This is a genomic window from Putridiphycobacter roseus (assembly GCF_003234935.1).
Lineage (GTDB): Bacteria > Bacteroidota > Bacteroidia > Flavobacteriales_D > Crocinitomicaceae > Putridiphycobacter > Putridiphycobacter roseus.
In genome coordinates this window covers 1-57,671 of the sequence record NZ_QKSB01000015.1, presented here as the reverse complement: position 1 = coordinate 57,671, position 57,671 = coordinate 1, and the positions used below count along the sequence as shown (strand labels likewise).

Below are 57,671 nucleotides of genomic sequence, written 5' to 3'. Positions count from 1 at the left end.
TGATGTTTCTCCAGAAATAATTGAATTATTATTATTGCAGTCGAGCCATTGATAGCTAGCACCAGATTCATTTGCAAATAGAGTGATGCCTGTTTGTAGCACTGAGTTGTCTATTGGATCGACTGTTAAATTGAGTGTTACCACTGAATCACATCCCAACGTGTTGGTTAATGTGTGAGTTGCAGTGTTGTTATTCGTTGTGTATGTAATTCCGTCAATCCACGTCAAAGAATCACAAACTGTTTGAACATCCATGCCTATCTTGCTATTAATTATGGTCAAATTAAGTGTTACTACCGAATCACATCCCAATGCATTGCTTAATGTATGAATTGCGGTATTATTATTCGTTGTGTATGTGATTCCGTCAATCCACGTCAAAGAATCACAAGCTGTTTGAACATCCACCCCTAACGAGCTATTTAATATTGTCAAATTCAAGGTTACTATTGAATCACATCCCAATGCATTGGTTAATGTATCCATTGCAGTATTATTACTCGTTGTGTATGTAATTCCGTCAATCCACGTCATAGAATTACAAGCTGTTTGAACATCCACCCCTAGCGAGTTATTTATTATTGTCAAATTCAAGGTTACTATTGAATCACACCCCAACGCATTGATTAATGTATCAGTTGCTGTATAATTGCTAGTCATATAAGTAATACCATCAATCCATAAAAAAGGGGCGCACTCTTGTAGTTGATCTACTCCCGTAGTTGTTTTGCATTGCTCTAATTTACTTACAAAGATGTCTGTCTGACCATAATGTGTTAAAGACATTGATCCATTATTGGTAGAATACGAGATTGTATTACCATATGCACCGGTACAATAAAGATTGCAAGCGCTATCTATTGCAATTGATTTGCTGTAATCTCCACCTGTACCACCAAAAGTTTTAACCCATTCAAAATCACCACTACTATTTAGTTTTTCTGTAAATATTTCGAGACCAGAACCACCTTGTAAACTTACTCCTATGCCTGGGTTAAAATCAACAGTATGTCTAAAGGTTCCGGTTATATATAAATTCTCATTATTATCGGTCACAATATAAGAGGCCAATTCGTTTTGGATACCTCCAATTGTTTTCCCCCAAATAAAATTTCCGTTAATAGCATTCAATTTTTGGAAGAAAATATCACTATACCCATTACTGTAATGTAAATCTATAGGTACTTGAGGGTTAAGGTCTATAGTATCGGTGAATGTTCCTGATATATACACGTTTCCACTGTTGGTAGCAAAAATATCAGTCCCCATATCCATACCTGTACCGCTAATTGTTTGAGCCCATGAGTACAACCCAGCAGAACTAAGTTTTAAAACAAAAACATCATATGAGGAGTTATTGGATGTAATAGAATTGTTATTGTCAAATTGAATAGTAAATCTATATCTACCTGTTATATATACGTTAAGCAATGAGTCAACAGACAAGGACTGTGGTTGAATATCACCAGTATAGGTAGTGACCCAAACTAATTGGCCTAATGGGTTTAATTTCTGGATAAAAATATCATAACCAGAACCAACAGTGGAAGAAACATTATTTGTTGCGTTAGGATCTGGATCAAAATCAGCATTACCGCTAAATCTTCCTGTTAAATATGTGTTTCCGACTTTATCACATTCAATATCCTGAATGATAATAGTAGCTACTCCACCATTTTTTTTCACCCAAACAAATTGACCCAATGGATTTAGTTTTAGGATAAAATTATCCATACTGCCGTTACTTTGTAAATAATTAGGTATCCCTCCAGGGTTGAAATCAACATACCCTGTAAATCTTCCTGTAACATATACGTTATTATTGTTATCCAAAGCAATGCTATTGCCTTCATCAGTAGAAAGATTTCCATATGTAGACGGATTACCAATCCCTTTTGCCCAAAGCAAATTTCCTAAGGAATCATATTTCTGCACAAATATATTATAGCCACCATTAGCTGATAGGTAAAGTGAATCTAGACCAGGATCAAAATCAACTGTATTTGAAAAATATCCAGTTGTATATACATTACCTTGATTATCTACTGCAATTGAATTTCCTCTTTGGTCTCCTGTTGTGCCAATTCCTTTTATCCAGTCATAAGTGGGTCCCTGTGAGAAAACATTCCAGCCATTTAAAAAAAGTATTATAATTATAATTTTTTTCATCAGATATTTATTTTTTGTTAGTTGACTTGAGTCAGTAATATTATCCATGTTTACCAACAACTGAGTAAAGTACAAATCACCAAGATTGTTGTTATTTATATTGTTTAACCCTGTTTTAACCGTTATTTACTATTTATTACGCGTTAATTTAAAAATAAACCCTAGACCAAAAGGTGTAAATGCTTAAAAACAAGTCAGTAGTCAAATGTAATAAATAAAAGCTTAAAAGCTAATACTTTGGGGTGAGTTTATGCTTTATTTGTTTGAATGGATGCATGTTAGGTTAAACTTGAACAAGAGAGGGGGTGCTCGTGTTTTGCGGCATGGGTTTTCTTGAAGTTATAAAGGATTTTTAATCCATGTATAGAATGCTGGGCAAATTATTGGTTTCCATACTTAATTTCAACTGTATTCTGATTAAAAATAGGATGATTGAAATAATTTCGGTAGCATTTAATGTGATGCACACAGCATTGTTTTATCCATTAATCTTTATCTTCAAAATCGATCATATCTTCTTTCCATTCGGGAAATACTTTAGTGGTTTCTATTTCGTCTAACGTCTCCACATCTTTTAATTTTCTTTGTATGGCCCTTGTTCTTTTACCCATTACATCATCTAATTGGTTTAAGCCTGTTCTGATGTTGTTTTGCGCTTTGGCCATCATTCCGCCAAAATTTTCAAATTCTTTTTTAACCGCTCCTAAAACATGCCATACTTCACTACTTCTTTTTTGTATGGCAAGTGTTTTGAATCCCATTTGTAAGCTGTTTAAAATTGCAGCTAAGGTGGTTGGTCCCGTTACGATTATTTTATAATCTCTTTGCAAGGTTTCGAGTAAGGCTGCCTTTCTTACTACTTCTGCATAAATTCCTTCAAAAGGCAAAAACATAATGCCAAAATCTGTTGTATTTGGTGGGTCAATATATTTTTCGCTAATATCTTTGGCCATCTTTTTTATTGTAGTGTCTAATTCTTTTTGAGCAAACTGAATTTTGTCCAAATCGCCATCATCATAAGCTGCTTGCAGTTTTTCATATACATCTTTGGGGAACTTAGCATCCACGGGGAGCCAAACGACAGAATCATCTTCATTTTTTCCTGGCAATTTTATAGCAAATTCAACTGTTGCTGCACTACCTTTTTTTGTTTTTACGTTTGCTTCGTATTGGTCTGGCGCAAGTATTTGTTCTAAAAGCATTTCAAGTTGCACTTCTCCAATTCCTCCACGCATTTTCACATTGCTGAGCACTTTTTTTAATCCGCCGACATCAGTGGCCAGATTTTTCATTTCTCCAAGCCCTTCTTGAACAGATTTAAGTTGTTTCCCAACCGTTTCAAAGGATTGTGTTAAGCGCTCGTTTAATGTTTTTTGTAGTTTTTCATCCACTGTTTTACGGACTTCATTCAGTTGTTTTGCATTATCCTCTCTAATCTCCTTAAGTTGATTTTCGACGGTATCATTTATGGCCTTAATTCTTTTTTCTGACTCTTGATTAATTTCGGTTTGTTGTTTGCTAAAATCATCAAATCTATCTTTTAATAAGTCATTAAGTCTTTTGGTATTTATTTCAAATCCTTCTTTAAAACTATCCAAAGATTTTGCTAATTCTTCTCTTTGATTTTTTGATAACGAACTTGTCTCTGCTCTATTTCTTTGAAATTCGTCTTTAATTGATTTATCCGTTCTTTCTAATGATGTGTCAAACTTAACGAGTGAATTTTTTGTTTCCTTTAAATTTCCCTCCACATCAAAATCGAGCTTTATTTTTTTTGATAAAGTGATCATTAAATTTACAGCTAGCAAAATAATCAATATTATAAGTAGTATTATTTCTGTTGTCATATTTGTTTCTTTTCATTAAGGCCAACTAAAGGCGAGTGGTTGGTAGCAGAAAGCAATTAAATTTCTTGTTTGCGCTGAGCGAAAACCATGGGTTTCAATTTACTTATTTTTATTAGATAAATCAACGCTTTGCTGGTGTTTGCTGCTGCCTTACAGGTTATGTAAAGTGTTGTGAAAGCTGCTATTATTTAATCAAAATCAATACTATAGCAATAATTGCAGGTAGTGATTGAATGAAAAATATTTTCTTTTCCGCGGTTATTGCTCCATAGATACCGGCAATTGCAACACATGTCAAAAAGAAAAGAGAGATATTTAAATTCCATTCGACATTAGTAATGAAAAATGTCCAAATTAATCCGCCTGCTAAAAAACCATTATACAAGCCAAGATTTCCTGCTAAAGCTTTTGTTTGTCCAAATAATGCATCAGGAAAACTAGTAAATACTTTTTTTCCTCTGCTCTCCCACGCAAACATTTCGAAAAATAAGATGTAGCAGTGAACAAAGGCTATAATACCTGTTAGAATTTTAATTGCAATTTCCATTTTTTTTAATTTTTTAGGTTTGAGTAAAAGTAACCATTTATGGTACGTTGTTTAGCAATACGATTTACTTTTTTTGTGTTGCTTCAAGCTTCTTGTTTTCGAATATTTTCATCATTAAAATATCGTTTTAAAAATGCTTCTAAATTCAATTTATTAGTGGAATTACAAGAGATAATAAATAATAACAAAATTAGTAATAAGGTGTTTTTCATTTTTTAGTTAATTACAACAACCGAGTAAAGCACAAAATTTAAAACATTAAAATTAGTGTTTTTCTGTTTTTAGCCTTTTAGCGTTGACTTTTAGCACAAAATAATAAATAAACACTTAAAGCTAGTGTTTTGGTATGAATTTAGACTTTGTTTAGTGGAATAGTGGGGGATAAGTGTGAGGTTGGCGAATGCAGTGTTGTGCATTGTTTTTATTTGCCATTCCATTTTATTCAGGAAGTCCAGCGCTTGGGTAAAAAACGTTGGAAGATGTTTTGCTTTTTGTTTGTAAATCGTTGGAGTGTACCCTCTGTTGTTTCTCCCATTTCATTCGCTTTTAAAAATTCGCCAGTCTCTACATTCAAGCAAGTTAACCACATGCCACCGTGTGCAAAAGTATCTATGCAAATCGTGTGACCAAAATCTGCTATTTTTCCATTTATCCGAGCAGTATGTCCGCAAATCACCGTTTTTGCAGGATCATACTCCAGGGGCTGTTCATATTTCTTATGAAATAAATGATGCTGATTTTGTTCCTCCAAGGGCGTGTTACTTTCTAGTCCTGCGTGAACAAAAATGAATTTTCCAATTTCTAAATAGGGCAGACAAGTATCGATAAAATTCCAATGGGATGGATCTATGTCATGCATCCAGTTTAGGTTGTCCTCCATTTTGTAAGAGTATAAAGTATGGTTGCCACCATAGTTTTCTGTCCAAGCTACAAATTTCACCGGAGAGGTTTTGGCAGCCGTCATCATTATTTCATGATTGCCAAGTATAAATTCAAAGTCAAATACTTTGCTTTTTGCAATTAACCAATCCAATACTTGCTTGCTGTCGTTGCCCTTGTCGATATAGTCGCCCAGAAAAACTACTTTGTCATGCGCCTTTATCAAGCCCTGTTGAAAAATGGTTTTCAAAGCGTTTAGACAACCATGTATGTCTCCAATTGCGTAAATAGCCATAGTTATTTTATTATAGTTTTAGTCCACGTACTTGTTGGTAAAATCTCTGTTGTTTTATACCTTGTTGGCAACTTAGAAATTTATTTCACACCAGCATGTGCGACCTTCAAAAACCTAGTAAGTTACTTTTGATTTATTTTTCAACTTATCTTCTACTATAGGATACAGGTCGTAAGTCGGGTAAATTTCTGTTTTAAAAGCTTTCCAAGCAGTCCGTTCAATGGCCAAATTTACAGCGGCTAACTTTGAAGCAGGAAGTTCTAATACCACCATTTGACCAATACCCATCACCACGAACCAATTGACTACAGCAACCCCTTCTGGTGGAAAATTTTCATAAAACCCTTGGTCGGTCCTTATCTCTTCAATTTCGTATAAATTCATACTTTGATCGTGTTTAAGAAAAATAGTCAATAACAATTTATCATCAACTTTTTTGGGGCTAGTAATGCTATCATTCGATTGCGCAAGCGCAATAATTTGTAGTAAGAATAATGAGAGTAATAATGCGTATTTCATGTTCTTTATTTTTAGATGTTTGTTTATTTAATAGCCAGCCTGTAGAAAGGGTTACTAAGCGTAAATTTTAGTTTTGATCCTACTTAAAGTTTCTTGAGAAATATTGATGTAAGAGGCTACAATTTTGTTGGGCAGTCGCTTTACAATGTTTGGATTTATTTTAAATAATTGTTTGTAGCGCTCTGCTGCATCTAGTGTGGTAAAAGAAATCAACCTTTTAGCATTATTCACATAGGCTTTTTCTAAATAGATACTATAAAAATCTTTCCATTTAGGCATTCGTTGCATCAGCATTCTAAAGTCTTCGTGCGTAATGTAAAACAGTTCACTATCTTCAATAACTTGAATAGATTCTTGGGCAGGTTGGTTGGTAATAAAACTCACGAGTTCAGTCGCGAATTGATTTTCAAATGCGATATACCGCGTAATGTCTTTTCCATGATCATCAATGTAAAACAATCTTAGACAACCTTTTTTCACAAAATAACTGACCTGACTATTTTTTCCATTCGCTAGTAAAATTTCATGCTTACTTTTTTTGATGGTATTAAAATAAGACAATACTGTTTTTAGTTCTTCATCTTCAAGTTCAATATTCTTTTTCAGGAAATGGATGAGTTCGATTTTATCGTTCATTTATTGATAGTCTTTAACAAATTTACGATAATGAATAATATCCTGTATGGAAAGGACCATCAAATTATGTGCTTTTGCAAATTGTGTAATTGTGTCTGCATTCGCCATTGTTCCGTCATCATTCATCAATTCACAGAGCACAGCTTCGGGTTTTAGGCCAGCCAATTTCATTAAATCTATACTGCCTTCTGTGTGTCCTTTTCTGCCCAGTACACCCTGGTCATTTCCTCTCAAAGGAAAAATATGTCCAGGCTTAGCCAAGTCACTGTCTTTCGCATTTTCATTGCAAGCAGCACGTATGGTGGTCATCCTATCTTTGGCAGAAACGCCAGTGGTTACCCCTTCTTTTGCTTCAATGGTTATGGTAAACGGCGTTTGAAAACTACTCGTATTTTCCTTTACCATATAAGGTAAGTTAAGTGTGTCTGCTTTTGCATTCGTCAAACAAAGACATACAATACCACTGCATTTTCTAATCAGCAATGCCATGTGTTCCTCTGTCATGTTATGGGCCGAAAATATCAGGTCCCCTTCATTTTCCCGGTCCTTGTCGTCAGTTAAAATAACGCCATTACCATTTTGAATATGTATTAATGCTTTTTCTAATCGTTCTTGACTTTCGGCGCTCCCCGTCACTTTTGTATCTAATGTTGCTAATTCCATTTTAATTTGTAGTTAATTTTTCGAGGGCAAAACTACTGTTGTTTTCTACCAAACTTATTGATGTAAGTCAATAAATTGAAGTTTTAAAAAAAACTTAGCATTTTTTGATCCTTGAAATTAAAAAGTGTTGTAATTAACGGATGCGTAATATTGGCATTTATGGTAAACATTACCCGTGAAAGACCATTTTCACTTTTGTAAGCACAGGTATTTATCCCTACTTATTTTTCAATGATTAGATTTTAAACCATTTAAAATTCTGTACATAGGGAATACCCTATGACAATTTGGTAACCATGCCCATATCTTTGGACTTAAATACGGAAAGAAAAAATTTTAAACTAATCGCTGAAGTTTAGCAACAATTAAAAAAATCATGAAAAAATTAAACTTATTATTTGTAACACTTTGTAGTACTCTTCTTGGTCATGCTACCATTTTAACGGTTGACAATAATATTGATTCACCGGCACAATATGCAGTCCTTCAAACTGCGGTTGATGCTGCAAGTGATGGGGATACTATTTATGTAGTTGGTTCACCAACCATTTATGCGAATACTACCATTACAAAAAAAATCCATTTAATTGGAGATGGTTATAACACAAACAAACAAGATCCGGCAATTTCAAAAGTGAATAATATACTGCTCAGAACTTCAGCAAGCACTACATCAACGGGGTCGACTATTGAAGGTCTTGAAATCTCGAGTTTAAGTATTCAAGGAAATTCTTACTCGAGTTCCAATACAAAGTTTATTGATAGTGTTACTGTTAGGTTTTGCAACATCACCTATTCTTTAGTCCTTAATAAATACGTTTCTTATATCACGATTAATAATAATATTGTATACCAAATTTTGAATATTGCTACCACAAGTGCTGCACAAGGTCAGAGTCATATAGTTGCTAAAAACAATATTATTCGAAGCAATTCCTATGTAGGAAATGCCTATCATTTTGCAACATTCAGCAACAATAATTTCATTTCTACAGTTACCACTTCACAGGTCTCCAAAAAAGTAAATTTTAACAATAATATTTTTCACGGCATGTCACCCAATCACTATGCCACTAGTCAAGATGGGAATATTTACACCAATAATATATCTTACTCTACTTCTAATAATGTATTTGACATTACGTTTCCCAATTCAGGGTCTGGTAATTTAGAAGGTGTAGATCCGCTATTTGTTTCTAAAGCTACATTAACTGCTTTTGATGCTATGGATGATTATAATTTACAAGCTGGTTCACCGGCTCTAAATGCTGGTTCAGATGGCACTGATATTGGAATTACAGGGGGAACGAGTCCTTGGCAAGAAGATGGTGCAAGTACCTCTGGTTTTATGTATGGTCGCGAAGCAAGTATTCCTCAAGTAAATGAAGTGAATATCCAAAACTCAAACCTACCAATAGGTGGAAACTTAATCATTCAAGTAAAAGGACAAACTAACCCATAATAACCACTAAAGAATATATATTATTATGAGGTATTTAATAATTTCAATCGCATTTTTACTGTCATTTAGCTTACACTGTCAAACGATAAATAGTGGGGAGTACTTTTTTGATAGTGATCCGGGTTATGGAAACGGTACGCCGATTCCATCATTTACGGCCAGCAATAATGTCAACTTTAACTTTACGGCAAATACTACTGGTCTTGCAGCAGGGTATCATTTTTTATACATTAGGTTTAAGGACAGTAATAATGAATGGGGAATATACGCCAAAAGAGCAATTCATATTCTTGCACCAATCCCAACGGTAAGTGCGCCACCAAATATCACTTTTGCGGAATACTTTTTTGATACAGATCCTGGCTATGGAAACGGCATAGCATTCCCTTCCTTTACTGCAAACGACAGTGTTGACTTAAACTTTTTAGCCAATACGAGCGGACTATCAGCAGGCTATCATAAAATTTTTATTCGACTAAAAGATGAAAATGAAGAATGGAGTATTTATGCAGGAAGAACCATTTATATTATGGAGCAAGCCGCAAACACTATGGCAAGTGTAAATATTACCAATGCGGAATACTTTTTTGATACGGATCCCGGCTATGGTAATGGCGTGATGCTACCATCCTTTGCGCCGTCAGATACTGTTGACCATTTGTTTAGTGCACCGACTACAAACCTTGCTGCAGGTGTTCATCAATTGTATGTACGCTATAAGGACTCTTTAGGAGAATGGGGAATTTATGCAGGGCGAGCGTTTGAAGTTTTAAATTGTTCCAACCCGATACCTAATTTTACGGTGCAATCCAATTGTGCGGGCGACTCAATCACCCTGGTGAATACATCAACCAATGCAGATTCCTTGTATTTATGGGATTTTAATGATGATCAGGTCTGGGACAATTTCACAGCTGGTAATGTCACGTTTTTTCCTGCTTTCACGGATAGTGGAAAGGTAAAATTAAAATTGGTGAATAAGGTTGGTTGTACCGATAGCATTTCGTTGACGATTATCCTTCCCCAGCCACAAGATACCCTGTTAGATTTAATCGCTTGTGATTCTGCTTTAATTAATGGGAATTGGTATTTCACCAATCAGTTGGTAATCGATACCTTGGTGACAAACGCTGGTTGCGACTCCATTGTAAAAACCAATTTAAGTCTCTACTCTGGCAGTAATTCAAGCATAAGTGTTACAGCATGTAATAGCTACACATTAGCTAATGGTACGGTAATAACCAATTCGGGGACTTATGCGGATACTACTTCAAGTGTAAATGGTTGCGATAGCATCATCACCACAGTTTTAACCATTAACCCTGTTGGGGCTACAAGCACTACGCTTACGGTTTGTGATTTTTATATTTCTCCAACCGGCAATATGTTGACCAATACGGGAATATATAAGGATACCATTACCACTTCAAACGGCTGTGATAGTATTATCACTACTAATTTAACGGTAAATAGTATCACTGCAGGAACCATTTCATTTAATGCGGGTAGCTTATTCGTAAATGCAACGGCAGCGAGCTATCAGTGGTTAGATTGTGATAACTTATTCTCTGAAATTTCAGGCGCAACCAATCCATCATTCTCACCAACAATCAATGGTAATTATGCTTGTAAGGTAATTGGTGTGAATGGTTGTGTGGACACCACAAGCTGTACCATGGTCAATAATGTTGGATTAAATGAAGGGAGCACCAACGAGCATGCCATTTTAATATACCCAAATCCAACTACCGATATTTTAATTGTAGAAATGGATGAGCAAAAAGCATTGGACATTAAAATATATGACGCTGTAGGTAAGGTGGTGTATTCCCAATCCACATCCAATACTGCCAAAGTGGAAATTAATATTTCTGAATTGGCAGCAGGGCAATATTACATTCACCTTTCTAATAATTTATGCTATACTTCAGAAAAAATAGTTATTCATTAATGGGAGAAAAAGTGATGTTTATGTTTTTATGGATTTTAATAAGTGAAGTGTAGTAGTTAGGTGAGAGAGGGGAGGTGATTGCAGCGTTTTTAACGAACACTGGCAACAGCTCCCCTTACTTTTATTGGATTGGCCAATTACGAATGAAATTTTGACGCTTTTAAGTCTCTAGTATAAATCCAGGTAATATGGACATTTGAATTGCCTTTAATGGTGAATCAGCAAGTCATAAAAGTAGCGTTTGAACCGTTTTTGATAGTAGTTATTTATACTTGTTTTCAAAAAAATCTTTTCCGTCTCTTAAAATGGAGCCATTAATGATTTGACCAAGATTTAAATCAATTTTGATGCCATTAAATAGCGTGTATTCTAATTTTACAAATCCATATTTTTCAGAAAAGTAAGCGGTCAATTTCGATTGTCCTATCCTTGAATTGGCTACCGCATTAACGACTATGCAATCTATTTTTCCGAACTCCGTATCTATTTTTTCTTTACCAATAATTTCATAATCATATTTTAGTAATAATCGACCTTCCCATTCTCCCCATATTTTATCCGACCAATGATTGCCAATACGCATACTATCCGACCATTTATATCCAATTGGTTTGTCTAGTTTTATATAAGGAAATGGACAAGTTTCTAATGATTTAAAGAACCCATTTCTTGGTGGGTGCATCCATATGTTTATATTATTTTCAACAATACCTGTTGAGGATACTGAAGTTGGATTTGGCGCATAACTGTATAAGACTTCGGTTTGTCTTAAGTTCGTCCTTTTAAATAATTTGGGTTTTAATACGGTTAAGTGAATTTCTGAAATTTTAAGCGAGTCCATATTTTCAGTAAGCACAAAAGTATCTGTTTCATTCTTTTGAATAAAATAGTCTGAATTATTAGCTAGAATATTGAAATTAAAAACAAATGTTTTACCAAACGTGTAAATGCTGTTGTCTTTATCCACGTTGTTTTTTTCAATATGCAAACCATCATATTGCTGTCCCAATGCTAAATTTGAAATGAATAGGATAAGTGTAAATAAGGTGTTTTTCATTTTGTTTGTTAACGGTGTTGTGCAAGAAGAGTAGGGCATTTGATAAGCACTAAGCGAATGCATAGCAATGCGCCAAATACAGGAGAAAGGGGAGTATACCTATTCGTTTTCTTTAAATTGAACATTCCTCCTTTAAAGTATTCTCCATTAGAATTCTAAATTCATTATTGTTCCTACATATTACGATTTTTTTAACTGAATAAAGCAATAATTTCTTATGCCATCTGTTATAATAAATATAATATAAAAAAATATAATTATGAAACTTTTCCCAGTATTGTGCTTGTTAATGATTTTATCTTCATGTAATAAAGATAAATCAAATTGTGTTGCTAAAAATTCTCAAGGAGATCGAATGTATGAAGTTGTTGGATTGGACGTATGTGAAAGTCAAATATCGACAGAGAATGGAGAATATTGCGATTGTGAGGAAAGATGATCGTGTCATCACGCCATAAGTAGTTACTGTAACTATTTATAGCGTGATTATTGCTAACAGTTTGTATTTGAAATGTTGCCACTTAAAATACAATAGATTTCTATTTATCAACTAGTTAAATCTATGATTTTGTTTTACTATTTCTGTTCTCCATGCCAACCACAGATTTGATAAACTTTATAAATAGGTAAAAACTTTTGGTTTAGCACTAACTTGCTATGGCTGATAACTGTTGTTATGCCCCGCTTTTATTTCTATTATCTGCTACCAAATATTAGTTTTGTGGTCAAATAATTTCCCTGTAAGTTTGTACTGACATTGTCATTTAGGTTGTAATTTGCTATACAATACTGTGTTTTAACTTGTAAGAATAATTTTTGACCAATTAAGTACCGAAAACTTAGTCCGGGATTTAAAATAATACTAGATTTTCCGATTTCAGTGTCTTTGTCTGGATTGTAGTAGGTAAGTCTGCCATATCCAATACCGCAAATCCCTTCAAAAATAAGCCTTTCTTTACGCCACAACTCTCGAGCGTAGTCAATTGTTAAATGTGCACCAAAAAATTCATTTCTTGTCAAAATACTATCCCCAAATTTTATTTTAATAGGTTCTGTGGTGTGATGGTTAGGCCAACCTATTAAATCAAATGTTAAACCGTAAGCATTTTTTTCGTCTTTAAAGTCAACAAGAAAACCCAGTAATAGTGGTTTTCCCAAAACTTTATTTGCATTGTCAGGAACCCAAGTACCAAGACTTAATCCCAGATAAATACCTTTTTTTTCCACACCTGAGCTATGCTGTCCAAAACATTTTGGAATGATAAATAGCAATATAAATAATGTTAGAAATAGTCTTTGCATTTTCGTATTTTAATAAGTTGCACAATACTAACTGCAATTTATTTTAATTGCATGGACAGTTTTCAAATATTTAGGAGCCATTTTTAATCGTTTATTGGAAATCGCTAAATATCCAAATCAGCGCCTTTTCCTTAGTCGCCCTATAGATGGTATGGTGTTTTTCATTCGGTTCATCTTCATACTTCCAAATTAATTCACCTTTTGAATCTTTCAATTTCTGTTCTAATTTATTGGTATAGGTAGAAATATCCGTTACACTTGACCCGGCATACCAAAGCTTTTTATTTGCATAATTATTTTCTTCGGTTAAACTTTCAAAATTTTTAACCAAATAATTTTCATTAAACCACAAGGAAGGGTCCATGGCAATATAATAGTCAAACATAGTTGGTTCTAAAATTAAAGTTTCAATAATGAATAAACCGGCCAAAGATTCTCCTATGATGGCTTTTTGATTGTTGGTGCTGTACCGTTGATCGATCTCAGGGAATAATTCCTCTTTAATGAATTTTCTAAAATTTTCAGCCCCCCCCGGATTTGGTATGTACTTTAGGTCATATTCAATATTTGATGGACCTGCTAAATCTCTTCTTCTTACTGTGTTTTCAATGCCTACTAGTATTACATTCGGCATTTTATTTTGCTTAATGAGCGTGTCTAATGTATTTGCAATATGCGGAAAGTCCTCCTTTATTCCACCATCAGGCATATATATTACCATCAAACTGTCTGTAGTACTGTCATAGTTAGGTGGTGTCCAAATATTAATGACGCGCTCTTCGTTGATGAATTTTGAAAATATCCTTAAGCTGTCGTGTGCGGGTATGGGGTCCTTATAAATAATGGATTTATTGCCGCAGCTGGCAGCGAGCACAAGGACTATAAAGAAAAGGATATTTTTTTTCATCATTTTTTATTTATTATAATGGGCAAATTAGTCGGGAAGTTTTGTAACGATTCTTCTTACTGTACAGCCGGATTATGATTTTTATTATTTCGTTTCGCGTAAAATTTTCTCCATTTTTTTGCCCTTGGCCAATTCATCCACCAATTTGTCCAAATACCTTGTTTGCCGTGTCAATGTATTGTCGATATCTTGAATTTTATAACCACAAATACTCCCTGTTATCAAGTGTGCATTGGGATGTATATTTGCTTGTTCAAAAAAGACTTTAAAGCTTACTTCTTCGGTGATGAGTGCTTGAATTTTGTGATCATCAAAACCAGTCAACCAGGTGATCACTTGATGCAACTCCTCTTTTGTCCTGCCTTTTTTCTCTACCTTGGTGACGTAATGTGGGTAAACGGAAAAAAACTTCAATTTTGCTATGCGTTCATTGTGTTGAGGTGTTACTTCCATTGCGTAGTGTTAATATTGGTTTGGGCTGTATAAAAATAAACATTTTTTATAAATACCGAAAAGAAGTCTAGTATCTAACATCTAGCACCTAACCTCTCCAGTCATTTTCAACTAATTTCCACGGTGAAAACGCTTCCATCACTGTCGGTGAGGAACAAGCAACCTTTCTCGTCGCTATAATGACTGCCACAATTGTAGAAAGTAAGGTCTTTTAAATCAATGTTGGCATAAGGCGTAATGGATTCCTTACTGTATTGGTATAAAGTGCCATCCGCCGTTAAAATGAATGTCTTTTCCAGCGCTTTCACATGAAATATTTTTCTACTGCTTAAAGCAATTTCTCCAATGCCCTTTGATTCATGGTGTTCCCATTTTTTTCCATTAAGGGTATACGAATAATTAACGCCTAGCATTACCATTTGTTTTAATTGATGATCGTAACAAAATTCAAAATCTATATCAGAGATGTGTTCGTAGGGCCTGCTCTTTCGTAAGGCAATATTTTCTTTACCTTCCTGGGCGTGAATTTTATTTGCAAACTTAGCCCATTTCCCATTTTCATAAACATAAGTCATGCTATTATACGCTGAATAGCCACCAGGTTTACCGCTATTACCACCTGCAACTACAATTCTATCGTTTTCGGGATCATGAAAGGCTTTAAATAACCATTTTTTTGCCAAAGTATCGTCTGGCGCATGTTCGGTAATCCAAGTATTGTTTTCTAAATAAAACACAGCACCATTAATGGCCACTACGTATAGTTTACCATCCTTATAAAGGGAAGCACTTCGGTCAATGTCTCCCGAAATTTGAAGACCTTCTTGAAAATTAATCCTGTTTTTCCAGCCATCCTTTTCACTCAAAACACAGAGTGCTAAAACCCGACTGCCGACATTGTGCAATTGTCCGTCCACATAAATCGAATCTGTACTGCCAAAGTAATTGATTCCTTTTTCTAATTTCGTATGCTCAATTTTAACTTTTTTGAATGTTTTCATGTGTGTTTTGTTTTTTTGTCAAATATTGTTCCTCTTGATTTAGCGGATTTATTTTAAGGGTAAGTTTAATTTTTTTAAGCCATTGCTTTTATACTATGCTTCAAACTCAAAACATTTTTTGAGCATGTACACCTGGTCTATTATTTTACCTTGTTGCAGGATTGCAATTTTTAAAAATTCCTTTTCAGTCGCGACATATTTTAACTTTAAATCTTTCATTTCATTGGTTTCGTAATAGGCACCATAAACACACTCAAAAGGATTGTTTTCGACTTCGTTGGTGAATATGGACAGTAGAATCATTTTGGTCGATTGGAGGTCTTTACTTTTATAACCAATAATTCTATGGTCCTTTTTCATGTTAGTGGTCAACCAAATGCTACTGTCTTTTTGAATCAGGGCCTTTTGCATGTATGCTGCATCAATTTCCGGAATGATTTTTACAGAACCATTACAGGTTTCTCCTTCCGCTACGCCACGGACCCAAATTTTTAAGGTTTTAATGCGTTGATCAGTCAATTCCTTTAAATAATATGCCTCGCATGTGGGCTGAATAGAACCGTAATGGATGACGGAATAATCGGGATATTTCATGGCCATTTCCGCATTTCGAAATCGGATCCAAATGCGTTGTGATTTTTTTAAATTGTCAATGAATACGGAATCGGTTTGATAAGCTGATAAAATAGTTTGATAGATTTCATTGAGCTGCTTGTCTGATTCTTTATAAGCGACCCGTGCTGTCTTGTTCATTTCACTTTGGGTTTGGGAAAATCCACTCCAGTTAAAAGTCAGCAATAATATAAATAGGATTCGGTTCATTTCTTATAGGTCGGTTAAGTTTGACGGTAATTAACTATCATTCAGTTTGCCTAAGGTACAAAACAGTTGTGAAACTCAATGTGTATTATACTTCTTTTTCCCTATCCTGTTTTTGTAAAAATAAGGATACCAACCATAATCCATTCACCTTTGCAGCAGCATTCATTTTTCTATAGCCAATAGGCTTAATAAATTTTTATTAATAATAAATGCAAAATAAAATTGTTAGACTAATCTAACTTTATATATTTGCACCAGCTAATAATTAGTTTTTGATTACCTAAATAAATTAAAATGATTCGAGAAGTATTCATAATGATGTGTTTTGTATGGACAGGGAGTTTGGCATTTAGTCAAAATGGGTCGATAAATGGAAAAGTTAAATCGGGAAATGAAATAGTTCCCTACGCTAAGGTTTCCCTAATGGGGACCAATCATGGCGTAATTTCTGACATGAATGGAAATTATGTCATAACAAATATTGCAGCAGGGCAATATACACTAGTTGCTACTTTTATAGGGTTCGAAAGACATGAAGAAATGATCTCTGTTTTATCTAATGCTAAAACGACCATAGATATTGACCTAAAGGCCAACCAGAAATCATTAGATGAAGTGGTTGTTTCCGGTACCATGAAGCCCATGTCGAAGCTAGAAAGCGCTGTCCCTGTTGAAGTGTATACACCAGCATTTTTTAGATCCAATCCAACAGCTTCTGTCTATGAAGCATTGTCGAATGTCAATGGGGTGCGACCGCAAGTAAATTGTGCCGTGTGTAATACGGGGGATATTCATATTAATGGATTAGAAGGGGCATATACCATGGTACTGATAGATGGCATGCCAATTGTGAGTGGTCTTTCCACTGTTTATGGCTTAAGTGGTATTCCTCAATCCTTGATTGAGCGGGTAGAGATTGTAAAAGGACCAGCTTCTACCTTATATGGTTCTGAAGCAGTTGGAGGAATTGTTAATGTCATTACAAAAAATCCAACGAATGCACCACTTTTTTCAGCTGATGCTTTTGTTACTGGCTGGGGAGAGGTAAATGCGGATATAGCCGGTAAATTCAAAAAGGGAGATAAAGTTCAATCCTTACTGGGGGTGAATTATTTTAATTACTGCAATAAGGTAGATAATAACAACGATAATTTTACCGACTTGACTTTGCAAAATCGATTATCTATTTTTAATAAATGGAACTTTAAACGCAAAAGCAATCGGATTTTTTCATTGGCGGCGCGGTATGTTTATGAGGACCGTTGGGGAGGAGAAATGGATTGGACGCCACAATATAGAGGTGGAGATGATATTTACGGAGAAAGTATTTACACCAGTCGTTGGGAGCTATTTGGAACTTATCAACTTCCCCTAAAAGAAAAAGTTTTATTCACATTCAGTGCCAATTCACATCAACAAAATTCGGTGTATGGCGACACTTGGTATATTGCGGACCAACGCATTGCTTTCGGACAATTAACTTGGGATAAAAAAATTGGATTAAGACATGATATATTGTCAGGAGTGACCATGAGGTATACTTATTATGATGATAATACGCCCGCTACCAGTGATTTTGCAACCGCATTAAACATGCCTTCTAATACTTACTTACCAGGTGCTTTTATGCAGGATGAAATTAGTTTAAATGAATACAACAAACTTCTTTTAGGGATTAGATATGATAATAATTCGATTCACGGAAATATAATTACACCGCGATTGAATTATAAATGGCATTCAAAAAGTAAGAAAAGTATCGTTCGATTAAGTGCGGGAAGTGGGTATCGGGTTGCCAATGTATTTACCGAGGACCATGCTGCTTTAACTGGTTCCAGAACCGTTGTTTTTCTTTCTGATTTAAATCCAGAAACATCTTGGAATGGTAACTTAAATGTGATTCAAAAAGCATTTACAAAAAAGGGACTATTTATGACCTTCGATTTTTCTGCTTTTTATACTTATTTCGACAATAAGATTTTTGCAGATTATGAAACCAATCCCAACCAAATTATATACGATAACCTTGATGGTTATGCCGTGTCAAATGGTGTTTCATTAAATGTTGATTTAACCTATAAAAACTTTAGTCTGCTGGTAGGTGGAACCGCCATGGAAGTATACAGCGTGAGTGATGGTGTAAAAGAAAGACAGCTTTTGACAGAGCAATTTACAGGGACATGGACCTTAGGTTATAAGTTTGTAAAAGCAGGATTGAAACTAGATTATACTGGTAATGTTTATGGTCCTATGCTTTTGCCTGTATTGGGAGAAAATGATCCAAGACCAGCTGAATCGCCTTGGTGGAGTATCCAAAATATTCAATTGACTAAAAGTTTTACAAATATCAAAGGTCTAGAGTTTTACGGTGGTGTAAAAAATCTATTAAATTGGACGCCATGGAAAAACATGGATGCTAATATTATTGCTAGAACTAACGATCCATTTGATAAAAACGTAACTTTTGATACGGATGGCAACGCAATAGCTACGCCAAATAACCCATATGCTTTAACTTTTGATCCTGCTTATGTGTATGGTCCAAATCAAGGAATTAGAGGCTTCTTTGGCTTCCGTTACACCTTCGATTAATAAGAATGAGCAACATTGGAGTCGTTATTATATTTTAATGGATAACTTTAAATTTGATAATCAAATAATGTCAAATCACAAAAATGATACATAGTAGACTACTCATTTTATTTTTACTGCTATTTTTTAAGCAAGGCTATGCGCAGTCAGATAGTCTACACACTTTTTCATTTGAAAATGTGGATAGCTTAAATGCCGTTAAAAGTAAAAATGTACTTGTTTTTTTTCATACCGATTGGTGCAAGTATTGTCAATTAATGAATGAAACAACCTTCAAAGACAAAGCAGTTATTGAATTGTTAAATGATAATTTCTACTTTGTACCTTTTGATCCCGAAAGCGAAACGGATATTGAATTCGCTGGAAGAAAATTTAAATATATTCCGAATGGTAAGGAGACAGGAATGCATGAAATAGCAATTGCCTTGGCTAAAATTGATGGAAAAATAAACTATCCTTCCATCTGTATGCTCAATCAAAATTATGAGATTGTATTTCAATATAACCAATTCTTATCTGCACCTGATTTGATAAAGGTACTGGGGGAGGTTTTAGCTAAAAAGTAATGCTTTTCCCAGGTAAGTTTAATTGTTGAAACAGTTTTTAAAGTGGATAAATTATGGGTGCTGTTCCCATTTTAGCTTTCATGGAAGTCAAAAACTTTAATACAGAACGGTAATATAACCTTTGTATGCGCTTTTGATGTTTTCAAAATCTACAAATGAAATGGATAGACGTAACCCCCGATTGTACAAGCTCACCTTCGTAAGTACCATCCCAATTATAATTTGGAGCATAACTTTCAAATATTATTTCTCTCCAACGGTTAAAAATGTTTAAGCGGGAGGTTTTGCTGCAACTAGAGTTACATCATGAGCATTTTGATAGCGTCCTTCACTTGGTAAAAAACAGCTGTTGCGTATAAAGCAAGATTCGTATGCACCTTAATGGTCAAAGAAGTTAGGTATTGAAAGTTTAATGCGTTAAAAACGGACCGGTTTATGCGATACATTTCCGTTTCATTATTTCCGACTTCCTAATCTATTTTAATAAATTTTTTGTCCACTTTTCGATCATCCATATTTAATTGTATTAAATAAGGCCCGTTTGGAAGGTGACTGATGGGTATTTGTAATTGGTTAATAGCCGTTAAAACTTTTTTTCCGCTCAAATTATAAACGGAAATCTCAAGATTTTGAAATGGAAATGTAAGGTTGATATTCAAAAAGTTATTGGTTGGGTTGGGGTAGATGTACAGGTCATTTAAATGGGGCACTTCATCATTAATAGCATTGAAAATTGGACAAGTAGCTGTAGCCGAAAAATTAGCATCCGCCCATAAATTAAAGTCTTGTAAAATGCTATCGTGGGTATGGTATTGAAACTCGTATGGCCAAGGTTCTATGTAGCGAATGTTTAAGCTTTTTGCCTGTTCAAAAACAGTAAGGTACAAGCTGTCTTTAAACCTTTCTAGTTGGTCAGACCGTCCAATAATCTGCGCATATTTATCTCCTTGAAAATTAGAAATAAAATTAATTAAATCGGTTTGATAGGTCGTTTTACCTGAAATCCACCACATGCCTAAACCTATCCTATTGCATAAACTGGCATCATTGGCCAAGTCATTGATAATGGTAGCGGGTACCATAGTATCGTGGTCTATTTCATGTACTTCAAAAACTATGGGTTTGTCGGGGAAAGCATTGGCGAAACTTATGGTAGTTGACTTGGCAGCAGTAATCCATTTTTGTTCCGTAAATCCATCATTTGAAAATGCTGTCAAATCCACGCCATTCAAATGCCCTTCTACGCCATTCACTGACATTTGACTGACATAAACATGGGATAACATAGTGTCGGTGCCAAATTCATTGCCCAATTGAGTGATGAGTGCTGTCAATTTTTGTTCGCAAATACTATCCCACCACAAGGGCAAGCGCCAAGTCTGGTTTTGATATTGAAAACTATGAAAATGTACATTCAAGGAGTCCATTAACCAAGCAGGACTACCGAAGGCACCTGCGGGAATTGCCAAAGCATATTTTAATCCGGCGCTGGTTACGGTATTTATTTTAGTATTGAGTGTGGTAAAATTATAAACACCAGGTGATGGCTCTATGTCTGCCCATTTTTCAGTGATTAAAACTCCTCTGCTTTCGTTGTGTGCAAGTACAGCTGGGTTTGTGCCATTTGTTCCTGCATAGCAACCCAGCGGTTTTACAATAGTTTGAGCAATAATTTGAGGAATGAAAAACAGGAAAACTAGGAACAATAACCTATTCATGACCTTCTTTTTTATTTCTGCTCCAGTGGATTTCCAAAATACATGAGTTCCCAAACAGCGTTGGAACTTGCATATTTTTCAATGAGTTGATCCGCCTTATACACTTTTATTTCGGCCTTACCTGTAAATCGAAAATATGCTGGTTCTATGTCTGTAAATAGCTTTGCCATTCCGTATTTCAATCCCTTTCCTACTGCAGCCTCAAGTAAGTCGGCCTCAACAATGGTTTTTTCTTTAAAAAGATAATACTCATACCTGTATTCATCTTCCGGATTATCATAAATAAAAATGAGATGATCACTGATGTCTTTATTTAAGGTCGGATGCATTTTGCCATAAGTACCATATAATTTTACTTGCTCCCCATTGTCGGCAATTGTTTTTCCATCTTTTGATATATTAAAAACGATAATATTATCGTTATTGAATGCTTTATCAGCAATCATTTCAGAGGCAATAACATTGTACGGTCCAATTTGAGCCCTCGACCAATACCAATGGTTAAATAACTTTACCATAGAAATATTACCCCAATTGTGATCGTGATAACAAGAACCAGAAGTATTAACGGTTTCGTTTTGATATTTATAGGAAGCATTAATTTTTCCTTGTGGTACCGAAACCACCCAGTTGAATTCTTTATCTTCTGCTTCACCAAACACCATATGTCCCGTTTTGGGTCTCCAACTTTCTGTTGTCCTGTCTATTTGGGCTGTAAAATTAATCTCCTCATTTTCAAAGTGAATTTCATAGTTTTTTAAATTTCCAACAATATAACTTTTACCAATTTTAACATGACAAGAGTCTTTAGCAGCAAAAAAGTCTTCAGGCTTACAATAGACGGATTTTTCTATCTTACTGCCATCCGCTTTATCAATACTGATGGTGGCATATGGCTCAAGGGCTTTGTTTACACTGGTCATAAATTTGGTGTAAAATACAATTACAACAGTACTGCCATCCGCTAAATGTGAATCAAAATACCACCATTCATAAGTCCCTTTTTCACCAGAACTTCTCATACCATCTTCCCATTTTTCGGGCACATTACCTTCCACTAAATGATACTTTTCAAAATCATTGCTCACCTTGGCCAAATTTGTTTGCACAGTCTGCCCAAAAGTACTTTGAGAAAGGAGTAGTAAAAGTGCTGAAGATAATAGTGTTTTGAGCGCTGCTTTCATGATAAGTGTTTAGTTATTAATATACAAAAATAATAGAATCTTAAAACCATTCCTCAAAAAAGAACCACCCTTTATGAACAAAAATGAAAACATTTATAGTTTAGCTGCTACCGCAACCTATTTTTTGTCAGTGGAGATTATCCCATTTTTGGAAATGCGAGATTTGCTCACCGCTTTTTCAAATACAAAAAGTCAGCGGGCTTAAAAAAGGTATAATAAAGGGCTTTATACATATTCTTTCTGGTTAAATTTGAACCAAGTTCCAATTGTACCGTCTCATTTTTAGCCGCATCAATTTTTAACGGTCTCGTTTTACACCAATCAATTTTTGCATATATTTCATGGTTTGTTGCGGGGACTTCAAATGATTTTGTTTCTCCGTCTCTAAGAAAACCTACCTTTACCCCATTAATATATATGCGAATTACCCTCGCCTTGTTGGCATATTGTTCCACGCGTGTAATTTCAATCGTTTTTGTGTGCATGCTTTGGATTTTGATGGATGCTTGCTCAAATTTAACCATAATTCAGGACTATCGATTACTGTGAAAAAATTTAATGGGGAGCGTTTTTACGCTTTGAAAACATAGCATGATAAGCTTGGCATACTGATAGGTACTTGAATGATTATTGATTTAACTTTTATCGGTAGGGGATACTGTTTAGCGTTCAATTCCCTGCGCTACAAAAGCTGGGGAGCAAGGGATACAATGACTGCGCAACTTATGACCTTTTCAGTTTTGATTTAATACCATGATGTATAATAAAAAACGTCATCCATGCGGCAATGAAAACGTTAACCATAAAATCAATACGAGCACGAATAAATGCTTACTTGATTATAAACCACTAAAAAAAGTAGTAATTTTACGTTTTTGGTTTCATATTTGATTTATCGCTAATGAAGCAAAAAACTTAACCTTATGAAAAAATTATTTTACACTTTAATTGCGGCAAGTACTTTATCTGCATGTAGTCTATTGGATAGTGCTATAATTATAGACAAACCAAATTTACCAACAGTGAATATTTGTGATAATGTGGCGACAGATGCAGATGTGACGAACATGGTATCAAAAATAAAAGCAAAATCATTTAAAGAAGAAAGAATGGCCCGTGCAAAATTGGTGACAAAGGATTATTGTTTTGTGTCAAACCAAGTGGTAAACATTATGGATGCTTTTAGTTTTGAAAATGCTAAGTTAGAAATCGCAAAAGATTTGTACGACCAAACAACAGATAAAAATAATTATGATGTTGTGGTGGATGCTTTAGTGCACAAAGCGGACAGAGATGAATTAAATAAATTTATATTACAATAGGTAAATACAGCTAATGCGATTGCCATTTAATTGCGCATAGCTAGCTTCATTTTTTAAAGGGTTAAGATTATTAATGGCGGAATAGAAAGTCAGCATGGCTTTTTATAATTACCGAGCTAATTCAAACGCGGTAAATGGTGGAAGTTGATAGTATTCACATGCGCATGCTTCCCAAAAGGACGAACTATAATTATTTTTACTAGGAAAGCCAAAGCTTTTACTAAAGCTGTCGTTGTCTATTCCATTCGTAAGATGGACCGTTTCAACAAATATTTCTTCTACGTTTTCTATAGCGGTATACGCTTTGTCCTTTTCATGTTTATAGTCGTATTTTCTATATATTTTCGAGTAAACCAAATGGTCAAAATTGTCAATTGAAAGGACGTCAATAGCTTCATTAACTTTAAAAACTAAGGTCACATCACACTTTAATTGTATAGCTTCGAATTTGGCAAAACTCCGCTTTTTACATTTAAATATATTATCAATGGTAAAGGTGACTAAATTGGAATCTCTTTTTACAGTACCGATTTTTATACTGTCTTTCGTAAGAATATCCCTACTTTCATTTGAACCTTGACTTAAGATTAAATCCTTGCGTTTAAAAAAAGTTGTAGGTAAATACTCCGTTAACGGCGGTGGTGTTCTGGCAAGTTTCATGCTTACCATTACTTTTTTTGTTTCAATATTTGCGTTATAGGCAGTATTTTGATAGGCCCTATTTGCTTTTAGCTGTTTCTGGTAATTAATTTTTCTTCTTTCTGTCAGGTAGGTGACCAAACCATCCGTATAGTATATTAAACTGTCATCATTTGTTTGGTAACTCCGATAACAAGCGTCAATTACTTGTTGTTTTTTAGGGATTTTTTTTGCAGAAACAAGCACTTCGGATAAATCAATATTTACCTCATTCAGTACAATGGTGTCATTCCATTTAATGTTTTTTCTAAGAATCACTTGACTATCGTAACTGATGTGGTTAAAATGGATACTGTCGGATAAGCTTTGGTTTTCTATTTTATGCCATTTTACCATTCCTTTTCCATTAGATTTAGCCAGTATGTTTTGTTTACTGTTGCATATTTCAACAAGGGCTATTGGCGAATTATTTTGGTCGACAATGGTAATTTGAGAGTATGAATGCGTGTAAGTAAATAAACAAAAAATGATGAGTATGAATTTCATGTAAGTCAGTGTTAAAAGTATCCGTAAGCTTTTAGCTGTCATTGTCCAATTAATTAAGGCAGTCTTCATCAGTCTCACGCCAGGTTATCGGTCAAAGTATTACTTGTAGTCAACATGTCGACCAATGACCAGTCAAATATAATAATATAGTTGAAATTCAATTTGTTAAAAAATTATAATGGATAGCTTAATGAAATAGAGTAGGGTCAATATTTTATTGGAGCCTAGGAAACAATAGTTGGAAAGCCTGTAAAATTACGCTGAACAATACCTGAAAAAAGAAATATAGCAGCTTAGACTTGTATAAAATTCAATGAAAAGAACTGAAATAGTATGGGTTAGTACTTATTTATTAATTAAATTAGCTTTAAAATCAACAATTATGAAAAACTCAATAGCCATATTATCCGTCCTATTACTAAATAGTTTCTCTAGCCATAGTCAGGCTCAAATTAATTTAAATTTTAACCAAACAAATGCCACTGTAAATACAAACGGTGTTTTGTTTTACGATACCATTAACCAAACTGCGGGCTATGAGGTCCCCAAAAACTTGGGAAACCATGCCATTTATTCAAGTTCATTTTGGTTTGGTGGTGAAGATGTTAACGGACAGTTAAAATTAGCAGCTCAAAAGTACCATACAGATTCCGATTTTAGCACAGGACCATTATCCACTTTTAGTGGTGGTTTAAATAATGGGGTGCCTTATGGTGATGCGCAAACAAATGCTGCGAGTATTGCCTTGTCTAACAAAATATTTACCATGGATAAAAGTACCATTCAAAACTTTATCACTTGGTGGAATTGTGAAAATGGCATCACACCACAAAGTCAGTGCAATAATGTGGTAGCACCAAGTAACAATGAAATGCAACAAATACTCAATTGGCCAGCACATGGAGACGTTGCTTTGGCGCAAGATTATAATATGGCACCTTTTTACGACAATCCAAATGGGCCGGAAGGAGCAAACGGAAAATACGATCCGCTTATTGATGGTGACTATCCTTGTGTACCAGGACACAGTAATGCTTTTATCCTATTTAATGATAAGGGAGGAGTTCATTCTTCGGGTGGTGATCCAATAGGATTAGAATTTCATATGATGGTTTATCAATATGCGTCAAACGACTTTTTAGACAATACCACTTTCGTCAATTTAAAGGTGATCAATAGAAGTACTCAAACCTTGTCAAACTTTAAAGTGGCTAATTTTACGGACCCAATGATTGGAGACTACAGTGATGATTATGTTGGAAGTAACCCGAGTAAAAACATGGTTTATGCCTATAATAGCGATAATAATGATGCTGAATATGGCGTAGATCCTCCAGCGATTGGTGTTGTATTACTAAATGCCCCAATGAGTGTAGCAGGGGTGATGAATAACCAAAGTGGCATTCCCGCTATGCAAACGCCTAATTTAGCAACTGAATATTGGGGCTATATGAATGGGGAATGGGGAAATTCAGGACTGCCATTTACTGACGGAGGAAATGGATATAATGGTACCATACCCACTAACTATATGTATGATGATATTAACAATTGGAGTGAAATAAATGAAGGACAAACGCCAGGTGACAGACAAATGTTTTTAGCTTCTGACCAAGGTACTTTTGTTCCTGGAGGCGTTAAAGAATATGATTATGCATTTATATATGCTCGTTTGGGAGACCATTTACAGAATGTAGACAGTTTATTTAGCATAGCGGATAAAGTTCAATCATTTTATGATGGTCAATCAAGTACTTGTCCGCATATTTTTGATCCAACATTAGGAACAGATAAAGTGGATGACCAAATTAATAACATTAGTCTTTATCCAAATCCAGCGCAAGATCAATTTAAAATTGCGATCGAGGGAGCGTTTGATGTAGAAATTTATTCCATAGCTGGTCAACTGATTTATCAAGCAAATAGTGTACAACCACAGCAAAACATTGCAACACCGAATCATAGTGGTATCTACTTTGTTAAAGTTCGCCAAAATGGGCAAACAACAACTTTGAAAATGATAATTGAATAAGGGAGAAGTAGAAGAATAAATTTAGTTTTAAGGGGGAGGGTAGTCAATTTGGCTATCCTTTTTCTTTTGTTCTAGCGCTTAAAAAGTAACCTGTTAAACGATAGATATACTTCTTTTATATTGCGATAAAAAAGGATGCGTGATAGGTTTATGATCCATTTTTTTCTCAGTCTTTAACGAAAAAAAGTGGCAAAAGCGAAAGCTCATGCCACACAAAATAATTCGATAAATATTTAAATAATTTCCTAAAGTTTTTGCTCCTGTTTTTATAGGAGTACAAGTCAGTCTAATTCAATAATATAATTCAATTCTGCCCATTCTACAAAGTCATATTCTTCGAAATTCTTTACCCATTCTTTCTCTTGACCTGCTGGTACGTGAAAAAATATGGTGCATCCTGCAGTTTCACTAGAAGTTTCCTCTTTTAGTTTTAAAATTTGCATTGCGCTTAGCCAATCAGCTTGGTAGGAAGAATTATTCATATCGAATAAGGTTGGAAAAATTTTTATCCCGTTCGTTTGATTATCTAGGCGTCCATAAACTAACGAACCATTTCCATCATTGGTATAGGTTTTTGCCTGGAGATAGTCTAAAACATATTGCAAGCTATCCGCATGAAGTTCGGAAGTATAAACTTGCGAATGAATTTGTTCTACTTCATGGTCTAGACTATTGATAAAGTCAAATACTTTGTCAACCGTATAATCTCCCTTTATTTTAACCAAAACATCCGTAGGGACATATGCTCCATTTTTGTCTACATTTTGCTCCTTTTTACAGCTTAAAATGGATAAAGCAACAAGCATTAAAGTAATTCTAAATAATTTCATAAGTATAGTTTTTAGGCTTGATGCATTATCCTGAAAAATGGTTGCTTTTTGAATGAATTCGGTTGACTAAAATTAGGTATTTATGTCACCCAGCTTTGCAATAACTGCTAATTGAATTTTCATGTCCAATGGCAAACACCTAGTCCGGCCAAGTAGTTTGATGGGGTATGTGTGCTATATTTTTTCGATAATGCTGTATTGATTCACTAATTTCTTTCCTTTGTAATAAGATATATTGGAAATAAACCCATTGTCATGGTATTTAAAAAAGTATTTAGTTTTTTTCTGAGCACCTGTAATTGAAATGAGTTGTTGCTTGGTCTTGTTAAACTCAAGCTCTATGTGCATTGTTTTATTTTGGATACGCTCCATATCTAAACTAAGCGTGCAAAAACATTCATTTTCTACCATGCTGTTGCATTCTAATTTGCTGTTTTGCATTAGAGAATCAATATTTGTTTGCTTCAAATAGGATAAAAAAGGAAAGTATTTTATGGCAAAATTAATGGTGAGAGGAGCTACCATATAATTATTGAAATGATATGGAAAGTAGTAGATTTTGTTCGTCTCCTTCACGCTATCCGTGAGTATTATATCAAGATTTCGTTCACACTTTCTAATATCTGTTCTCCAATCGAAGGAAGGTTCTTGTGTCTCTATCCATCTATTTTCAATGGTGTCGATAATAAAAATGGCGCTAGCAAATGGATTGCTGCAAACTTTTTCTCTTACTTTTCTGCTAGAAAGAATGAATACGGTGTCATTTTTTATTTCATATCTACCAAATTTAAACGCAGGTGCTATAACAGGGGATGGCTCTCCATTTTCATGTTTTTTTTGATTTTCTAGCAGTTTTTTATCTGAATATAGATAGCTACTATCATTTATTAACTCGTATGTATATTTCCGTAATTTATTATTACTTATTCTGCTATAAGAATTTACTTGGCTCAAGCCATCCAAAGTGCTAATTAAAAAAAATACAATGAATAAATATTTCATTTTTATGATGGTTAACGGTGGTTTAATTTTCTTTGCGATAAGGTACGAATCAGCTATGAAATTTACTTGATATTGTGCATTGTTTTATTTAATATAGATAGTTCATCCAAAATATTACGCTTAAATATATCCAAAATAAGGTAAATACTATGTGCATAACTGTTTCAAATGTTTTTCCTTTCCATAATTCTTTAGCGTAAGCGAAGAATTGTAGGAAAAGGCGCATTGTCCAGAATATTGCGAAGCCCAGTGAAATGGTTTTACCAAGGTTTGTTTCTACCAGTGCTGTACTTGAAGTCAAGCACAAGCAGCCCATGAGAAAAACTACCAGTGCCACAAAAAAAGTATGAACTTGCATCATTTGTTTGTTTATCAGACTTAAAGATTTCAGCTCTTCTTTCCAATTAAAATATTTTGGAAAAATGACGTGAACGCAGGCCAATATAATTAAGGCAATGCCAATTACTTTAAAGTGTATTTCCATTTGTTTCTAGTATAAATGTGGTGATAAATGGTGTAGTCTTTATTTCTCCGACTATTTTTAAATTTGCTTCTTTAAAAGTCCTCAGCCACGTTGATTTGGAATGAAAATGGAAAAAGCCAATAGTGTATGCCATGCAATTATTAAAGTCACGCAAATGCTCTGTGACAAAAATCTGATGTTTAGGAATCGTTACACGCTCAAGTTCTTTGAAAAAAATTATTCTCTCTTTTACCTCCCTAATTTCATGTGCGGATAAAATTACCAAAACAAAATCAAATGAATCACTTGAAAAAGGGAGACTTGTTGTGGAGACTTGAATGGTGTTTTCATTGGGTGGATAGGCCAATCTTGCCCTTTTGATCGATATTTCAGTATGTTTTTTTGGATCATAAAAATCGGCAATAGTCAACCTACCATTTGGAAATTTATTGCTGATTAACTCGCTTGTTTCATCAAATCCAGCACTAATATTTAAAATGTTTTTACTTTCAGATTTCGGAAGCCACTTAAGCGCATATAGTCCTGAAAGGTCATAAATATAAAAGGAAATAAGAAGTGAGATGTTTATGGTAATAATTGCTAAAATTGCAAACCAATATGCTAAAGACTGAAGTAGAGGAGGTAGATGCGTCCAGAAAAGTAATAGCAAGCCAAGGATTAATCCGCTAGCTAAATAAAAGTGCCAATTAAAACGAATGATGTTGAATACTCCTTGAAAAGGCTTTCGTTTTATTTCCATTTCTCAATCCTTCCTTTTTTCCAATAATATGGAATATTCTTAATGATAAAAGCATTGGCCAATACCGAACCATGAAGGTCTAGTTTATTTAAAAAATCAAATTTGTAGTTGATAACCTTCACGGGTACTGGTTTCCAGTTTTGGCGAACACCTTGGATTATTAAAATCGACTTCTTCTCTTCGTTATAGGTGAAAGTATGCGGCAAGGGCCCTGCAAATTTTCTGGCATCCTTCCAATCAACAAATGGCGAATTTTGAGGTAGACTTACTTCACTTTCAGGTTGGTCAAAAGTTAGGTGGAAATTTGAATTTTTAGAACTAATGGTTGTAAAACTGTTATCAAAACTTTCTTTTATGTCGGTTGTCGTATAATTATAGTGAGTGAAAATATTACCTAAAAACTCCATTTTCTTTTTGTCTGTTTCTGACTTAATAATATATAGACCTCTTAAGCTCTTTCCATCCTTATTTTTATAACGAACAAAAATTCGATATCCAATTAAGAAGAAGTTATTACCCATAAATTTGGGAAATCCTTTGGGGCGTAATCCTTTGGTTTGAACCATAGCAATTGCAATAAATGCCCACTTATCTTGAAAAGTGTCGAGTTCTAAGCACTCAGGAATTAAATCTATAAGCTGTTCCTTTGGAATTGCAAATGTTAAAACCAGTGAGCGCTCAAAAAAAGCTTCCACAGCAAAAGGATGATTTTTTAAAAATGACATGGCGCTTAATTATTGTTTTAGTTTCCTATTGAGAATAAACTCGTTGTAATATACGAAACCTATAAAAAATAAGGCGAAAATTGAGTTTACTCGACCCCAAAGTAAGAGATCAGGTACAAGAATAAATTCCATAATATTCATGGTTGCAACAATGGCTATTTGGACAATTGCATTTAGTTTCGATTTGTATCTGGTTAAAATCCAGACTGCCATCACCACTTCTGAAAATCCAATTAAAATGGTTAAAGCTCTTGCATGCTCAGCGCCAAGAATTCTTGCAACTATTTGTTCGTGGCGTGGTACAAGATTAAGTACCTTGCAAAAAAGACCGTTTGCAATCCAAATAATTGAAATTAGAATGGTCAATACTTTATGTAGGGGGGAATTTTTCAAATTTTTCTTTTATTCACTCGCTTTTCTACGCTGTTATTAGCTTCAAGTTTCAATGCCGTATTTTTTGATTTTAAGATAAAGGGTGCTTCTATCAATATTTAATAAGTTAGCCGTTAATGATTTGTTGTTTTTTGTCTGGACAAGTGTTCGTTCTATCAGTGCTTTTTCATTGTGCTCTTGAATAAGCTTCAGGTCTGTTTCGTTTTTTTCTAAATCACTGTCTTTGTTGCTTAACATTTCCAATGGAAGCACATCAATTTGTGCTATTTTCGATTTAGACAAAAGTACCACACGATTAATGATGTTTTTTAATTCACGAATATTCCCCGGCCAATAATAATTTTGTAAAGCTGAAACTAATTCCTCCGAAAAATGAGCAACAGCCTTACCAAGTCGTTGATTGGACTGTTGCAAAAAATAATCAATGAATAAAGGAATTTCATCTTTCCTTTCTCGCAATGCGGGTAACTCAATTTTAAATTCATCCAGTCTAAAATACAAGTCCTCTCTGAATTTCTTTTCAAGGGAGAGTTCCTTTAAATTTTCATTGGTTGCAACAATGATTCTAACATCTATTTGGATGGTTTCATTACTCCCAACTGGTTGTATACATCTTTCTTGAATTACTCGGAGTAGTTTTACTTGGACGTCATAACTCAAATTACCAATTTCATCCAGAAAAATAGTCCCTTTGTCTGCCGTTTTAAATTTTCCAACTTTGTCTGATTCTGCACCTGTGAAAGATCCTTTTTTATGACCGAAAAGTTCACTACCAGCGAGCTCTTTGGATAATGTTCCACAGTCAATGGCTATGAAAGGTTGGTTTTTTCTTTGGCTTAAATTATGAATTTTCCTTGCGGTATGTTCTTTTCCCGTCCCACTTTCACCTTCAATGATAACGGTAAGTTCCGTTGGCGCTATTAACTCAATTTGTTCTGTTACTTTTTTTGAAGGCGCACTGGTACCTAGGAGGAATTCCTGTCCTTCTATTGTTTTTGAATGGTTAATCTCCGCTTTATCTTTTGATAAGGCAAGGTCAATCATCATCAACAATTCTTCGTGATTTATTGGCTTAGTAATATAATCGAAAGCACCTTTTTTAATCGATTTGACGGCCAGCTTAACGTCATCAAACCTGGTCATGATAATGCTTACCGTTTTTAGTTCTAATTCATTCGCTTTTGAAATGATGTCTAATCCAATGCCATCATTTAGTTTGTAATCGAGTAATAATAGATCGAACGGTTTTGTTGTTAAGGTTTTTATAGCCTCTATCACACTTGAACAGCAGGTAATTTCAAAACCTTTTCTTGTCAGAAATTTCTCAAGAATTTTGAGGAAGGTAATATCGTCATCAACAATTAAAATTGACTGCATAAGTAGGGGTATAGTTAAGCTTGTTGTCAAATATAAAAAAAGCCAGAGCTAAACTCTGGCCTTTAAGCGTAAATAATTTCAAAAAAACTTTAATTAAGCAATAACAACTTCTCCTTTGTCGTTAAAAAGTAAAGTTTTAACTTCTTCTTCTTTTAATACTACCACTTTGTACATTTTACCGCCTTCTTCTTGTTCAATTAACCAAGCTTTTTGCGCTTGGTATTCTGCATATTTTTCACTTTTAAGTGTTGCTTGTACAGCTTCTGGTAATTCACTTAATTCTATTTCAATTACTGCTTCGCTTACCTCTTCAATACTGGTACTTTCAACCTCTGTTGTGTTTTGAGCAAATGATGTTCCCATTAACCCGAATGCTATAGCGCCTGTTAAAATTACTTTTTTCATAACTGATTTTTTTTAATTTGTATTTTTATTATTCTCTCTTTCCCTTACGCCATTAATATGCCAGAACATAAATAAGTTTGTAATACGCACATTGCTAGGAGTTAATACTTTTGAATGAAGTGTGGTGTAGTGTAGTATAATCCTACACTTTGTTTTATAGTCCTACAGATTTGAATGAAAAAGCGGCATTACCGAACAGTAATTTTACCAAAAGGCAATCACATTTAGAAGCTTCATTGCCGGTATTGGGGGATTATTTAATGGGGTGTTTGGGACGCGAAACAGTTTATGGTTTAGGGTTATTTTGACCTTTAAGGATTTCCAATTGTTCTTTTATCCTTTGATTGGCATCCATCCAAAATGTATTCAAATTTTTCACGCCTTCCATGGCAAGATTTATATCCGTGTTTCGAAGTTGTTTTTCAATTTCCTTGGTATTCTTCTGAAAGGTTTGATCTACTTGAGAAAAACGAGAGCTTAGCTTGTGAATAATAAAATCAATACTTTCCTTATCTGTATTTTTAATGGCTTTATCTAGCTCAAAAAGCGACTTGTCGTTTTCTGCAACTATGGTTTCTAATATTTCTATTAGATCATCCGTATCATTATCCATATAATTTCGCAATGAAGAAAAATGGATAAAACTTTGCTCGGGGGTATCGACTAGGGTAGGATTAAGTTCAATGTCCAGTAATAACGCAATTTGATTTAAGAAAACAGTTCTTTTGATGGGTTTAAACATGGCGGCATCAAAAGCAGCCATATTTTCTTTGTCTATTTTGTCCAACATTACATTTGCGGAGCATACCATTGATTTTGGAAATGGATTCAACCTTGTTTTACAAGCCTTTAAGAATTCGTAACCATTCATTTCGGGCATTTTATAATCCACAATAATTAAGTCGAACACCTTGTTGTTAATGGCGTCAAGCGCCTTTTTAGGGTTGTTGTACAGCTCTATTTTTGCACCAGTTGGCAGCAGAAATTTCTCGTAAAGGGCTGTGATTAATACATCATCATCAATCACTAAGATCGATTTGTTTTGAAGTATATTTTGATAGTTACTTTTCAGGTAAGGTGCAGCATGCGTAGGCTCATTTTTTTCCAGTACTCCTTTTTCCAAATTCAAGGAGAAGATAAATTTAGCGCCTTGGTTTATTTTGCTCGAGACTTTTAATTCGCCTGACATTTGCGTGACCAGTTTTTTTACAATCCCTAAACCAAGTCCAGTACCTTGTGTTTTATCGTGATGCGTGCTCACTTGGTGAAAATCATTAAATACATCCTTTTGTTCCTCTTCCGACATACCAATACCGGAGTCTTCCACCGTAAATTCAAGGGCATAATGACCTGCTTTCTCTTCATTTTTCAAGGTCAAGTTAACGAATCCTTTATCCGTAAATTTAATGGCATTATGAATTAGGTTATAAAGAATTTGTTGGATTCTATTTACATCTGTAAGCACCACTAAAGGGGTAGTTGGCAAATCAAATTTGTATTGCAGTCCTTTGTTTTCTATGTAGGGGATAAAAGTCTCCTTCAATTCCTGTAATGAGCGCGATAAGTCGGCGTTTGCCTTTTTAATTTCAATAACCCCAACATTTATTTTTGCAATGTCCAAAATTTCATTCGTCATTTGGTACAAATAGTTGGCGGATGCTTTTAAAGCCTTGATGTTTTTACTTTCACCTTCCAACAAGTCAATATAACCAATGATGGAGGTGAGTGGCGTTCTAATTTCATGGCTCATGGTGTGCAAAAAACGTTGCTTTTCTTCTGACTCTCTCTTCGCCTGCTTCTCTTTTAACTCTAGGGTTCGTTGGTACATTATACTCCGATTAATGTCTTTAAAAACTCTATAAATAAGGAAGATTGTAAAAATTGTAAATCCGAGAATGGTTAAAATTAGATAGTTTGTTATCCTGGCTGTTTCTGCCTTGAGTTCCGCTAGGTAATCCTCATAAGAAGAATATTGTTCAAGGATAAAGTCCTGTATTATGCTTTCCGTTTTTTGATTAATACCAAAATTCAACGCATAAATTTCTCGTTCAATATTTTGAATATTTTGGATGTATCCAATTCTTCTCATTTGAATTTTTTCAAAAAGCAGCAGGATATCGATACTTTCAACGGAAGGGTCATTATTACTTTGATCTAATGTATCCACAACTTGTTGCGTGGTTGTGTCCATCTCAAAAGTCGTAGTTGGTTTTTGAACATCATCTTCGTTTTGACTTCTTTTTTTTGCCCCAAATATCCGTCGAAAAAAATGGAGGTCCTTATTATTGTTCTCTGTTAGTTTTGAATCACTATCCGCAGCTTCAATTTCATTTTTTTTAATGTAGGAGGTAATTTGTCTCGTTATAATGATGGAGTCTTTTTCGGTTAAAGTTTTATTTTTTAAATCTTCTCGAATTATTTCGTCAATGGATGACATGAATTTTTTTTCACCAGCTTTCCGCAATGCTTTTAATTGAAAGTTTTTGTGCTTTAGGGCGACCAGTATTTTTGGGATGGAATCTAAACTCGAAAATTGTCTGAATTTGGACTGCACACTATTGGCTTGAATGGTTTCAATATTGTTGGTGATATCTATAATTATGGAGTCTATTAACTGTTCAGACAACGCTACTGTGTCATTTAAAAATTGATTGTTTAACTTGTTGATGTCCAATGTTAATCGATCGATTAGATTCGATTGTTGTTTGGGTTCAAACCTGGATTCGATTGTACTGTTCAGGTGTTTTAGGCGGACATAGAAATATCCACCAACTACAGATAATAATATAGTTGCTAATATAAAAAAGAGTAGAGTTTTTCCTTTTAGACCAAACATAATCGGCTGTTAATAATTAATTCGAACCATTTTGTGAAGTTAAAGATACTTTTTAGTTCATAGAAAATATAGTGATCTACTTACTGATTCTCGCCACTACAGTACGGTTTTCAAATAGTCTTTTGATTGTTAGTTTTTTAGTGGGGGAGGGCAGTGTTGATTTCTCTTCTGTTTACAATATGGTAAATTGGTTAAAACCAGCAATTAATTTTATACGGTGTTGGGTTTAGTTATTATCAGTATACTTTTAAAAATCAATTCTAAAAGGTCAAGATTTTTATTGAATTCGTTTGAGTTTATTAAAAAATTAACATGGTTCAATTACTCTTGCTTATAAAAAGATTGGATTCACTTCTCTTAATTAACTCACACCAATATATCCATTACCTTTTCGAATAATTTTCAGGTTCATAACTTCATAAGCGAATTAAATGCTTGTGTCATTTGAGGACGGAGTTTATTCTGGTCAAATGAGTTATTAAGAAATATATCTATAGTTGTTACCCAATACCGGCCATCACTACTTGTTTCTTGAATTAAACTGGTATTATCTTTTACGACAAAGGTCATTACAGATTTTGAATCTTTCTCTTCAAATGTAATTTCCTTTAATGCTTTTAAAGGGATTTTATATTCCGTAGAAATGGTATCTAGAAAGACATCCGCGACTAATATTTCGTTAATGATAATATTTGTTTCCTCAAAGCTAACACTGTATTTATATGTTGTCCCTTCATTATCTTGATATTGGTGTAATTCTATTGTTTCTTTAACCCAGTTTTGAATTTTATCGTCTATTTCTAATCCATCCGCATAGCGTGTGGTACTCATTAACTCTCCATTGGCAGTGTAATTATTTACAGTGCCATTACCATTTATTATGGTTCCTTTGTTCAGTAAATTCCCTTTGTTGTCAAAACAAGAGTTTACAGCCATCAGCTTGCCATTTTTCCAAAAATGAGTCTGATATAATTGACCATTTTCGTGATAATACTCCCATTCGCCATCCCTTTCAGTTCTATCAATTTTCATCCAAATAAAATGCATGTCGGCTGTTTGCTTGTCTGCAGATATTATATATTCTGTTGTTTTATTATTATCAAACATTTTTTCATTTGTGTAAAGCTCGTTGCCAGAGATAATTTCTTTGTACTGCCCTTTGCATTCTTTCTGTAGAAGAGGTTCATACTTAAGACAAAAATCTTCATAATCTTTATATTCATAAATGTTTACTTTTTTAAAAACTCCATTCCCGTCATATAGCTGATTGATAAATACTGGTCGGTCGGTATATGTTTTAGCAACGTTACCTGTTCCATTGGCCATACCTACATAATTAAGTGTACTTTTTATAGACACGCCATCTAAGTCATATTCGACGTACAAGTAACCTTTGTCAATCGTATCTTTCATTTCTTTTTTATAATACTTTACAGCTTCATCTAAGTCTTTTTTACATCTTTTGGAAAAATAATCTATAGGTACATACGTACCTTTGTTTTGTAATTGTCCATTTTGGTAGTACGCCTTCCATTCGCCAATTTTATTTTCGTTTTGGTACTCGCCTATTGCTTTTAAATTGCCATTCTCGTAATACTGTCTATCCATTTGAGCATTTAAATAATGGATACAGAAAAAAGGTATTAATAGTAAGATGTGTTTTTTCATAAATGATTTTTTCATTTAGTTTTACGCTCGGCTATATTTCTGTTTGCATTACCTTGCTTAAAGTAACTTGATAACTGCCAAGGTATTGTTTAGGCTAAATTAATTATTTTAGACTATCTAAACCATGTTTTGGCGCTATTTTATTAATTACCACTGCTTTTAATTTGTAAATGCAAATTGAATATAGCTATTGTTGTAAGCAGTTATTTATATATACTGTAGCCATAAGGATTGATTTTCCACAAGCCATCATCAATTATGATATTGTAAATTTCATTATCAACCGATAGTTGGAAATGTTTATCATCAATTTTGGTTAAAACTGCTGAATCAAATTTTGATTTGAATAGACTCAAATTTTTCACAATTGTATCTTTTTCTTCATCAGATATATAGTCTTCATTTTCCTCATCAACAAACTCTGATAATATTTGATTTAATTGATCCTCCTTATACACACAGAGATATTTCAATACATAAACTATATCATCATTTTCAAAAGCTTTAATCAGGGAGGCAAATAATTCATGAATATTATTCTGAGGATATTTAAATAAATTTTGTTTTACTTTTTCAAGCTTATTCAATTTTCTCTTTTTGGGTTCGTTATAGGTTAAATCAATTTTATTCTTAGGAAAAGACACGTCAATGTTTATGCACATCACACCCTGATAACTATTATCCGGAGTTCTTAAATAAGTATTTCCATCTGGAAAAGTAGCAGTCGTATACATTATTGAATCCATAAGATAACTATACATCTGTCCATCACTATTATTTTGCCAGTGCTTATTCCTTGAATGGCGATACTTTTGATAAATTGCTCCTAGAACAGCACCATTCCCCTTTCTGATTCTCGAATAGATAGTGTCTTTATATTCACTTTTGTTCTCATCCCAAGTTTGACCATTATTGAAAATAGTGTCCAGATGAAATTTAGATTTTGGAGAATCAAACCATTCAATACCTATAAAACATCCGTTTTCTCCAACCTGTATATGTTCATTACTCATATCAATAGTAACCCATTCATTTCCTGTAGTGGCGGAGGCAATAATATTAGATTTCGTTAATTCCTTATCGGGTTTTGTTTCAAATTCATTACATGCATAAACGTGAATTCTAAAATACGCATCTGGATAACCTAAATCAGATACGTATACATTGATGTTTTTTAAATAACCTGGAACTGAATATTCATTCGGAATCCATGTCGCTTTTTCCTCTCCATTTTTGCCAGTGCTGACATAATCCGGAAATCTTGTTTTCTTTGGTTTTTTTGTAATTCCTAAGTTTTTGCGTTGGTATTTCATTTTTTTTGCAGTCACCATAACTTCAGAAAGATTTTGTGTACTTGGGTTTAGTTCAACTGCTTTATTTTTAATGATATCCCTAACTGCGAAATGTCCATTGTTGTATCCAATACATGAAATTATGATGGAGTCTAACGCTCTAAATGATGAATCCAATACAAAGAATCCATTATAATCGGAAATTACTCCTTTCAACTTATTGATTGATTTAATATATGCATAGGACACAGGCTCTTTGGATTCAGAATCGATTATTTGATTCTGGCCTATACCTGAAAGAAAAGTAAGAGAGAATAATATTAGGATTAAATATTTCATTATGGGCAATTCTTACTAACGGTTGGTGTTGGATAAGTAAGGAAATGTTTAGCGGTTAATTTTTAAGTATCTTCTAATCAAATATAAACATTTTGGTTTTATCTTTTCTAGTCTAAAAGCCAAATTTTATATTTGGTGGACTTGAGTAAAGGTACGATTTTTCAGTTCAGTAGAATCTCCGCATTAACTATAGGTAGTGTTGTGCTTTCGTGTTTTATTTAAGTTTTATTATTTTCTATTTTTTCTCTTAGATTTTTATAATCGGTAGTATTACAAAAAAGATTTGAAGAAGGAATGCTTTTTTCAACTCCAGCCAGACTTCTATATATTTTATTCTTTTTAATCACAATTTTATCAAATGAATATTCTTTTTTTAATGGCCCTAATAGAGCCATTGTTGTGAGTTTTTTAGTCTCTAAATCTATTGAGAAGTAAACTTTTTTATATGAAGAAATTAAACCATAAATCATAACAATTAGCATTATAGGATGAATCCATTCACTTGCAGAGTTGAGTATAATTAATGTAATGAAGATCAACGACATTAAAATGAAAAAAAGTGTAACATTAATACTATAATGGACATTAACTATGTTTTTTTGCTCTGTCATTTTCGTTTAGTTTAGGTATGAAGCACAACGTGATTGTGTATGGTTAGTTGCGTGGTTAAGCAACTAATTTAGCAAATAAATCATAGATAAAATATTCCGCAGGAATGTTCGTAAGTCGGCAGTGACCAGGAATTTAATTATACACGGTGTTGTGCGTTCGTTTTTTTTGATATTAATATTGTATGGATTTCATCAGTTCCGTCAATTTTTATATAATTTATTGGAATCAATTTATTTATCACGAAATGATTTGATTTTAGTGTTTTTTCTAAATTGTTCAAATTATGATAATAGAAATATGTTCTATCTCCATTACTTCCTGATATATAACCTGAATTCTCATAATTACCATGAATAAAACTCAAGTATAGTATTCCATTATCATTCAGTAAATATTTACAGTCAGAGATTAGTTTTTTACAATCATTATTAGATAAGTATGGAATACAAAACCCACATATTATAGCATCAAATTTTGTATTTAAACTATCAATTTTTCGACAGTCCATAATTTCAAATTCAGCCGTTGGATTATTTTTTTTAGACAATTCAATCATATTTTCTGAAATGTCAATTCCTTTTATTTTTAAATCGGCTTTTTTTGATAGAAGATATTTGGTTATGTTTCCTGGTCCGCAACCAATTTCCAGAACTGAAGAATTTGTCTTTAAAATTAAATCAAGAAATACATCATATGAGTCATTGTACAAGTCTAAATTCATAAACTTATCTTGGTAGATTTCGGCAACTTTATTCCAAGTCTGAAATGTTACTTGATATTTATCCATATTTCAGTTTAAATGAGGCACAACAACCGAGTAAAACACACAAACTGCAAATCACCAAGATTGTTATTATTGTCTTGTTTAACTGCGTCTTAACCGTTTTTAAGTATTTGTTACTTGTTATTAAAGGTTTAGTTTAAAATAAACATTTGTAAACCGTTATACAGACAAATATAATAAACAATCTCAAAAAAATTAATGGTGTCGCTTTTATTTGCTGCTTTTTAGTTTGATTGTCTGTGGATTAACTTAGGGTGCTTACAAAGGTAGGGTGGGACAGTAATTAGACTTTACTTTTTGTGGATAGGCCAAAAAAGATGACGTTTGAATAAAATTAGGCATTTATGCCGAACAGCTTAGCTGTAATTTTTATTTTTTGTTAGCATATGTTTTTAATCATTATAAAAGACATTTTTTAATTTGTCTCCGCGACTAGTTAGAGAATCATCAAAATATCGATTCTCAAGCAGGAATGATCTGTTTTTTTTGTCATCAGTATATACACTTTGTTCTAGATTATCAGCGTCTATTTTATTGTCGTTTTTAGTTAATTTTATTTCTTCAATTTCTTTTCCACTTAGTGTAAGAGTAATTTGGGGTACCCCATTTTTGAGTCCATAAGAGACAAGAGTGTCATTCAAAAAGGAATCTAGGTTTTCTTGATAGTATTCTGTATATTCAAAATCAATTGAATCCAGAACGGTTGTTTTTCGCAAATGATATTCAAACCTTTTGGGGTGTTCAGAATTAACTTGTTCTAGTTTCAGAATTAATTTATCCTCTGCTGTTTTTTCCAATTCTAATGTCATATCAAAGCTCCAACTGTCTCGTCCCATTAAATAAAAACCCTCCTTCTTTACAAAAAATGCTTGTGCTGTAAGATCGTTTGACATATTGCTGAAATACATTTCAGAGGTTTCTTTATCTATATTCATTCTATACAGTTCCATGAATAATGAGTCGTTTGAAAAGTAAAAGTAAGTTTCGAAATCTGGTTCGGGTTCACCTAACACTTTTTCTACAATCCACAATGAAGAGGCCGCAGGATAAAACTTCTCTTCTTCTTTAAGATCTTTCTTCTTAATTTCATTTGCGCAAGAAATTAAAAGTAATATAATAAGTATAGGGTTTAACTTTTTCATTAATATATGCTATCGTTTGAATAAAATTAGGCATTTATGCCGAGTTGGGTAGCAGTTAATTTTATTTGTTGTTGTAGTGTCGTTTTTTATCTTTCTTTCAGCCAAACAATATCTTTTTTAGGTTTTTAGCTTTTGCTATTTTAATTCCGTTCCACTACTAAATATGAATTTTGGTATTGTCTTTTTCAAGATACTTGAAGTCAAAATCATTGTGAAATTAAATCCAATAGTCAGTGGCTTTTCTCTACTTCTGTCTGTGTGAATTTTCTTTTTTCTCAAAACTGCTTTATAATTGGTTTTCTTGGAAGCCATTTTTTGCATAAAGTATTACTTAATTTTATCGCGAATACTGATGAAAATATTATCAACTTCTTGAATAGAGTTGTTATCAAAATTCCCTTTATCAATTTTTATTTTTCCTCTGGTTTTTAATATCAAACAATAATGTTTAGATGTTATTAATATATCTTCGATATCCACTATCCTGTATTGTTGAATTCCTCTAAAATTTGCAAAGTTCAATTGGATCATTTGTTCATTTACTTTCAAAAAACCATTTCTGTAAAATGACCAATACCTATAGATCCAAATTAAGCCGCCAATCCACCATACGTATGGAAGTATACTCTGAAGCCCCGCGTTTCGCCAGCCTAGGAAACCAGTTAAGACAAACAGAATGCCTACTGCTAATAGCAAATTTTTCCTTCTGAATTCAAATTCTCTTTCCATAGCATCTAGGTAATGCACTACAACAACCGAGTAAAGCACAGAAACTGCAAATCACCAAGATTGTTGTTATTTATAGTGTTTAATAGTGCCTTAACCGTTTTTTAAGCATTTGTTACTTGTTATTAAAGGTTTAGTTTAAAACAAACATTTGTAAACAGTTAAGCAGACAAATATAATAAACTATCTCAAAAAAAATAATGGCGTCGCTTTTATTTGCTGCTTTTTAGTTTGATTGTCTGTGGATTAACTTAGGGGGGTTACAAGGGTAGGTAGGGTAATTAGAGTTTACTTTTTGTGGATAGTCCAAAAAAGATGGTAGGATGGCGGTAAGAAATCGTTGTGCATTTCAGAGCACAAACCTATCAGCCCGTAAAACCGTTCATTAAGTGTTATGTAATTGAAGTTTAGCACCTTTTGTGCAATGTTTTTACAGCGTGTTGGCAACTGGCGATTTTTGATAATATAATTTGTCATCATCAATTATTCTCCAAATTTTAAGCAATTTAGTTTTAAGTACTGATTCTTGAGGGTTCTCAATAATTGTCCAAGATAAAACTGTACAATTATCGTCAATTTTTACAATCGGTTCTTTAGACCTAGCTATTTGTAAAATAGCATTTCTCTCGCAAATATTTTTATCAAATTTAGGTTTATCCGAATTTGTAAAGACAAATATTACTAATACAACTAAAGGTATATACCAATATTTTTGTCGACTTGAAAAACTGCTCAGAATAAATATGGTCGTTTTTGCAAAAATAAACATTAAACTTAACGTTATTGGTATGATTGTATCATATCTCAGGACATAAGGTCTATAGCTTCGATATCCACCAAGCGGCAATAGTATTATATAGATCAGAGCAAAAAAGCCAATCCATTTGAATATATTCAAAAGTTTTTTGCCTTCTGGAGTCCTAATTTTATAGCGAATAATTAATGTGTTAATGGTTAATGTTAAAAATAAAATAGGAAATCCTAATTTCTGGGTAAACGAATAATATATTCCTTCTGGTAATCTTGAATACAAAACAGACAACGGTATTTTATTGCTTAAATCAATTGAATTGTAACTCCCAAGGAATAAGGAATACAATGAGAAAATACATATCGGTATCAAATAAAAATAATTTTCATTGGGTATGTTTTGAATTGCTAATTTTATTTTGGTAAATCTATTTTTAATAGCTGAGTTGTTTAAATTTTTAGTGAAATAATATGTAAATATTAATAGACTAACCACTAACGATATCCCTGGATTTAAAGGACCGCTTAAACTAGATATCAAAGCCAGTGGAATCCATAAATATTTTAAGTATTTCATTCTTTTTAATTCTAAACCATAAAAATGTTTTAAAAAAAGTGGAATAAAATATATAAGAACAAAAATAGTTGGTAGTGCATAGAAAAAGGTATATGTAGTTGATGGGTCAATAATACCCATATAACTCCTATAACCGTTTGTCTGAAACAATGGCGTTATTAAAATTGCTGCCACTAAAAAATCGAATTTTAAAATCCCTCCTGCGATTAAGAGAGAAAGTAAAAATATGATTATAACCTGAATCATTGTCTTGGCTAATGCACATGATAAGTAAGCACTATTAATTGGACTTGTAAAATTTTGAATAAATAACGGAACATTATTGAAATATTCATAAAAACTCCAATGGCAAAAAAATCTATTCGGATTAGGATATGTGTTATGCTCTTTAAAAATTTTCAATCCCAATGGACTAGCAAGAATTGGTTTTACATCATCAGCAGGAACAATCCCTCCTGCCATATCACCATCAAAAGGGGTATGATAATTCTGTAAGAATGTATATCCAATATCAGCTAATAATAATGTTATTAGTAATAATGCAAGTACTTTTTTTATCATAGTTATTCTGTTGTTAGATGGTTCTTTTCGCTTGCACCTAACGGTTTGAATAAATTTCTATTTGCATTGCTTAGAAGAATGTAATTAGATGCCCGCCAAAGCATTGGTTAGCCAAATTAGTCATTTTTATTATACTAAACTTTGTTTTGGTGTACATTTCAGATAACTAATACATTTGATTGTAAATGTATATTGAATTTAGTTTTTGTTACCGACAGTTTTTATTATTTCTTGTACCTGTAATCACTTATTATCTTGTTTTCGATTTTAAAGTCTGAATATGCTAAATTCCATTTCGTGTCTTTTGGTTTGGGATCTTTTGGTTTTCGCATATCATTATTTCCAATTTGAAAGATTACATTTTCCGTTTCCCATGTTATCAAGTTCCAATAAGTAATCCATGCTTGCAAAGGATGAGTCTGTTCGTAGGATTCATCCTTTCCAGGGGCCCCAAATTTATCATTAAGTTCGTTTACCAACTCATTTTTTTGAGTCTCATTCAAATACGAAACTGTAATATTTAAAACAATGTTATTTAAAAGAGTCAAAGCAATAGCAGAGTCTGTTTTTAATTGCCAAATAGCAATCGGTAGTCCTTCATAACTTACAGGGAGTTTGTCATAATTTTCATTATCCCACCCGTCAAGGTAGTTCGGAAAGTATAGATCGCCCATTTTTTTAAATATGGCTGTATCCACCATTTGGCCTATTTTATATCCCTCAACTTCTAACTCACCGGGGTAATTGTATTTCTGAGTACAAGCTGTTAAGAATATAGAACTACAAACTATTAATGCTAAAATATTTCTCATTACATTTTTTTATTCTGGCCAACAACCGAGTAAAGCACATCAACTGAAAATCACCAAGATTGTTGTTATTTATATTGTTTAATAGTTCCTTAACCGTTTTTAAGCATTTGTTACTTGTTATTAAATGTTTAGTTTAAAACAAACATTTGTAAACAGTTATGCAGACAAATATAATAAACAATCTCAAAAAAAATAATGGCGTCGCTTTTATTTGCTGCTTTTTAGTTTGATTGTCTGTGGATTAACTTAGGGAGCTTACAAGGGTAGGGAGGGAGGGTAATTAGAGTTTACTTTTTGTGGATAGGCCAACGCCTGACTAAATTTCTGTTTGCATTACTAGCACAATGTAATTAGATAACCGCCAAGGCATTGTTTAGCTAAACTAGTCATTTTTATTATTCTAAACTATGTTTTGGTGTACTTTTCAGAGAAGTAAACTGCTCATTAGTAATGCATATTGAATTTAGTTTTTGTTAACTACTGCTTTCTGTACCATGGTTTTAATTAGAACTGTGGTTCCGTTCTGGTTTAGCTTTTTTTTTTCAACTTTACTTAATAATTATGAATTGTTTTTTACCAACTTGTTCAGCAGACTAATTTCTTCATACGCATCTCTTTCAAGTACATTCCTCCTGCAGTATGAGCTCATTCTTCCAATCTTTTTTGAAATTGTATTGGAAGCTGATATCAAATATGTTTCACCAAGTTCGTAGTTTATACCGCAATTACCAGTAGATGTATATATTTTAACGACAGACTTTTCAGAAGACAATGAATAATTAGTTTTTACTTCCAAAGTATAAACACGCATAGTTCTTAGATGTTTTCTTTTGTACCCCTTTTTAATGATTTCTTTCTCAATTTTCAAGACCTTACCTAAAAATATTTCATTGCTAGATTTTGAAAACATGGCGGAGTCAATTTTCATTTGTCTATCACGACATGAACATGCATAAATACTACTGGTAGCAAATAACAGATATACGAATAAGATTGATTTGAATACATTTTTCATAGGCATGTACTTTAATTAATATGTTTGAGAAGCAAAGTAGGTAACCACTAATCCCAAATAGTTCATAACGCTTGACAATATTTCTGTTTGCATTAGCGCACAAATGTAAATAGATAACCACCAAGCCATTGTTTAGCTAATCTAGTTTTTTTTATTTTAAAACATGGCCACGTTCTGTGCTACCTTGGCTACATTCCCTTGTAAATTTTGGGTTACTGTGGTTTTTTCACCCCCTTACAAATCTTCTTCCGCTTGTAGTTAACAACCGAGTAAAGCACATAAACTGCAAATCACCAAGATTGTTATTATTGACTATATTTAATAGCGCTTTAACCGTTTTTAAGCATTTGATACTTGTTATTAAATGTTTAGTTTAAAACAAACATTTATAAACAGTTATGCAGACAAATATAATAAACAATCTCAAAAAAATTAATGGCGCCGCTTTTATTTGCTGCTTTTTAGTTTGATTGTCTGTGGATTAACTTAGCGTGCTTACAAGAGTAGGGAGGGACAGTAATTAGACTTTACTTTTTGAGGATAGTCCAAAAAAGATGACGTTTGAATAAAATTAGGCATTTATGCCGAGCTGCGTAGCTGTAATTTTTATTTTTTGTTATGCTTTTGTTTTTTATATGTTGCGAATAATAGTCTAATTTTCATTAAAACAACAATTAATATTGGGATAACTGCAATCACTCCTATTGAAAATTTGAAAAGGCCCAAGTTCTCTTTATAAACAATAAAAGCACATGAGATTAATAATGAAAAATCAATAATAAATGGAATCCAATTTACATTATTTATAAATCTTCTAAACCCAATTCTATCTAAAATTAAATCGAATAAAATTGAGAACAAGAAAAATATCCCATTGAATATTAAAAATAAAGAGCATGCATATGCTAACGATTTTTGCTTATACGCAATTAGCCAAATAAAAATAAAAGCAACCCATATTTTTAGATAGGATTTCCAACTTCTTATTTCTGTTTCAGGTTCTATTTTATGGTTTAGTTTGGAACACATTATTTAAAAATATTTTTAAATTTTGTCCATAGACCACTATTGCTTTGTTCTTTTTCCGTAGAATTCCAATTGGCAGCTTTGTAAAGAGCATCAAAACTACTTGACAATTCAATATAGTCGTTACTCCATTTATTAGCAATTGCCAACTCTTGAAATGTACTCGTTGGTAAAAATTGAATTTTAAGCTTTTCTAGTGTTTTGAAACTAAGTTTTTCTAGTTTTTGAATGTCAGATGATAACTCAAATTTCAGTTTTAACGGGTCAGTAATTTCTGAAAAACCTACTATGGTATCTTCATTAATTTTAGCTTCAATAAGCTTAGTTACCCCTACTAAAGCCATAAAATATTCATGGAATGGTATTTTTTTCATAAAGTATGCAAAGACTTCTACATCACATGATTTATTAATCTCAGAAAGTACTTTTTCGGTATATTCTTCTGAAGTTTTTTTATCTGTTATTAATTGAATATCTTGAATGAAGCTATTTATTTTATTCCACTCTGTATCATTAATGGACCTTCTTTCATTGTTGACGAATTTTAAAAACCCATCAATGTCTCCACCATAATAATTATATGTATCGATTTTATCCTTGGTTATCATTATTTCTTTATGATGTTATATTTTTTCATAGCATCCTTAATAAAAAATGCTCCTTGGTCACCAAGATTTGGAACATACACAACTCCATGAAAAAGCACATTAAATGTTGCATAAATTTCTTCTGCGAAATCGCATAATTCATCTATTATATCATAGTTGTAACTGATTGATTAGGTTGTGATTAGTTTATTTGTTCTTCTGTAACAGATTGTAATTCTTCTATTTTATAAGAAACGTATTTTTCCATAATTCCAACTTTAGGACTCAACTTAGCCTTTACTTTTTCGTTTCGTTTATTGATAACCTTGCTCAGAACGTTTTTGTATTGTGGTTCATTTTTTAAGTCAAGATATAGTATTTGTCTATTAAATTTATTTTCAACTGTTATACCTACGATTTCATTCCAGCTAATCTCTTCAAGTTCCGCTGGGTTATTAATCGTTATACCTCTTTCTGCAATGATTACACTAGGTCGATTCTTAGAATTATTAAAAATTTGCCAAAAACCATAAAGTCCAATAGGTAATAATAATAAAACAGATATCCATTCATTTCCACCTAAACTTGTCAATGAAATAAGATATATTATCGTTCCGAAAATTGGAAAAAATAAAAACATCTTAATAATTTCTGTCTTCCTAAACTTAGGATCTGTATAATATTCTTGATTCATTCTATTTATATTAATTACAACAACCGAGTAAAACCCATAAACTGCAAATCACCAAAATTGTTGTTATTTATATTGTTTAATAGTGCTTTAACCGTTTTTTAAGCATTTATCATTCGTTTTTAAAGGTTTAGTTTAAAATAAACATTTGTAAACAGTTAAGCAGACAAATATAATAAACTATCTCAAAAAAAATAATGGCGTCGCTTTTATTTGCTGCTTTTTAGTTTGATTGTCTGTGGATTAACTTAGGGTGCTTACAAGAGTAGGGAGGGAGGGTAATTAGAGTTTACTTTTTGTGGATAGTCCAAAAAAAATAGGTCGCCATAGGTATAGCGGTGTGAACGATAACAACGTCAGGTCATGAAAATAAAAGATGGAACTAAAAAGTTTAGATTGTTTTATGATCATAGACCGGTAATCCTAAATTATGAGCTTGAAAAAAAAGTGATGTAGGTATAATCTTATTGCTTAACTTCGTTTTAGAAAAATATGCCATTGCTATGAAAAAGGTAAGTATCAAGACTATCATAAACGCGCCAATTGAAAAAGTATGGGAAGTGTTGACAAATATTAAAGCTTATTCCGACTGGAATCCTTTTGTATACGATATATCGGCTGATCAAACAGTACCTGATGTGGGTTGCCAAATGTTATTTTCAGTTAGTTTTAGCAATGGAAGAAAAACAAAATCTAAAGAGTTGGTGACGACCTTCAATTCGCCGCAAAAAACGGATAATAATACCGCAGCGTGGGCTTATCGTTTTGATGGGTTTATACATCATATTTACATGACTCGAGCTGTCCGAACGCAAAAACTAAAAGTATTGTCTGATGGTACTACTGAATATTCTTCTGAAGAAATTTTCACTGGCTGGGGCACATCATTTATCCCCTTAAAACAAGTGCAAAAAGGATTCGCGTTACAAGCTAATGCTTTGAAAGAGGTATGTGAACTGTAAGCAAAGAATCCTTAAAGTGTATTTTCACAATTTACTTTTGGTCTTTTAATACCAAAACGTTGCATTAAGTCTTAATTTTAGCTGCAGTTAGATTAAAAAACTTGACTATTTCAGGCATAAAACTCTCCAATGATGGGTATTTATCTCTATTGTTATCATATCGTTCTAATTCCTTTACTAACTCATCAGTCCATAAAAAACTACTGCTTAACTGCTCATTCAATTCATTTTTGATTGTTGCTTTGTCATAATTATGGTCCTTCATATATTTAATAACTGAAGCTCTCACCAAAGCTTCATCATACATAGTTTTCCAATTACCATATGCTTGTTTATTCATTTCATCTTTTACTTTTTCAAAAATGATAGTCCCGCTTTCTTGAAGTTCAGCATGATATTTCTCTACAAGATGATTTACAAATGAATGATTAAATTCGTGTAAAAGTGTTGGGAAATATTCCTCTATTTCATAAGTAGGCATGCTTAAACTATCAACACTCCAGGTGCCCATTATCGCATATATTACTTCATTACCATTTTGGGAAAAGATTTTTGGGCCATAATTTGCACCACCATTTCCCAATCCATTTATTATGCTAAACGCTCCTTTAGGCTTTGCGCCATAAAAATTTTGATACCATGCCACGTCTAAATTTTGATATACTTTTTTAAATCTGTTGGAGGCAGTTGTGTAAAGTGCTTTATTTTTATTAAAAAAAGTTTCACAGTCGGTTTCTATGTAAAATTCATTTAACAGTTTTATAAATTTTATTGCGCTTTCTTTTTCCCAGGGTTCCTCAAGTGACTTGTAAGGAAATGGGTTTAGTAATGGTGCTAAATTTGGTGGGTCAGTGATGTGAATAGCCATACTCATCACTGCACTAAAACCAATTCCGTCTTCCAATAATTCATCCTTTACATACTCAATTAAATCGTGACTTTTAAATTCCTCAAAATGATTTTCTATGCTTTCGACATACTTTGGAAAAAGGTTTTGACTATATTCATGGCTACCTGCAAGTCTAAAAACAATGCTTAATAATTCTACACGTATATCTACCTTAGGTGCTTTTAAAATGGTTTCTTTTTTTTCGTTTCCCCTTTCTTGAGAATAAGTACTTAAAGTGATTAAAATAAAAAATAGTCCTATTATTTGTTTCATTTAATATATCTGTATTGTTTATCCTCAGGGATGTAAAACGTCTCTGCTATATTTCTGTTTGCATTACTTAGTACAATTTAATTAGATATCTACCAAGACGTTGATTAGCTAAACTAGTTATTATAATTATTCTAAACCATGTTTTGGTATCACTTTCAGAGAAGTAAAATGTTTCTCAGAAAAAGCAAATTGAACACAGGTTTTGTCAGTTACTACTTTCTCAATTATGGTTTTAAATAGTATCTGTAATCCTATTTTTAGGTGTTTTAGGCGCAGTCATCAAACCCAACGCACCTTACAATCTTAATTAGTGGGGTACAGGTACTGAATCACCTTTAAATTCAACTTTTATTAATTTAAAAGATATAATTGTTCCATCATATAATGTTAAATGTTGTTGTACGAAACCATATTCTGAGTGATATAAAAAGTTGTTTTTACTTTCTCCGAGAGTTGAATGATTAGCTATTGCATTAATGCGCCAGCAACTATCCAACACGACATCTCCGTAATTGTAATCTTCATTTTTTACAACTGTATAATCTGACTTTACAGTCCCTTTAAAATTGTCCCAGCCTAGCATGATTTCCAAAGAAGAGTGCCAATTACCACCAATATTTAATGAATCTAATTCTACGCATGGAAAAGGCGCAACTTCGGTATAAACATATTGATTATCTCGAAAAGGATGAATCCAAAGCTCTTTACTCGATTCAATAGCACCAGTGCTGCTTTTCTTAGTCCACCAAACGGAGAAGTCCTCTCCTTTTTTCTTGTATATTTTTTTATACTTTTCAAACTTTTTACGCCTTGCGTTTATCGGGTTTACGAAATGAATAAAATTGCTATCCGTATTGTAATGAATATAAAATTTTGTTTGTGTTTTCTGAACCCATGGTTCACCAGTTGGCTGAACGACTATGTTTTCCGTAGTTAAAGTGTCTCCATCTTTTTGCACAAATATAGCTTCATAAGTGTAAGTTTTGTTTTTGTTATAAACTATCAGAGCGTCATTCATTTCTTGACTGAAGGACAAGTTATAAAATGTGCAAATACTGATTATGACAATAAACGGTCTTGGCAATTTTATTTCTTTAAAAGCTATCATAAGTTGTTTTTTTACTTTATTGAATACGATACAGGAATTTACACCCTTATCGTCGCTTGAGCTTAACGTTTGCGTAAACAGTCGTTTAAATGCTGTTTTGCATGTTGTTATAGCCGTTAATTTTGAATTGTAAATTCACCTTTCTTATTAATATAGCCCGTTTTTTCGTCACTAGTTACAAGAGCGAATCCATTAGAGAATGAAAAACCAGACTTATATATTATTGGTATAGTTAATTCGCCTTTTTCATTTAAATATCCAATTTTACGATTTAATTGCACCATAAACATACCGTCACTATAGGTGTATACCCATTCGTAAATAGGTTCCACAATATATTCTCCAATTATCGATATAACTCCATATTTACCACCCAGTTCAACTACAGAAAAACCGCCTTTAAAAGGATATATTCTATCAAATTTTGGTTCTATTTTAATATATCCAGATGTATCAATCATACCCCATTTACCATTTGATTTAATTGTAGCCATTCCTTCTCTAAAATTTCCCGCAATATCAAATTTAGGTTTGATGACTAGTTGACCCAAACTATCAATAAAACCATATTTTCCAGCAATATTCACCAGTGCTAAACCTTCGTTAATACTACCAAGTTCTTTATAAATAGGATGGACTTGATAACTGCCAGTTTTGGTTATAAACCCACACTTACTGTCGATTTTAACCCATGCAAGTCCATTTGAAAATGACTCTACTTTATCATAAATTGCAGGAATTACCAGCGTGCCTTTGTTGTCAATAAAGTCAAATTTGTCCCCAATTTCTATCCATGCTAGTCCTTCACTAAATGGAGCAGCAAAACTATATATTGGTTGAATAATTATCTGACCTTGTTTATCAATGAAACCGTATTTATCGTTGAGTACTCTGATTCCATTTCTTTCCGTAGGGTTTGAAAATTTAACCCTCGATAAACCATCACTAAAATCTTCTGCAAGTTGAAATTCAGGCTTAATTGCAATCTCCCCATTTTCATTAATAAAGCCATACTTACCATTCTTCCTTATTTTCGACAATCCTTCTTGGAAATGAGATATGTCTTCAAACTCTGGATTAATTATGAATTGTCCCTCTTCATTAATTAGTCCATATTTACCGTTTACTTTTACTCGCGCAATTCCTCCTTTAAATAATCCGATTCGATCAAATTTCGGTTCAATTATCACTTCTCCTTTTAGGTTAACTAGTCCATATTTCAAAGTACCGTTGATTTCTTTTTGAAATGGGTATAATTTCTTCAATTCCTCCTTGGTTTGAGAAAAGCCCAAAGTTGAATTCAATAAAAAACAGGAGAAAATTAAAATTACTTTTATTGTATTCATATAATTATTTGTTGGCTACGTTAGTGTAAGCTTAGTTGCGTGAATTAAGCGAGTAAGTAAAGTAAAACCAAGCAATTAATTATACACGGTGTTGGCAACTGGCTTTATCCATTCAATTTCTTATTTAGATAACTTATTCTGAATATTATCAGGATCGTTTTCTAATCGTTCTTTAAGAAAGTCTTGGTAAGTATAATTGGTGTTATCACTTTTTTCACGGTAATGCATAAACGATTCCCAATATGTAATTCCCGGAAGTGCTGGATAAGTTTTCATTATTGGTAACACATTTAGATTTGCGTCAATTCCGTAATGTTGTTTTGAATAAGATAGATGATATAAAATATTATTTTCAATATCTTCCCAAATAAATTCTGAAGGTAAATTGTCCATTTTATCTTTCTCACTACTAAATCCAGTATAATTAGGATTCCCTAATTTTTCTTTGAGCGTTTTGAGTAGTTCTTCAGATTGTTTAGTAACTGAAATATCTAATTGATATCTTGTTATGATACTATCCTGAATATTAAAATATACAACAGCTTTGTTTTCATAGTTGGCTTTTGGATTCTCACCAGAAAGATTTATTTGATTAAAAATCAATATTTTATCAGAACCTGTAGATGCATATTTATTATCACCATTAGTTACTCCATTATCATATGTTGCTAATTTTATATCTTTTGGAATTATATCCGAAACTTTATCTTGATTCAGTATGATTTTAGCTAAATCAAAATCAGATTGAGATTGGCAACCTTGTAATAAGGTGAATGATAAAAGTATACCTAGCATTATTTTCATTTTCTTAATTTTTAAAATTAGTCATTCCGTTTTTTTTAGCTTGTTGCTAACAACCGAGTAAAACACACAAACCCCAAATCACCAAGATTGTTGTTGTCGTCTTGTTTAACTGTGCTTTAACCGTTTTTAAGCATTTGTCACTCGTTTTTAAATGTTTAGTTTAAAATAAACATTGGTAAACAGTTATGCAGACAAATATAATAAACAATCTCAAAAAAATTAATGGCGTCGCTTTTATTTGCTGCTTTTTAGTTTGATTGTCTGCGGATTAAGCCGTTTGAGACTTTCTGATTTTATTAAATTATAGTTATTATGCATTGGATAGATCTTTTTTCAATTTGTCGACTAAAAGTGAATCTTATCTAATTCATCCTTTAGAAGTTTAAATTCTTTTTTCATATTTGGCTTTATAATTAAAGGAAATAATATTGGGAATAATATTTTGATGAAACCTTTAGGAGTAAGCGTAAGAGATAAATGAATTTTAGTTTGATTATCTTTTGAGTCTAGATCCCAAGAAATATCTGCAAAAACACCTTTTCCTTCAATAGTTTTGTATCTAATTCTTTTGTTATTTACAAGTTCAACGAACTCTAAGACCATTTTTCCTGTTTGACCATCTTCTTCAAACCTTGAACCTAATTTCACCGGTTCTTCAGTCAGAAGTTGAGCACTTTTAATAGATAATATCCAATCTCCTCTTTTCTTTACGTCTGTTGCGTAATTAAAAGTTTCTGTTAATGAGGTAGATGTGTAAAATATATTTTGATAATTATACTTCATTATTTAATTTTAATATAAAGTGAACTTTTTAGAAACTATTTAATTATAGCAATATTATTGCACTTTAGAATAGTCAATTTTACCATATTTCCCTTTTTTATATTCATTGAAAGCAAGATGAATTTCATCTTCATTATTCATAATAAAAGGGCCATGAGCTATCATTGGTTCATTATAAGGTTCTCCAGCTATAAACAGAAAATCCAACTCTTCTTCACCTTTATTTGTGAGGGTGATGTTTTTTCCAAAATCAGAAAGTTCAGCTATTTCTAATGGTGCTACATTAATATTATTGTCAATGCTAAGATTTCCCTTTATGGTATACACACCATATTGCCATGTATCCTTAGCTAATAGCTGAGTAGATTTTCCCGCAGCCAATTTTATGTGGTAAATACATTGACCTAAAAAAGTTGGGATAATGGACTTACTATTTTTGTAATCGCCCAATAATACGCGTAGTAATCCTGCTTCGTTTGGTAATTGTATTTCGGAAATATCTTCGCTTTGTACGGCTAAATAATCAGGGTTTTCGGCTTTGTTTTTGGCAGGTAAATTCAGCCAAAATTGGAAAGCATGAAATTTCCCTCCTTTTTCTTGCAAATTCAAAGGAGCAAACTCATCATGGGTGATTCCGTTTCCAGAATTCATCCATTGAATACCTCCACTATAAACAATTCCTTCCCCACCATTGCTGTCAAGGTGATGAACGCCACCTTCGATTACGTAAGTAAATGTTGCAATTCCTCTGTGTGGATGCTCAAAACTACCATCTGGTAATTCTGCCGGTTTAGGGTCGTGTGTTTTTTCAACAACATGGTCCAAAAAAACAACTGAACCTATGGCATTAAATTTTGGGTTGGGCAAACTTCTAACTAGTGCTGTCGCGCCAACCATTTCGTTTCTGCCTTTGTATATTTTCGCTTTTAAAGTGCTCATTTTTTAAGTTTTTTATTTAATCTCTTCTTTCCCATTGCTGTGCAAGGCAAACCTTCCTTTATCTCTTGGATGAGCTACTTCTCTTTGTTTCCATGGCCATCCACCAAATTGAGTTTTGCCGAACGCTTTCATGGTTTCTCTTATTTCTTCCTGCGTATTCATCACAAAAGGGCCGTGTTGTACTACGGGTTCACCAATAGGGTTTCCCTCTAGAATTAAAAAATAAGAATCGGAAGCTCCATTTTTGATTAAGATATCTTCTCCTGCTAATGCCTCAATTGTCTGTTTAGCATCTATTTTAACTCCCTCAATTTCTATTGTTTCTCCTTTGTAATAAAAGATAGATCGATTCGCATTTGAGTTAGTTTTCGGTAGCGTCCATTCGGCATTTACTTCCATTTTCACAGTATAAACTCCAACTGCATTTTCTGTTCGCGCTGCCCAAGAGTTTGGTGTTGCATCTAGCGACTTAACTGAATGGATTCGACCTGCAATTACTTCAACTGTCGTTATTTTATTTGCAGAATCTTTATGGTTAATTACAGGAATATCTTCATTCCACAGCATTTTAAAATGTGGCTCTACCATTTTAGAATAACTGGGGAGGTTCAACCAAACTTGAAAAATTTCAAGCGGATTGTCTTTGTTTTCATTCAATAAAGGAAACATTTCTGAGTGTTGAACACCTTTTCCAGCCGTCATCCACTGAACATCACCTGCCATAAAACGGCCTGCTGCTCCTAATGAATCGGTATGATCAACAACGCCTTCTTTATTAATTGTAATGGTTTCAAAACCTCTGTGTGGATGATACGGAAAACCAGGAATACTTGATCCATGGTACATTCTCCAATTTTCATTTACACTAAAGTCTTGACCTATATTTCTTCCTTTTAATAGGTCACTATCCACTCCCATTTGCGAATTTCCTTTTGGATATTCATCTCTGTGGTAGGCGCAGAACAAAAATGGGTCTTGAGTTTTCCAAGGAAATCCCAAGGCTTCTATTTTTAAAATTTTATTCATGATTTTTTGTTTTGTGGTAAAATACATTTGATACAGCGAGTATTGCTAAGAAAACCAGAGGCGCTGCAGCCGTTGAAACAGGGTCACCGGCATTTAAATGAGCTATAAAAGCAGATATAAATACAATGCCAAATCCAGCATAAGCCCATTCTTTTATTTTTGTTGGAATTAGTGGAATAATTAGAACCAAAGCGCCAATAATTTTGAACATACCCAACTCTTTAACAAAGAAACTAGGAAACCCTAATCTACTCATTTCAATTATAACTTCAGCATTCGTAAAATAGTTGATTGCACTAAGAATCATCATTAAACTGATAATTACTGTTGTGATCCAAAAGATTATTTTATTTTTTTTCATTTCATTTTTTTTAAATGTTTCAGCAAAGATACCTATATTAGCTTTCTAAAAGATAGTAGTTACCTAAAGGTTAGTGATTAATTGTTTATGAAAAAATCAAATCCAACAGATTGTTCTTCTGCAATAATACCGGTCCGAGATGCATTGGATGTTATTAGCGGTAAATGGAAAATTCTGATATTAATCTCTATTACGCACGGTAATAAGCGATTTACGGAAATCCAAAAAAGTGTTCCTAAAATTACGGCAAAGGTGCTTTCAAAAGAATTAAAAGACCTTGAAGAACACTTGTTAATAGAAAGAAAAATTATTGATGATTATCCTGTTAGGATTGAATATTCTGCTACTCCGCATTCTCAAACCTTGTCTAAACTTGTTAAAGAATTACAAGATTGGGGGGTAAAGCACAGAGCAAAAATTATTGGAAAGTAGATTTAATACACTTATATTATTGCTAACGTTTGACTAAATTTCTGTGTGCATTACTTAGCACAATGTAATTAGGTAACCGCCAAGGCATTGTTTAGCTAAACTAGTCATTTTTATTATTCTAAACTATGTTTTGGCGTACTTTTCAGATAACTAAACTGCTCTATAGTAAATGCATATTGAATTTAGTTTTCCTAAGCTTGTAATAAATTATATTTATAATATTATTAACAGGACAGAACAGGGGAATAAGACCATGTTAGGTTTAG

The 57,671-nt window shown here is 33.1% G+C and carries 54 protein-coding genes (1 of these 54 running past the window's edge); 9 read left to right on the top strand and 45 right to left on the bottom strand.

The genetic code is table 11. From position 1 onward, the window contains the following. The 8 genes from DNU06_RS16020 to ribB form a co-directional block, all read right to left on the bottom strand. A protein-coding gene (locus tag DNU06_RS16020; protein ID WP_158526928.1) for an SBBP repeat-containing protein crosses the window boundary here: on the bottom strand, window positions 1–2,169 show its 5' portion. The gene continues 351 nt to the left of window position 1, outside the view; 2,169 of the gene's 2,520 nt are visible here — the first part of the coding sequence; it begins with the start codon at window positions 2,167–2,169; its stop codon lies off the left edge, out of view. Window positions 2,170–2,654: 485 nt separating this feature from the next. Further along, window positions 2,655–4,016, bottom strand: coding sequence for a DNA recombination protein RmuC (locus DNU06_RS16015; RefSeq protein WP_111064513.1), 1,362 nt, complete (start codon window positions 4,014–4,016; stop codon window positions 2,655–2,657). A 184-nt stretch (window positions 4,017–4,200) separates the two neighbouring features. Further along, window positions 4,201–4,563 carry a DUF1304 domain-containing protein gene (locus tag DNU06_RS16010; RefSeq protein ID WP_111064512.1) on the bottom strand — a complete coding sequence of 121 codons (363 nt, stop codon included), beginning with the start codon at window positions 4,561–4,563 and terminating at the stop codon, window positions 4,201–4,203. A gap of 83 nt (window positions 4,564–4,646) precedes the next feature. Beyond that, entirely contained in the window at window positions 4,647–4,775 is a 129-nt protein-coding gene (locus tag DNU06_RS18135; protein ID WP_262510055.1) for a hypothetical protein, read from the bottom strand. Between the two features lie 230 nt (window positions 4,776–5,005). Further along, window positions 5,006–5,737, bottom strand: coding sequence for a metallophosphoesterase family protein (locus DNU06_RS16005; protein WP_111064511.1), 732 nt, complete (start codon window positions 5,735–5,737; stop codon window positions 5,006–5,008). A gap of 114 nt (window positions 5,738–5,851) precedes the next feature. Then, window positions 5,852–6,256 carry a hypothetical protein gene (locus DNU06_RS16000; protein ID WP_233503064.1) on the bottom strand — a complete coding sequence of 135 codons (405 nt, stop codon included), beginning with the start codon at window positions 6,254–6,256 and terminating at the stop codon, window positions 5,852–5,854. A 54-nt stretch (window positions 6,257–6,310) separates the two neighbouring features. After that, window positions 6,311–6,892 (bottom strand): Crp/Fnr family transcriptional regulator, encoded by a 582-nt coding sequence (locus tag DNU06_RS15995; protein WP_111064509.1) that lies wholly within the window; start codon window positions 6,890–6,892, stop codon window positions 6,311–6,313. After that, complete coding sequence (gene ribB, locus DNU06_RS15990) at window positions 6,893–7,555, bottom strand: 3,4-dihydroxy-2-butanone-4-phosphate synthase (protein ID WP_111064508.1); 663 nt, start codon at window positions 7,553–7,555, stop codon at window positions 6,893–6,895. 376 nt (window positions 7,556–7,931) lie between these two features. On the opposite strand from ribB, the gene DNU06_RS15985 reads away from it, so the two are divergent. Both DNU06_RS15985 and DNU06_RS15980 read left to right on the top strand, forming a co-directional pair. After that, the gene (locus DNU06_RS15985; protein ID WP_111064507.1) at window positions 7,932–9,017 is read left to right on the top strand and encodes a hypothetical protein; all 1,086 of its coding nucleotides are present in this window, start codon (window positions 7,932–7,934) and stop codon (window positions 9,015–9,017) included. Between the two features lie 25 nt (window positions 9,018–9,042). Further along, on the top strand, window positions 9,043–10,968 hold the full coding sequence (locus DNU06_RS15980; RefSeq protein ID WP_111064506.1) for a T9SS type A sorting domain-containing protein: 1,926 nt from the start codon (window positions 9,043–9,045) through the stop codon (window positions 10,966–10,968). Between the two features lie 262 nt (window positions 10,969–11,230). Here DNU06_RS15980 and DNU06_RS15975 read toward each other — a convergent pair whose 3' ends face one another. Then, window positions 11,231–12,025, bottom strand: coding sequence for a DUF3108 domain-containing protein (locus DNU06_RS15975; protein WP_111064505.1), 795 nt, complete (start codon window positions 12,023–12,025; stop codon window positions 11,231–11,233). A gap of 259 nt (window positions 12,026–12,284) precedes the next feature. Between DNU06_RS15975 and DNU06_RS17760 the strand changes: the two genes are divergently transcribed. Beyond that, entirely contained in the window at window positions 12,285–12,464 is a 180-nt protein-coding gene (locus tag DNU06_RS17760) for a hypothetical protein (protein ID WP_146239281.1), read from the top strand. Window positions 12,465–12,721: 257 nt separating this feature from the next. On the opposite strand, the gene DNU06_RS15970 is transcribed toward DNU06_RS17760, so the two are convergent. The 5 genes from DNU06_RS15970 to DNU06_RS15950 all read right to left on the bottom strand — a co-directional run bounded on the left by DNU06_RS15970 (window position 12,722) and on the right by DNU06_RS15950 (window position 16,510). Next, window positions 12,722–13,327 (bottom strand): hypothetical protein, encoded by a 606-nt coding sequence (locus tag DNU06_RS15970; protein ID WP_111064504.1) that lies wholly within the window; start codon window positions 13,325–13,327, stop codon window positions 12,722–12,724. A 91-nt stretch (window positions 13,328–13,418) separates the two neighbouring features. Further along, the gene (locus DNU06_RS15965) at window positions 13,419–14,237 is read right to left on the bottom strand and encodes an alpha/beta hydrolase (protein ID WP_233503062.1); all 819 of its coding nucleotides are present in this window, start codon (window positions 14,235–14,237) and stop codon (window positions 13,419–13,421) included. Window positions 14,238–14,318: 81 nt separating this feature from the next. Continuing rightward, window positions 14,319–14,687, bottom strand: coding sequence for a DUF2200 domain-containing protein (locus DNU06_RS15960; protein WP_111064502.1), 369 nt, complete (start codon window positions 14,685–14,687; stop codon window positions 14,319–14,321). Window positions 14,688–14,794: 107 nt separating this feature from the next. Further along, window positions 14,795–15,688 carry a hypothetical protein gene (locus DNU06_RS15955; RefSeq protein WP_111064501.1) on the bottom strand — a complete coding sequence of 298 codons (894 nt, stop codon included), beginning with the start codon at window positions 15,686–15,688 and terminating at the stop codon, window positions 14,795–14,797. Window positions 15,689–15,781: 93 nt separating this feature from the next. Further along, on the bottom strand, window positions 15,782–16,510 hold the full coding sequence (locus tag DNU06_RS15950; protein ID WP_111064500.1) for a lysozyme inhibitor LprI family protein: 729 nt from the start codon (window positions 16,508–16,510) through the stop codon (window positions 15,782–15,784). 294 nt (window positions 16,511–16,804) lie between these two features. On the opposite strand from DNU06_RS15950, the gene DNU06_RS15945 reads away from it, so the two are divergent. Continuing rightward, window positions 16,805–19,102, top strand: coding sequence for a TonB-dependent receptor (locus DNU06_RS15945; protein WP_158526927.1), 2,298 nt, complete (start codon window positions 16,805–16,807; stop codon window positions 19,100–19,102). Between the two features lie 83 nt (window positions 19,103–19,185). Beyond that, window positions 19,186–19,668, top strand: coding sequence for a thioredoxin family protein (locus DNU06_RS15940; protein ID WP_111064499.1), 483 nt, complete (start codon window positions 19,186–19,188; stop codon window positions 19,666–19,668). A gap of 470 nt (window positions 19,669–20,138) precedes the next feature. Here DNU06_RS15940 and DNU06_RS15930 read toward each other — a convergent pair whose 3' ends face one another. From DNU06_RS15930 to DNU06_RS15920, 3 genes are all read right to left on the bottom strand, one after another. Further along, on the bottom strand, window positions 20,139–21,386 hold the full coding sequence (locus DNU06_RS15930) for a T9SS type A sorting domain-containing protein (protein WP_111064498.1): 1,248 nt from the start codon (window positions 21,384–21,386) through the stop codon (window positions 20,139–20,141). Between the two features lie 11 nt (window positions 21,387–21,397). Beyond that, the gene (locus tag DNU06_RS15925; protein ID WP_111064497.1) at window positions 21,398–22,570 is read right to left on the bottom strand and encodes a hypothetical protein; all 1,173 of its coding nucleotides are present in this window, start codon (window positions 22,568–22,570) and stop codon (window positions 21,398–21,400) included. A 167-nt stretch (window positions 22,571–22,737) separates the two neighbouring features. Next, window positions 22,738–23,055 (bottom strand): hypothetical protein, encoded by a 318-nt coding sequence (locus DNU06_RS15920; protein WP_146239280.1) that lies wholly within the window; start codon window positions 23,053–23,055, stop codon window positions 22,738–22,740. Window positions 23,056–23,493: 438 nt separating this feature from the next. Between DNU06_RS15920 and DNU06_RS15915 the strand changes: the two genes are divergently transcribed. Beyond that, window positions 23,494–23,892, top strand: coding sequence for a DUF4476 domain-containing protein (locus DNU06_RS15915; protein WP_111064495.1), 399 nt, complete (start codon window positions 23,494–23,496; stop codon window positions 23,890–23,892). Window positions 23,893–24,000: 108 nt separating this feature from the next. On the opposite strand, the gene DNU06_RS15910 is transcribed toward DNU06_RS15915, so the two are convergent. Then, a complete protein-coding gene (locus DNU06_RS15910) occupies window positions 24,001–25,077 on the bottom strand; it encodes a hypothetical protein (RefSeq protein ID WP_146239279.1) in 1,077 nt (358 codons plus the stop codon). Between the two features lie 382 nt (window positions 25,078–25,459). On the opposite strand from DNU06_RS15910, the gene DNU06_RS15905 reads away from it, so the two are divergent. Further along, window positions 25,460–27,109: a T9SS type A sorting domain-containing protein gene (locus tag DNU06_RS15905; protein ID WP_158526926.1), complete on the top strand. Its 1,650-nt coding sequence runs from the start codon at window positions 25,460–25,462 to the stop codon at window positions 27,107–27,109. A gap of 281 nt (window positions 27,110–27,390) precedes the next feature. Here the strand turns inward: DNU06_RS15905 and DNU06_RS15900 are convergent, their stop codons facing one another. The 19 genes from DNU06_RS15900 to DNU06_RS15795 all read right to left on the bottom strand — a co-directional run bounded on the left by DNU06_RS15900 (window position 27,391) and on the right by DNU06_RS15795 (window position 48,485). Then, window positions 27,391–27,939 (bottom strand): hypothetical protein, encoded by a 549-nt coding sequence (locus DNU06_RS15900; RefSeq protein ID WP_111064492.1) that lies wholly within the window; start codon window positions 27,937–27,939, stop codon window positions 27,391–27,393. Between the two features lie 174 nt (window positions 27,940–28,113). After that, window positions 28,114–28,941, bottom strand: coding sequence for a hypothetical protein (locus DNU06_RS15895; protein WP_111064491.1), 828 nt, complete (start codon window positions 28,939–28,941; stop codon window positions 28,114–28,116). Between the two features lie 467 nt (window positions 28,942–29,408). Beyond that, the gene (locus tag DNU06_RS15885) at window positions 29,409–30,164 is read right to left on the bottom strand and encodes a methyltransferase domain-containing protein (RefSeq protein ID WP_111064489.1); all 756 of its coding nucleotides are present in this window, start codon (window positions 30,162–30,164) and stop codon (window positions 29,409–29,411) included. Next, window positions 30,155–30,889, bottom strand: a complete 735-nt coding sequence (locus DNU06_RS15880; protein WP_111064488.1) for a DUF2071 domain-containing protein — start codon at window positions 30,887–30,889, stop codon at window positions 30,155–30,157. The genes DNU06_RS15885 and DNU06_RS15880 overlap by 10 nt, the downstream gene beginning before the upstream one ends. A gap of 9 nt (window positions 30,890–30,898) precedes the next feature. Beyond that, window positions 30,899–31,282 (bottom strand): DoxX-like family protein, encoded by a 384-nt coding sequence (locus tag DNU06_RS15875; RefSeq protein ID WP_111064487.1) that lies wholly within the window; start codon window positions 31,280–31,282, stop codon window positions 30,899–30,901. A gap of 42 nt (window positions 31,283–31,324) precedes the next feature. After that, the gene (locus tag DNU06_RS15870) at window positions 31,325–32,659 is read right to left on the bottom strand and encodes a sigma-54-dependent transcriptional regulator (protein WP_111064486.1); all 1,335 of its coding nucleotides are present in this window, start codon (window positions 32,657–32,659) and stop codon (window positions 31,325–31,327) included. Window positions 32,660–32,752: 93 nt separating this feature from the next. Continuing rightward, a complete protein-coding gene (locus DNU06_RS15865; RefSeq protein WP_111064485.1) occupies window positions 32,753–33,064 on the bottom strand; it encodes a hypothetical protein in 312 nt (103 codons plus the stop codon). A 286-nt stretch (window positions 33,065–33,350) separates the two neighbouring features. Beyond that, on the bottom strand, window positions 33,351–35,900 hold the full coding sequence (locus tag DNU06_RS15860; RefSeq protein WP_111064484.1) for an ATP-binding response regulator: 2,550 nt from the start codon (window positions 35,898–35,900) through the stop codon (window positions 33,351–33,353). A gap of 408 nt (window positions 35,901–36,308) precedes the next feature. After that, on the bottom strand, window positions 36,309–37,568 hold the full coding sequence (locus tag DNU06_RS15855; RefSeq protein WP_158526925.1) for a toxin-antitoxin system YwqK family antitoxin: 1,260 nt from the start codon (window positions 37,566–37,568) through the stop codon (window positions 36,309–36,311). Window positions 37,569–37,771: 203 nt separating this feature from the next. Continuing rightward, on the bottom strand, window positions 37,772–39,199 hold the full coding sequence (locus DNU06_RS15850) for a carboxypeptidase-like regulatory domain-containing protein (protein WP_111064482.1): 1,428 nt from the start codon (window positions 39,197–39,199) through the stop codon (window positions 37,772–37,774). 218 nt (window positions 39,200–39,417) lie between these two features. Beyond that, window positions 39,418–39,810 carry a hypothetical protein gene (locus DNU06_RS15845; protein WP_111064481.1) on the bottom strand — a complete coding sequence of 131 codons (393 nt, stop codon included), beginning with the start codon at window positions 39,808–39,810 and terminating at the stop codon, window positions 39,418–39,420. Window positions 39,811–39,947: 137 nt separating this feature from the next. Then, window positions 39,948–40,598, bottom strand: a complete 651-nt coding sequence (locus DNU06_RS15840; protein ID WP_111064480.1) for a class I SAM-dependent methyltransferase — start codon at window positions 40,596–40,598, stop codon at window positions 39,948–39,950. A gap of 389 nt (window positions 40,599–40,987) precedes the next feature. Further along, a complete protein-coding gene (locus DNU06_RS15835) occupies window positions 40,988–41,737 on the bottom strand; it encodes a hypothetical protein (RefSeq protein WP_111064479.1) in 750 nt (249 codons plus the stop codon). A 327-nt stretch (window positions 41,738–42,064) separates the two neighbouring features. Beyond that, on the bottom strand, window positions 42,065–42,466 hold the full coding sequence (locus DNU06_RS15825; RefSeq protein WP_146239278.1) for a hypothetical protein: 402 nt from the start codon (window positions 42,464–42,466) through the stop codon (window positions 42,065–42,067). A 427-nt stretch (window positions 42,467–42,893) separates the two neighbouring features. Beyond that, a complete protein-coding gene (locus DNU06_RS15820) occupies window positions 42,894–44,351 on the bottom strand; it encodes a hypothetical protein (RefSeq protein WP_111064476.1) in 1,458 nt (485 codons plus the stop codon). Between the two features lie 224 nt (window positions 44,352–44,575). After that, a complete protein-coding gene (locus DNU06_RS15815; protein WP_111064475.1) occupies window positions 44,576–45,163 on the bottom strand; it encodes a hypothetical protein in 588 nt (195 codons plus the stop codon). Window positions 45,164–45,722: 559 nt separating this feature from the next. Next, a complete protein-coding gene (locus tag DNU06_RS15810; protein ID WP_146239277.1) occupies window positions 45,723–46,178 on the bottom strand; it encodes a hypothetical protein in 456 nt (151 codons plus the stop codon). Window positions 46,179–47,206: 1,028 nt separating this feature from the next. After that, window positions 47,207–47,812, bottom strand: coding sequence for a hypothetical protein (locus DNU06_RS15800; RefSeq protein WP_111064472.1), 606 nt, complete (start codon window positions 47,810–47,812; stop codon window positions 47,207–47,209). Window positions 47,813–47,993: 181 nt separating this feature from the next. Beyond that, complete coding sequence (locus DNU06_RS15795; RefSeq protein WP_111064471.1) at window positions 47,994–48,485, bottom strand: STM3941 family protein; 492 nt, start codon at window positions 48,483–48,485, stop codon at window positions 47,994–47,996. Window positions 48,486–48,985: 500 nt separating this feature from the next. On the opposite strand from DNU06_RS15795, the gene DNU06_RS15790 reads away from it, so the two are divergent. Further along, window positions 48,986–49,444 (top strand): SRPBCC domain-containing protein, encoded by a 459-nt coding sequence (locus DNU06_RS15790; protein WP_111064470.1) that lies wholly within the window; start codon window positions 48,986–48,988, stop codon window positions 49,442–49,444. Between the two features lie 64 nt (window positions 49,445–49,508). Here DNU06_RS15790 and DNU06_RS15785 read toward each other — a convergent pair whose 3' ends face one another. The 8 genes from DNU06_RS15785 to DNU06_RS15750 form a co-directional block, all read right to left on the bottom strand. Beyond that, a complete protein-coding gene (locus DNU06_RS15785) occupies window positions 49,509–50,606 on the bottom strand; it encodes a DUF4932 domain-containing protein (protein WP_111064469.1) in 1,098 nt (365 codons plus the stop codon). A 307-nt stretch (window positions 50,607–50,913) separates the two neighbouring features. Then, window positions 50,914–51,714 carry a hypothetical protein gene (locus tag DNU06_RS15780; protein ID WP_146239276.1) on the bottom strand — a complete coding sequence of 267 codons (801 nt, stop codon included), beginning with the start codon at window positions 51,712–51,714 and terminating at the stop codon, window positions 50,914–50,916. A gap of 116 nt (window positions 51,715–51,830) precedes the next feature. After that, on the bottom strand, window positions 51,831–53,060 hold the full coding sequence (locus DNU06_RS15775) for a WG repeat-containing protein (protein ID WP_111064467.1): 1,230 nt from the start codon (window positions 53,058–53,060) through the stop codon (window positions 51,831–51,833). Between the two features lie 120 nt (window positions 53,061–53,180). Beyond that, entirely contained in the window at window positions 53,181–53,864 is a 684-nt protein-coding gene (locus DNU06_RS15770) for a hypothetical protein (protein WP_111064466.1), read from the bottom strand. A gap of 345 nt (window positions 53,865–54,209) precedes the next feature. Further along, entirely contained in the window at window positions 54,210–54,647 is a 438-nt protein-coding gene (locus tag DNU06_RS15765) for an SRPBCC domain-containing protein (RefSeq protein WP_111064465.1), read from the bottom strand. A gap of 54 nt (window positions 54,648–54,701) precedes the next feature. Beyond that, window positions 54,702–55,586: a pirin family protein gene (locus DNU06_RS15760; RefSeq protein ID WP_111064464.1), complete on the bottom strand. Its 885-nt coding sequence runs from the start codon at window positions 55,584–55,586 to the stop codon at window positions 54,702–54,704. A 12-nt stretch (window positions 55,587–55,598) separates the two neighbouring features. After that, window positions 55,599–56,612 (bottom strand): pirin family protein, encoded by a 1,014-nt coding sequence (locus tag DNU06_RS15755; RefSeq protein ID WP_111064520.1) that lies wholly within the window; start codon window positions 56,610–56,612, stop codon window positions 55,599–55,601. Next, entirely contained in the window at window positions 56,605–56,973 is a 369-nt protein-coding gene (locus tag DNU06_RS15750; protein WP_111064463.1) for a DoxX family protein, read from the bottom strand. Before DNU06_RS15750 ends, DNU06_RS15755 begins: the two co-directional genes overlap by 8 nt. Before the next feature lie 87 nt (window positions 56,974–57,060). Between DNU06_RS15750 and DNU06_RS15745 the strand changes: the two genes are divergently transcribed. Continuing rightward, entirely contained in the window at window positions 57,061–57,405 is a 345-nt protein-coding gene (locus DNU06_RS15745; RefSeq protein WP_111064462.1) for a winged helix-turn-helix transcriptional regulator, read from the top strand. Window positions 57,406–57,671: the final 266 nt, after the last annotated feature.

Coding starts and splice junctions, on each gene's coding strand:
- DNU06_RS16015 (WP_111064513.1), bottom strand. CDS start 4,016: ATGACAACAGAAATAATACTACTTATAATATTGATTATTTTGCTAGCT.
- DNU06_RS16010 (WP_111064512.1), bottom strand. CDS start 4,563: ATGGAAATTGCAATTAAAATTCTAACAGGTATTATAGCCTTTGTTCAC.
- DNU06_RS18135 (WP_262510055.1), bottom strand. CDS start 4,775: ATGAAAAACACCTTATTACTAATTTTGTTATTATTTATTATCTCTTGT.
- DNU06_RS16005 (WP_111064511.1), bottom strand. CDS start 5,737: ATGGCTATTTACGCAATTGGAGACATACATGGTTGTCTAAACGCTTTG.
- DNU06_RS16000 (WP_233503064.1), bottom strand. CDS start 6,256: ATGAAATACGCATTATTACTCTCATTATTCTTACTACAAATTATTGCG.
- DNU06_RS15995 (WP_111064509.1), bottom strand. CDS start 6,892: ATGAACGATAAAATCGAACTCATCCATTTCCTGAAAAAGAATATTGAA.
- ribB (WP_111064508.1), bottom strand. CDS start 7,555: ATGGAATTAGCAACATTAGATACAAAAGTGACGGGGAGCGCCGAAAGT.
- DNU06_RS15985 (WP_111064507.1), top strand. CDS start 7,932: ATGAAAAAATTAAACTTATTATTTGTAACACTTTGTAGTACTCTTCTT.
- DNU06_RS15980 (WP_111064506.1), top strand. CDS start 9,043: ATGAGGTATTTAATAATTTCAATCGCATTTTTACTGTCATTTAGCTTA.
- DNU06_RS15975 (WP_111064505.1), bottom strand. CDS start 12,025: ATGAAAAACACCTTATTTACACTTATCCTATTCATTTCAAATTTAGCA.
- DNU06_RS17760 (WP_146239281.1), top strand. CDS start 12,285: ATGAAACTTTTCCCAGTATTGTGCTTGTTAATGATTTTATCTTCATGT.
- DNU06_RS15970 (WP_111064504.1), bottom strand. CDS start 13,327: ATGCAAAGACTATTTCTAACATTATTTATATTGCTATTTATCATTCCA.
- DNU06_RS15965 (WP_233503062.1), bottom strand. CDS start 14,237: ATGATGAAAAAAAATATCCTTTTCTTTATAGTCCTTGTGCTCGCTGCC.
- DNU06_RS15960 (WP_111064502.1), bottom strand. CDS start 14,687: ATGGAAGTAACACCTCAACACAATGAACGCATAGCAAAATTGAAGTTT.
- DNU06_RS15955 (WP_111064501.1), bottom strand. CDS start 15,688: ATGAAAACATTCAAAAAAGTTAAAATTGAGCATACGAAATTAGAAAAA.
- DNU06_RS15950 (WP_111064500.1), bottom strand. CDS start 16,510: ATGAACCGAATCCTATTTATATTATTGCTGACTTTTAACTGGAGTGGA.
- DNU06_RS15945 (WP_158526927.1), top strand. CDS start 16,805: ATGATTCGAGAAGTATTCATAATGATGTGTTTTGTATGGACAGGGAGT.
- DNU06_RS15940 (WP_111064499.1), top strand. CDS start 19,186: ATGATACATAGTAGACTACTCATTTTATTTTTACTGCTATTTTTTAAG.
- DNU06_RS15930 (WP_111064498.1), bottom strand. CDS start 21,386: ATGAATAGGTTATTGTTCCTAGTTTTCCTGTTTTTCATTCCTCAAATT.
- DNU06_RS15925 (WP_111064497.1), bottom strand. CDS start 22,570: ATGAAAGCAGCGCTCAAAACACTATTATCTTCAGCACTTTTACTACTC.
- DNU06_RS15920 (WP_146239280.1), bottom strand. CDS start 23,055: ATGCACACAAAAACGATTGAAATTACACGCGTGGAACAATATGCCAAC.
- DNU06_RS15915 (WP_111064495.1), top strand. CDS start 23,494: ATGAAAAAATTATTTTACACTTTAATTGCGGCAAGTACTTTATCTGCA.
- DNU06_RS15910 (WP_146239279.1), bottom strand. CDS start 25,077: ATGAAATTCATACTCATCATTTTTTGTTTATTTACTTACACGCATTCA.
- DNU06_RS15905 (WP_158526926.1), top strand. CDS start 25,460: ATGAAAAACTCAATAGCCATATTATCCGTCCTATTACTAAATAGTTTC.
- DNU06_RS15900 (WP_111064492.1), bottom strand. CDS start 27,939: ATGAAATTATTTAGAATTACTTTAATGCTTGTTGCTTTATCCATTTTA.
- DNU06_RS15895 (WP_111064491.1), bottom strand. CDS start 28,941: ATGAAATATTTATTCATTGTATTTTTTTTAATTAGCACTTTGGATGGC.
- DNU06_RS15885 (WP_111064489.1), bottom strand. CDS start 30,164: ATGGAAATAAAACGAAAGCCTTTTCAAGGAGTATTCAACATCATTCGT.
- DNU06_RS15880 (WP_111064488.1), bottom strand. CDS start 30,889: ATGTCATTTTTAAAAAATCATCCTTTTGCTGTGGAAGCTTTTTTTGAG.
- DNU06_RS15870 (WP_111064486.1), bottom strand. CDS start 32,659: ATGCAGTCAATTTTAATTGTTGATGACGATATTACCTTCCTCAAAATT.
- DNU06_RS15865 (WP_111064485.1), bottom strand. CDS start 33,064: ATGAAAAAAGTAATTTTAACAGGCGCTATAGCATTCGGGTTAATGGGA.
- DNU06_RS15860 (WP_111064484.1), bottom strand. CDS start 35,900: ATGTTTGGTCTAAAAGGAAAAACTCTACTCTTTTTTATATTAGCAACT.
- DNU06_RS15855 (WP_158526925.1), bottom strand. CDS start 37,568: ATGAAAAAACACATCTTACTATTAATACCTTTTTTCTGTATCCATTAT.
- DNU06_RS15850 (WP_111064482.1), bottom strand. CDS start 39,199: ATGAAATATTTAATCCTAATATTATTCTCTCTTACTTTTCTTTCAGGT.
- DNU06_RS15845 (WP_111064481.1), bottom strand. CDS start 39,810: ATGACAGAGCAAAAAAACATAGTTAATGTCCATTATAGTATTAATGTT.
- DNU06_RS15840 (WP_111064480.1), bottom strand. CDS start 40,598: ATGGATAAATATCAAGTAACATTTCAGACTTGGAATAAAGTTGCCGAA.
- DNU06_RS15835 (WP_111064479.1), bottom strand. CDS start 41,737: ATGAAAAAGTTAAACCCTATACTTATTATATTACTTTTAATTTCTTGC.
- DNU06_RS15825 (WP_146239278.1), bottom strand. CDS start 42,466: ATGGAAAGAGAATTTGAATTCAGAAGGAAAAATTTGCTATTAGCAGTA.
- DNU06_RS15820 (WP_111064476.1), bottom strand. CDS start 44,351: ATGATAAAAAAAGTACTTGCATTATTACTAATAACATTATTATTAGCT.
- DNU06_RS15815 (WP_111064475.1), bottom strand. CDS start 45,163: ATGAGAAATATTTTAGCATTAATAGTTTGTAGTTCTATATTCTTAACA.
- DNU06_RS15810 (WP_146239277.1), bottom strand. CDS start 46,178: ATGAAAAATGTATTCAAATCAATCTTATTCGTATATCTGTTATTTGCT.
- DNU06_RS15800 (WP_111064472.1), bottom strand. CDS start 47,812: ATGATAACCAAGGATAAAATCGATACATATAATTATTATGGTGGAGAC.
- DNU06_RS15795 (WP_111064471.1), bottom strand. CDS start 48,485: ATGAATCAAGAATATTATACAGATCCTAAGTTTAGGAAGACAGAAATT.
- DNU06_RS15790 (WP_111064470.1), top strand. CDS start 48,986: ATGAAAAAGGTAAGTATCAAGACTATCATAAACGCGCCAATTGAAAAA.
- DNU06_RS15785 (WP_111064469.1), bottom strand. CDS start 50,606: ATGAAACAAATAATAGGACTATTTTTTATTTTAATCACTTTAAGTACT.
- DNU06_RS15780 (WP_146239276.1), bottom strand. CDS start 51,714: ATGATAGCTTTTAAAGAAATAAAATTGCCAAGACCGTTTATTGTCATA.
- DNU06_RS15775 (WP_111064467.1), bottom strand. CDS start 53,060: ATGAATACAATAAAAGTAATTTTAATTTTCTCCTGTTTTTTATTGAAT.
- DNU06_RS15770 (WP_111064466.1), bottom strand. CDS start 53,864: ATGAAAATAATGCTAGGTATACTTTTATCATTCACCTTATTACAAGGT.
- DNU06_RS15765 (WP_111064465.1), bottom strand. CDS start 54,647: ATGAAGTATAATTATCAAAATATATTTTACACATCTACCTCATTAACA.
- DNU06_RS15760 (WP_111064464.1), bottom strand. CDS start 55,586: ATGAGCACTTTAAAAGCGAAAATATACAAAGGCAGAAACGAAATGGTT.
- DNU06_RS15755 (WP_111064520.1), bottom strand. CDS start 56,612: ATGAATAAAATTTTAAAAATAGAAGCCTTGGGATTTCCTTGGAAAACT.
- DNU06_RS15750 (WP_111064463.1), bottom strand. CDS start 56,973: ATGAAAAAAAATAAAATAATCTTTTGGATCACAACAGTAATTATCAGT.
- DNU06_RS15745 (WP_111064462.1), top strand. CDS start 57,061: ATGAAAAAATCAAATCCAACAGATTGTTCTTCTGCAATAATACCGGTC.